Consider the following 43,886-nt stretch of genomic DNA (forward strand, 5'->3'; position numbering starts at 1 on the left):
ACACGATGGGGGGAATGTCGGACCACGACGGGGTAGACTTGATGATCCACGCGACATTGGCGACCCAGTTGTAACCGGTGACATAGTTCGGAAGGGCCTGAAACCGGACGATCAGGGCGATCATCATCAGGACCTGAAACAGCAGGGCAAAGATCAGACCATGCAAAAGCATGCGCTTCCAATTGCCGCGAATATCGGTCCAAAGGGTAGAAAACATCGCGCGCATCAGCGGGTCCTTTTCTGCCATTTCAACATCGGTTTGGTGATCATCTTCACGGCTGCGGTTGACCCGGTGCCAAGGAACCCGATCACCAGCATGCCAACGACGATGTCCTGATAGTTGATCAGGCTATACGCATCCCACGTGAAATAGCCGATGCCATACTGGCCCGAGATGATCTCGCCCGCCAAAAGCGAGAACCAGCTGACGCCCATCCCGATGGCAAGACCGGCCGCAATCGACGGCAGTGCCGCCGGGATCACCACGTGCCGGAACACCGCCCAGCGGCTGGCGCCCAACGACTGCACCGCGCGCACCAGAACCTCGGGCGTCTGCTCGACGCCATGCAAGGTGTTCAGAACAATGGGAAACAAAGCACCCAGGAAGGTGATGTAGATGATCGAGCTTTCCTCGGTCGGCCACATCAGGATGGCCAACGGGATCCAAGCCACGGCCGGGATCGGGCGCACGACCTCGATATAGGGCATGATGAACGCGCGGGCGATGCGCGAGCGGCCCATGATCAGGCCGATGAAGATGCCCAGCACCGTGGCCAGAGTGTAACTGATCAGGATCCGGCGCATCGATACGCCGATATGGGTCCAGAATATCTCGGTCTGGATATGGCCGACGAACGCGGTCAGCACACGCCATGGCGACGGCACGTTCGAGAAATTGATGTAAAAGTCCAGGTTGATGGCGGTTGCAAGGTGCCACAGCAGCGCGCCGGCGCTGAGGGACAGGAAGACCATGCCAATGCTACCGGCCTGCTTGCGACCGATGCGCAGCGCGGATATCGGGCTGGCCTTGGGGGCAGGCGCGGGCGCTGCCTTTGCCGTGGGCCGTGGTTGCGTTGCTTGGTTCGCAACTTCCTTGGTCTGTAAAGCCGTCGCCATCTTGTCAGCCTTCTGTAAAACGTTTCAGGCCGGGGCGCTGACGCCCCGACCCCTGCCTATCAAGACGGGCCGTTAGCCTTCGGAGATGAAGTCGGCGATGGCCTCGTCAAAGCTGACCAGCGCCCCACCGGTTTTGCCGGCATAGGCCTCGGCCTCGCCCTTGCGCAGGAAGGTGGCATAGTCGTCACCCGACTTGACCCAGAACGCGGTCTTGCCGAACAGTTTCAGGCCGGTTTCCACGTCATAGACATAGGTGGCGTTCACCAGTGCCGCCGTGGCGCGAATGTCTGCCATGGCTTTCAGGAATTCGGGCAGCGTGCCGAACGAGGCCACGCCATCGCGCGAGTGCCAGATTTCCATCGGCAGGCCCTTGTTTGCCGCCAGCGGGTCAACAACCACGGCTTTTTCGGCCTCATAGTCTACGCCCAGGTCAGCATAGGCCGCCTTGATATAGTCCTCGTTGATCCATGCGTCGAAATCCAGCGGCGGAATGGCTTTTTCCTTGACCAGAACACCGTGGTTGAACGCCAGCGCATCCACCCATTCCTGTTTCACGGTCGGCTCAAGCGTCAGGTGGCCACCTTCCGAGAAGTACAGGTACAGCACCTCTTTCTCGACGCCGGTCCAGCCTTCCATCAGGGTCACGGCCTGCATGGGATCTTCGCGGATCCATTCGCCCGCCTCCCAAACGGCCTTGATGAAGGCCTCGACCACTTCGGGGTATTCAACGGCAAAATCTTCGCGCACCACGACACCGTGCAGGTAGGGCACACCGGTTTCCGAGCCGTCAAAGATCTTGCGGCCGGTGCCGCGGAATTCCATGATCTCGGACCACGGGCAGAAATCCGAGTGGGCGTCGATCTTGCCGGCGGCGATATTCGCGGCACCTACGGCGGGGCTCTGGTTTTTCAGAACGTATTCCGAGGTGGGAATGTTGTTGTCCTGCATGGCTTTCAGCAGCATGCCCCAAGCGGCCGAACCAACCGGGGTGGACACTTCTTTGCCGGCCAGCTGATCGATCGAGTACAGATCGCTGTCGACCGGCACAACAATCGCGTTGCCCGAGCCCTTTAGGTTGTAACCCGTCCCGGCCACGTAAAGCGTGCGCAGGCTGTCGGTTTCCTGAAACTTGGCGCCGTTTACGATCAGCGGATAGTCACCCATCACGCCAAAGTTCAGCTTGTTGGCCAGCATCTGGTTGGTGATCGGCCCACCCGAGCTGTAATCCGCCCAGCTGACATCGTATTTGGCGTCGGCATATTTGCCGTCCGTGGGCAGGTATTTTTCCAGCAGGCCCAGCTCTTTTACAACGATACCGGCGGTGTAGGTGTCGGTACACATGGACTGGTGCCCAATGGCGATACTGATCTTTTCGGCCGAAGCCATAGAGGCCATAGATACCAGCGATGCACCAAGCAACGCAGACTTCAATGTGTAGTTCCTGATCATAGCGACGTTCCCTTAGAAGATTTCAGTAAGTCGAAACTGAAATCAGTATCAGGGCAGTTTTCTGCGGTGCAAAACGCCAGCCGTTAACAAATTGACAGCATTTCCCGTTTGCCCATTTTTTCGCCCACTTATTTCGGCTTTGGGGCGCAATTTGTCACTTTCGTGACGGGATTTCCGCGAATCGATTCGAAAAAAAATTCTTTAAATACAATAACTTAAGTGCATTTTTGGGCGACGAAAGCGCCCCTGACAGCAATGCTGTAGGGGTTTTGCTTTCACGATGTCGGCGCCCGAAAACCGGGGTTTCAGGCCGCCATTTTACCCAAGGCCCAGCGTACGTTCTTGCGTACATCCGGGTCGGTATCGTCTTCGTATTTCTGCAGGAACGGCACCGTTTCCGGCACTGCCAATTCTCCCAGAACCGCGGCGCATTCCTTGCGCAGGTTTGGCACAGGCAGATCCATCATCGGACCGATTTCCATGGCCGCATCGGTGGCGCCCAGTTTGCCCAGCGAGCGGACGGCCTTCAGCCGAACCTGCCAGTAATCGTCATCCAGAACCGTACGCAGGGCGGGAATGCAGCCCGCGCCTCCGGTTTTCGCCAAGGTCTCGGCAGCTGCTTCGCGCACGATCCATTCGGGGTCTTGCATCCCGTCGATCAGGGTTGCCTCGGCATGTGCGGACTTGGAGAAGCCCAGCGCCGACAGCGCCGTGCGCCGCACCTTCGCCGAGGCGTCATGTGCTGCATCCCGCAAGGCGGGCAGGGCGGTTTCATCCTGCAGCCAGCCGATCACGCCAACCGCTTCGATCCGCACCACTTCCGAGCTGTGTTGCAGCGCGGCAATGGCCGGGCCCATGGTCTCGGGGCGGCGCAGTTCCTTGATCCCGGCCAGGCATGCGGCCAGCTTGACCTCGTTCTCGTCCGACAGATGCGGCAAGATCGCGTCGCCCGAAGCGGGGTCCTTCAGCTCGGTCAGGCTGATCGCTGCCGCGTCCACCACTGCGGCGTCGCTGTCGGAAAGGGCCACAACCAGCGCGGCGGCGGTTTCCGGGCCGTCGAAATCGGTCAGGCCCTGTGCGGCCTGTTTGCGCACACCGGCATCCGCGTCAGTGATCGCCCTGGCCAGATACGGGATCGCCGCGGGGTCGGCGCTGTCGGTTAGATCCATCACCGCCATGATCCGCGCACCGGGCGAGGGGTCGTCCAACCCTTCGGCCAGGTCCTTGATGTCGTCGAAATCTTCGAAAAGTCCGCTCACGTCCGCCTCACTTCAACAGATAGGGAAGGTTCACGGTGACCGCGCCGGTGGGGCAATCCGCCTCGCACGGCATGCAGTACCAGCATTCGTCGTATTTCATATACGCGGTCTTGCCACCGTCGTCGGTTTCAACGATCCGCAGCACGTCCAGCGGGCAGACATCCACGCAAACGGTACATCCCTTATCCGCGATACACAGGTCGTCATTCACGACCACGGGCACGGTGGTAGAGGTTTGTGCAAGGGGCATATCGTGAGTCCTTTTTCTTACTCTGCCGCGACCGTGGCGCTGACGCGCTGCTTGTCGTAGGCGTCTTTCTCATCTTCAGCGATTTCAACGACATACGGCTTGACGTCTTGCTTACGATGCGCCGGTTTGCCGTCGTCGCCCTTGGTCAGGATCGTGTGGCAGAACCAGTTGTCGTTGTCGCGCTCGAACTCGACCCGGTTGTGATACAGGCCCCACCGGCTTTCGGTGCGATACAGCGACGCCGCGGCCGCCATGTCGGCGCAATCGAGGATCGACGAAGCCTCCAGCGCCCGCATCAGCTCGTGGCTGTCGCGCACATACATGCCCTGATCCATGTCCTCGCGCACTTCTTCGAACCGCTTCTGGGCCAGTTCCATCTTGGCCGTCACTTTTGGCGGCTGCAGATAGTCGTTCACCAACCGGCGGGTCTTGTATTCGATCTGGTTGGGTGGAATGCCGTCGTCGCGCTTGGTCGGGGCCAGAACGCGGGTGCGTTCGGCATCCACCTCGCCCTGATCGAAGCTTGCAAAGTCCACATCCGCGATGAAATCCGCCGCGTCCAGCCCGGCAAAGGCGCCGTTGGTGAACGCCCCCAGCATATAGTTATGCGGCACGTTGGCCATATCGCCCGCCGCGTAAAGGCCGGGGATCGTGGTGCGGGCATGTTCGTCGACAAACACACCCGAGGCCGAATGGCCCGAGCAAAAGCCGATCTCCGAGATATGCATCTCGATCATCTGCTTGCGATAGTCGGTGCCGCGCCCTTGGTGGAAATGGCCGCGCGTGGGGCGTTCAACGATGTGCAGCACCCGCTCGATCTCGGCCACGGTTTCCTCGGCCAGGTGGTTCAGTTTCAGGTAAACCGGTCCCTTGCCGCCCTGCAATTCGTCATAAAATTCCTGCATCATCTGGCCCGACCAATAATCGCACTCGATGAAACGTTCGCCCTTGGCATTGGCGGTGTAGCCGCCCATGGGGCCGGCCACATAGGCGCATGCCGGGCCGTTGTAATCCTTGATCAGCGGGTTGATCTGATAACATTCGAGGTTCGCAAGCCCCGCGCCGGCGTGATAGGCCATGGCATAGCCTTCGCCCGAGTTCGACGCGTTTTCGTAGGTGCCATACAAATAGCCCGACGTGGGCAGACCCAATCGGCCTGCCGCCCCCAGCCCCATGATCACCGCCTTGGCACGCACGACCAGAAACTCGGCCGACCGTGTGTTGACGCAGATCGCGCCGGCAACGCGGCCTTCACCGGTCAGCAGGCGGGTGGCCATGTAACGGTTGATGATGTTGATACGGGCCTTGCGCAGCTGGCGGTACAGCGCCTTTTTCACCGTGTCGCCGTTGGGCATCGGCAGAACATAGGTGCCGATATGGTGCACCTTCTTGACGTCGTATTCGCCGTTTTCGTCTTTCTGGAACCGGATACCGAACTCGTCCAGCTCCTGAATGATACCATAGCATTCCTGGGCATAACGATAGACCGCCGCCTGATCGCAGATGCCGTCATTGGCGATGGTGATTTCCTTGGTGTACTGCTCGGGCGTGGCATAGCCCGGAATGACCGAGTTGTTCAGCCCGTCCATCCCCATCGAGATCGCGCCCGACCGTTTCACATTGGCCTTGTCCAGCAGGACAACATTCGCCTTGGGGTTCTTGCGTTTGGCCTTCAGTGCGGCCATCGGCCCGGCGGTTCCGCCGCCAATGACCAGAATGTCACAATCAATCTGTGTCAGGCCGTCTAGTATTTCGTCCATTGCCGGGCTCCTGCTGGGTCTCGCGTACAGGCTGCGCTGCGTTGCAGCGTCAGAATGTCAATTAGTTGTCAAGCTGGTCGGAAAGTTCCCGCAGATAGGGGAACGGATAGATCGCGCGGTCATGCCCGTCTGAAAAATGGACGTTCACGCCAAAACCTCCCACCGGGAACAGGCCGGTGATGGAAATGCCGGGCTGAACCGTGATTTCCCCGTGATCCAGACGTTCGCGCACGGACCAGGCGTCGCGCGCTTCGCGGCGCAACAGGGCGGCGGGCAATGTTGTTGTTTCGCCGCTGTCCCAATTGACATGCAGGTGCTGTGCGTCTGCGCTGGCGGTCATTTCTTCGATCATGGGTGGCTCCGATCTGTCTTTCGTTCACCCTCGCGAAACTTCGGATCGGCCAATAGCAATTACTTTACGGACAGGTGCCGCTGCGCTGCGGCAAGCAGGGGCAAGCCAGATTTGGAGACGCGCTCATGACCTATGTCGTCACAGACAATTGCATCGCCTGCAAATACACCGATTGCGTGTCGGTGTGCCCTGTTGATTGCTTTTACGAAGGCGAGAACATGTTGGTGATCGATCCCGTTGAATGCATCGATTGCGGCGTGTGCGAGCCCGAATGCCCCGCCGACGCGATTCGCGCAGATACCGAGCCGGACATGGAAAAATGGGTCACGTTCAACGCCAAATACGCGGCGCTGTGGCCGGTCATCACCGAGGCCAAAGAACCGATGGCCGATGCCGACAGTCTGGACGGCACACCCGGCAAGCTGGACACACATTTCTCGGAAACCCCGGCCGCGCCGGCCTTGTGAGGATTATCCCATGAACGCCCCCGCCAAAATCCTGCCCGACGCGCAGACCATTACCTCGGTCCAGCATTGGTCCGACACGTTGTTTTCCTTTCGCGTGACACGGCCACGATCGCTGCGGTTCCGGTCAGGCGAATTCGTGATGATCGGACTGCTGAAAGACGACGGGAAACCGCTGCTGCGCGCCTATTCCATCGCCTCGCCCAGCTGGGATGAAGAGCTGGAGTTCTATTCAATCAAGGTGCCCGACGGCCCGCTGACCTCGCGCCTGCAAAAGATCGAACCGGGTGACAAGATCATCCTGCGCCCCAAGCCCGTGGGCACGCTGGTGCTGGACGCGCTGCTGCCCGGCAAACGGCTGTGGATGATTGCCACCGGCACCGGCATTGCGCCCTTTGCGTCCCTGCTGCGCGACCCCGAAACCTTCGAGGCCTATGACCAGGTCATCGTCGCGCATACCTGCCGCACCAAGGCCGAACTGGCCTATGGCGCCGAAATCGTCGAGGCCCTGCCGGACGATCCGCTGATTGGCGAATTGGTGGGGGACAAGTTGAAATACTATCCCACCACCACGCGCGAACCGTCGCAGTATCAGGGCCGGATCAGCGACCATATCCGCGATGGCCAGGTGTTCGAAACGCTGGGTTTGCCGGCCTGGGCGCCCGAGGCTGACCGCGTCATGATCTGCGGCAACCTTGCGCTGAACAAGGACATCATGGCGCTGTGCGAGGCCCACGGCCTGCAAGAAGGCGCAAACTCTGCGCCCAAGCATTTCGTGGTGGAAAAAGCGTTTATTGACTAAGCCACAGAGCCTTCAACTCGTCCAATGTGGCCGTGCCGAATGTCACGCTGCTGGGCGTGACGAAGGCAGGGGTGCCCAGCACCTGCATCTCGACCGCGAAGTCGCGGTTATAGCCAATGCGGGCTGTCACGTCTTCGCTGTCCATCGCGGTCTGGATCTTGGAGAAATCCAACCCCTCGTCCTGCGCGATCCGCGCAAAGCTGGGTGTGTTCAGTGGCCCGCGCAAATGCCACAGCGCGTCATGCACCCGCGCATAGGCCGCGTCACCTGCCACCGATTGCACCGCCAGCGCAAACCGCGCCCCGCGCTCTGACCCCGGCGTCAGGATCGGCAATTGCCGCATCTCGATCCGCAACTCGGGATGCTCGGCCACCAGTGTCTCCAGCATCGGGTGCATCGCCTTGCACGGCGCGCAACGGTAATCGAAAAACTCGACCACGCGGATCGGCGCATCCGCGCGCCCCATGCCAAGGACCGGGGGGGCATCGAACATCGGCTGGTGGGGTTCCAGCCGCTCTTTCAGTTCGGCTTCGGCCCGCCGCGCCGACAGGATCTCCAGCGCCTCAAGGATCACTTCGGGGTTATCAAGGATATAGGCCCGCACCCGCGCATCCAGGTCGGGCTCGTGCGCGTGCGCCGTCGCCGCCCACAGCGCGCATATCAAAGGTGTAACAAGGGTTCGCATTTCACGGCCTCTTTCTTTGGGCCAAGTATAATTGCGCCGCAAACCGGGACGCGGAAATTCGCGTGCCTCGCGGGTCTGTGACAGGTGCCATCCCGAAACCGGCGTTCAAAACGGCACGATGCCAAGAAATCGATCAGTTGCGGGGTGATCGGGGCGCAGTTGCCCGTGATCGCTGGCGCCCGGTGCTGCGGTCAGCCGTCGCGCGCGTCGCTGCGGGCTTTCAACGCCCCAAGCAGGCGGTGGCTGCGCCGAAGCACCGTGACGACAGACCCCAGCGCGACGATCCACAGCACGCTCAGCAGAACCGGAACGCCAAGGACGGTGGGCGTCACGGCCGCCAACACCGCACCGGCGGTGACGGCGGCCATTCGGTGTGGTTTGGCCATCGGCCCGCGGAAATCTGCGGGCAGGCCCAACTCGCTGCCCAGGGCGCGGGTATAGGCCGTGGCAACGGCGCCGGCCGACGCGGCCCATCCCAGCGCCGGTTCCCCCACGGCCAGCCCCAGCCCGACAAGGATCAACACATCCGCCAGCCTGTCCGGCATCTCGTTCCAGAACGCCCCTTGTGGTGTGCCCAATCCGCCTTCCACCGCGACCATTCCGTCCAACAGGTTGCACAGCAGGCGCAACTGACACCCAAGCGCAGCCCCTAACAGGCAAAGGCTCTGCGCGCCTCCGTCGATCCAGGCCACGGCCCACAGCAACAGCCCCGCAAGCGCGGCGAACAGGATGGAGGTCTGCGAAATCAGGTTCGGCGCAACACCTGCGGTGGCCAGCGATGCGGCAATCTTGGCCGCGATCTTGGTGTCACGGCTGGCGAGGGGGCGGCGGTCAGGCATGTCGGTAAAGTGTAAACGTATAAAAGCAGGCGTAAAGCGTGGACACGGTCAGCGGAACGGCGATTGTCGCCAGCAGGGCCGGGGTGCCGGCCAGGCTGTGAACAACGCTCAGCAACGTGACCGAGACCGCGAACGCTGCCAGGGGAGGCAATATGAAACGCCGCCACCCGTTGCTGCGCTGAAAGATGCGTTCGATCATGGCCTTCAGGCCCAGCGTGATCACTGCGCTCAGAACACCCTGTACCACTGCCGCGATCAACGGGGCGGGCAGTGCGTAGGACCGGTTGGCGAAGAAGGCCCAGCCGCCCATCAGGATGAACCCACCGGCACCATGCACCAGCTTGCTTTGCATCAGGCTCATGTCACGGCCCAGAAATAGCGCACGACGTGAAAGAAGATCGGGGCCGAGAAGACGACCGAGTCCAACCGGTCAATGAACCCGCCATGCCCGGCAATCAGGTGGCCCCAGTCCTTGACCCCTTTGTCGCGCTTGATGGCCGACATCACCAATCCCCCGAAAAAGCCCATGACGGCGATCATCAGGGCCATCAGGAACGCCTGCCACATGGTGAACGGCGTCATCCACCACAGCCCGGCCCCCAGCAAGCTGGCGGTTAAAACCCCGCCCAGAAACCCTTCCCACGTCTTGGATGGCGACAGGACCGGCGCGATCTTGTGGCGCCCCATCAGCTTGCCAAAGACATATTGCAACACGTCCGACCCCTGTACGACGGCCACAAGGAATGCGATCAGCAGGATCGATTTGCCCTCGTATCCCGGAATGTTCAGGTCCATCAGCGCCGGCACGTGGCTGCCTGCAAACACACAGATCATCAGACCCCATTGCGTCTCGGACACGCGGGTCAGGAAATTCTCGGTCTCGCCGCGCAAGGCTGCGATGATGGGCAGGAACAGGAAGGCATAGACCGGGATAAAGATCGAATACAGCCCGTACCAGTCGATCCAGATCAGGTAATACTGAAACGGCAGCACCACATAGAACGCCGCCGCCAGGGCATAGTGATCGGCGCGCGACTTTGCCGTCAGCGTCAGGAATTCACGCATCGCCGCAAAGGACAGCAACGCGAACAGGATCACGGCCCCCGCCCGACCGGCCAGCATCGCAAAGGACAGCAACGCCACCATCGCCCACCACGCATTGACCCGCGCCACGAGGTTTTCAATCACCGGGTCGGTCTTGTCGGGGCCCAGCCGCGATTTCAGGGTGAAGGCCACCATCGATGCCACGATCAGCACGCACAACACGCCCGCCAGCAGAAACACAAATTCCATCGGTGCGCTCATCCGGTCTCTCCGCTTTCGCCCAGCTCAAGCAGCGCGGCATGGGTGCGTGCCAGGAACGCATCTTTGTCTTCCCCGTCTTGCAGCCACATCGCCGCGCCGAACCGAATGGTACACAGCAATGGCACCGGAAAGACCTCGCCCTTGGGCATCACGCTGCTCAGGTTTTCGATCCACACCGGCACCAGATCCACATCAGGCCGCTGCGTGGCCAGATGAAACAGGCCTGACTTGAACGGCAACAAAGGCGCGTCGGTCGTGTTCCGCGTCCCCTCGGGGAACAGGATCAACGAACTGCCCGCATCCAGTGCCTCGGCCATCAGGGCGATGGGGTCTTCGGTACGCGTGTCCGGGTTGCGGTCGATCAGAACCGCGTTGAACACCTCGCGGCCCACAAAGGACTTGGGCCTTGACGTCAGCCAATAGTCGCCCGCGGCCACCGGACGCGTGCGCCGACGCATATGGGGCGGCAGCACCGACCAGACCAGAACAAAATCGCCATTGCTGGTGTGGTTTGCGAAATAGACCCGTTTCTTGGCAACAGGTTCAACCCCGTCCCAAATGGCCCGAACCGCCGTCACGACGCGGGCAAACAGGATAATCATCTCTGCTGTCACAGCAGCAGACCAAGACTTAAAGGGCATACTCGGCATTCACTTTCTGCGGAACACGGGTTCAGTTTGACCACGCCACACCAAAAGGCAATGGCCACGAAACGCCGCCGCGCCTGGGCCACCTGTATACGTCACCTGTTGACTTCCACCTGTTGCGCAAGCGACTTACGCGTCAACCACACCCTTTTGCTTGAACCCAAGGCCCGTCTATGGCGATACCCACAACGATCCTGAACGGCTTTCTTGGCGCCGGGAAAACCACCCTGATGCAAAGCCTTCTGGCCCAAGCGCGCGCGGCGCAGGGCGTGACCCTTGGCGTCATCGTCAACGAGATGAGCACGCTGGACATCGACGGATCGGTTCTGGACACAACCGAGGTGATCTCGCGCCACAGCCCGCACTTCGCGTCAATCCCGGGTGGCAGCATCAGCAGCCGGGACGGGTTGCCACAGTTTCTTGACGCCGTGCGCAAAGTGCTTGCCGACGGGCAGGTCACGCATTTGCTGATCGAAACATCCGGCAGCACCCATCCCTGGCCTCTTTTGCAGGCCATTCGGGATATGCAAACCCTGCAATTGCGCGGTTTCCTGTCGCTGGTCGACACTGTTGTTCTGGCTCAGGACCACGATTTTGGCCGCGCCATCCACCCGCGCGCCAGCGCCCATTTGCAGGCGGGCCGCAGGGGTGTCGAGAACCTGCTGGCTGAACAGATCATGTTTGCCAGCCGCATCCTGCTCAGCAAGGTCGACAAGGTGGGGCCCGAGGTGCCGCAGCACGTGGCGCAGGCGATCCACCCGCTGAACCCCTTTGCCGACATCGCCGCGATGCAATGGGGCAACCTGAGGTTAGAGAACGTGTTGTCGCTGCCCGAATACGACTTTGCGCGGGTGCAGACGCTGGGGGATGAGCTGACACAATGGGACGCCGACCATGGCACCGATACCATGGCACACCCGGAAAGCTACAAGATCGGCAGCCGTGTCCTGCGCGACCCGCGACCCTTTCACCCGCAACGCCTTTGGGACGTGTATAACAAGTTCCTTGGCATCGGGATTTACCGCAGCAAGGGCTTTTTCTGGCTGCCCAGCCGCGACAACCTTGTGCTGCTGTGGAACCAGACCGGCGGCAGTGTCGGGCTTGAGATTCTGAACTACTGGAAGGTCAGCGCCCTACAGGATGAAAGCCTGAACCTGTCAGAGCAGGAGAAGGAAGTGATGCAGGCCAAACTGGCCCAGGCCGACCCCGATTTTGGGGACCGCCGCTGCCAGCTTACCGTGATTGGGAACGAGGCCGAACTGGACGCCTTCGTCGACGCCCTGCAAACCTGTTTTTGTGACGATGCAGAGATTGCGGCGTGGAAGGCCGGGGAAGCCTTCGCCGACCCGTGGCCCCAAACCGTCACAACGCTGAAGTCCTAGGGGCTGCAGAGTTTAAACTTAGGGGCGTTGGCGGGGTGGAAACTTTAACAACCCCGTTAAAGTTTTTGGTCAGCCGTTGCGGGGCAGGGCGATGTCTCCGTCAAAGAAATGCAGGTGCTCGGCCGCGGTTTCGACCCCCACCAGATCCCCCCGCGCCACCTTGCGAATGCCGGGCAATCGCACGCGCAGCTCGTCCACGCCCGGTGTCTCGCCATAGATATAGGTCTCGCCGCCCAGCTCCTCGGTCAGAGTTACGCGGATATCCATCAACCCCGCGCCGGCGGTTGTCAGGGTCAGGTGATCGGGGCGGATCCCGACCTCGGTCACCTTTGAAACATCTATGTTTTCAGGGGGTTGGAAGGTGGATGTGTCTGGCAGTTCCAGTCCCGTCCCCGAGGTTGTGACCGGCAGAAAGTTCATCATGGGCGAGCCGATAAACCCGGCAACGAACTTGTTGACGGGGTTCAGGTACAGATCCATCGGTGTGCCGATCTGCTCCACCCTTCCGGCGCGCAGCACCACGATCCGGTCTGCCAGCGTCATCGCCTCAACCTGGTCATGGGTGACATAGATCATCGTCCCCCCAATCTTGGCATGCAACCGCGCCAATTCCTTGCGCATCGAAACCCGCAGCTCGGCATCCAGATTGGAAAGCGGTTCGTCGAACAGGAAAATCTTGGGATCGCGAACAATGGCGCGGCCGATCGCAACACGCTGCCGCTGGCCGCCAGACAGCGCCTTGGGGCGGCGATCCAGCAGCATGTCGATCTGCAACAACTTGGCTGCCTCGGCCACGCGCCGCTGAATTTCGTCCTTGGCTATCTTCATGTTTTCCAAGGCAAAAGACATGTTTTCGGCGACGGTCATATGCGGGTACAGCGCATAGCTTTGGAACACCATTGCCAGGTCGCGGTCGCTGTCATGTGTGACGTCCTGGCCATCGATCAGAATGGTGCCATCGCTGACTTTCTCCAACCCTGCGATCAAGCGCAACAGGGTGGATTTTCCGCAGCCCGAAGGGCCCACCAGCACCACGAACTCGCCATCCTTGGCGGTCACGTTTACGTCGCGAATGACCTCGGTCGGACCAAAGGACTTGTTCAGTGCAATCAATTCCAGCTCGGCCATGTCAGCCCTCGTTCGTGTTGTTCAGGCGATAACTGTCCTGCACCAGTTCCACCGCCAGCGCACGGGCCACCGCATGGGCATCCTGCATGCCCATCTGGTGTTCGCCAACCTGCTGTGAAAGGAACGCCGCCACGGACCGGCGATAAACATCGTGTCGTGCAGGGATCGACAACAGCGCACGCGTGTCGTCCACAAAGCCCGCGAGGTTGTGGAAGCCAGCGGTTTCCACCACCTGGTCGAATTGCCGGGCCATGCCTGCGGGGCTGTCAAAGAACCACCAGGGCGCGCCAAGGCGCAGAGTGGGGAAGGCACCCGCAAGCGGCGCAAGCTCGCGCCCGTAGCCGGATTCGTCCAGTGTATACAGGATGATACGAAGATTGGGGTGAAAGCCCAGCTCATCCAGCATCGGTTTCAAGCCCGCCGCCCAGTTAAGCGGCCGCGGTATGTCATAGCCCATATCCTGTCCGAACCGGCTCTGAATATCGGGGGCGTAATTGCGCCAAGACCCGGCGTGGATTTGCATGACCAGCCCGTCATCGGCGCTCATCCTTGCCATCTCGGTCAGCATCTGTGCGCGGAACTGCGCGGCCTGATCTTTGGTGGCCCGGCCCGATAGCGCCGCGTCCAGCAGGGTTTGGCAGTCGGCCATGGGCAGAGTCAACGTGTGCGGCGTGTCAAACCCGTGATCCGTTGCAGTGGCCCCGGCCGCAATGAAGGCCGCGCGGCGCTGTCGCAGGGCCTCCAGATAGCTGGCCCAATCTGACAAGTTCTGCCCCGTTTGTTCGCCCAGCCGGGCAATGTCGCGTGCGAAGTCTGGATGTTCGGGATTGGTGACTGAATCCGGGCGGAAGGTGGGGATGACGCGGCATTGTCCGGCCAGCTCTTTGGCCAGCCGGTGGTGCCGTGACAGGTCGTCGACCGCAGAATCGGTCGTGGACAGCACGCGCACTCCAAACCGCCCCAGCAGTGCACGGGGCGCAAACTCGGGCGTGGCGACGGTTTCGGTGACCTGGTCGAATATGGCATCGGCGGTCTCGGCGCTTAGCCGTTGTTCGACGGACAAAACAGAGGACAGCGCGTGGTCCAGCCAGGTGCGGCTGGGAGTGCCCAGATACAGGTGGTAATTCGCGGCAAGCGTGCGAAATGCCTCACGCGGGGCGGCAATCCCGGCCGAGCCTGCGCCGGATACGCCCAGATCCTCGTACCGGTGGCCCTGGCTTGCCAGCATGCGCAGCAAATAGTGATCCGGTGTCAGCAGCAAGTCCGCGGCATTGCCAAACCTGAAATCGGCATCGAACCATTCCACCGGCACATGGCCGTGTGGGCTGTAGATTGGCAGCGCCTCGATCCCGTCCAGCAATTCGCGCGCAATGGCGCGCCGCGACGGCGTGTCTGGCAGCAATCGGTCAGGGTGCAATGTCAGCGGTTGTGTCATGCGGGCGCTCCTTGGAGATGTCTTACTTGTAAATACTGTTTAACTAGTTTACAAGTTAATTCGAGCGCAGAACGACTCGGGTTCAAACCGGGGTGCGCGCTTGCAAAGCATCCAGGGAGGAAAGGGATGAAACTCAAGGCATTGCTGGCCGGAACGACATTGGCCCTAGGCGGGTCGATGGCGATGGCCGAAGAATTGGTAATCTGGCACGATCTTGGCGATAACGGCATCAATTGGTTTGCCGAAGCGGGTGAGGCATTCAAGAAGATGCACCCCGATGTGACCGTGAAATCGGTCTCGTTCCCCACCGATCAGTGGTACGGTAAATCGATCGCGGCGCTGAACACCAACACCGCGCCGGACCTGTTGTACAACAACTACGAGCGTGTGATCCGCGTGGTGGATCAGACCGGCAAGGTGATGGATCTTTCGGATGTCTTTGCCGGCATGGCCGACACGGGCTTTCTGTCCGAGGCGGACCTGAACGTGGCGCGGTACGATGGCAATATGATCATCCTGCCGGTGCAGCGCGTTCAGATGGGTTTTGGCGCGCGGAAATCGTGGCTGGAGGCCGTGGGCGAGGACTTCCCCGAGACATGGGAAGACGTGCAGCGCGTGTCGGCCAAGTTCATCGCCGAAGACCCTGATGGCAACGGTAAGGACGACACCTATGGCCTGGCGCTGGAGGCTGCAAACCCGCGCGACCTGATCCACATGCTGGACCTTTATACCTTTGGCGCGGGCTTGCGGCACACGCTGATCGACGGGGCCGGCGAGATCGTGATTGACGAGCCCAAGCACAAACAGGTGCTGGTCGAGTTCCTGAAAACCTTCACCGATTACGGCTATGTTTCGCCGGATACCGTGACCCACTCGTTCCCGGAAATGTATCAGGTGATCGAGGGCGGCCGCGCCGGGATGTTCCGCGTCGGTGACTGGAACGTCAAGAAATGGGACGGCGCGGATGTGCTGAACGGGGACTTCCTTGTTGGCGAATGGCCGCAGCATTTCGACGATGTCGACAATGCGGTGGTGATCGGCGGCATGCGCGGCGTGGCCGTGCCGGACAACGCGCCCAACAAGGACATGGCGATCGAGTTTGCCAAGTTCCTGCTGAGCGTCGAGGCACAGCAGGCGTCGCTGAACAATGTCGGCGCCGCGGTGCGGGGGGACTTTGCGTTGGACGGTCTGTCCGAGCGTCGGTTGGTTTTTGCGCAGCCTGCGCATAACCTGAACGCCTATGACTTCCCGGAATCGGTGCATGCCTTCTATCCCGAGCTTGAGGCCGATTTCCACCGCGAGCTGCTGGAGGTTCTGGTGGATCCGCAGGATGACTGGGGCGCCTATGTGGACGCGCTGGCCGAGCGGATGCGCGCCAAACGCGACTCGCTGAAATAAAAGGACCGGACGGGGTACATTCATGACGACGCGTGCAAATGCCCCGTCCGTTTCCGTTCTCGCCCGGCGCTGGCTGGGCGAAAACGCCACGTTTTACCTGTTTGCGGCGCCATTTGCCGCGCTGACCATCGTGATGGGCCTGTGGCCCATCGCGCTGTCGATCCAGACCTCGTTCACCGAAAGCTATACCGCGCTCAGCCCCCAGCCGACCTATGTGGGCTTTGCCAATTACATCGAGGTATTCGGTGACCCGGTTTTCACCAAATCCGCCTGGCTGACGCTGCGCTATACAGTGCTGGCGGTGGTGCTGAACCTTGTGATCGCGCTGTTTTACGCGATGTTCCTCAGCTCGGTCCTGTTGTCGCGCGGGGCGTGGATATTCAAGCTGTGCTGCTTTCTGCCGGTCGTGACGCCCGATGTGGCGGGCTATATCGTGTGGAAATGGATGTATTCGGGCGATTTCGGCGCGGTTAACGCGGCGCTGACGGCGCTGGGCCTGCCGGAGTTTGGTGGCGTGTCACAGGTTTCCACCGTGACGCTGGCCATCCTGATCGCCGAGATGTGGTATCATGTCGGCTTTTATGTCGTGATCTTTCTGGCCAATTTCGCCATGCTGGACCGCACGCTGGACGAGGCCGCGCATCTGGACAAGGCCGGGTTCTGGCGCAAGTTCACCCGCGTGACCCTGCCGCAGCTGCGCCCGGCGATCACCATCAACTCTATCTATGCGCTGATCCAGTTCCTTAAGACCTTCACGGTGGTTGTGGTGATCACCAAGGGCGGGCCGGGCACAGCGACCAATTTTGTCTCGTACTACGCTTATCGCCAGTTCGATCAGGCGCAATACGGCACCGCGACGGCCATGGCGACGATCCTGTTCTCGGTCATCATGGTGCTGGCCTTCGCGCTGTACTGGTACAACCAGCGGAGGGATTGGCGATGAGCCGCGACACCGCCCTGCGCATTGCGGCCTATGGCCTGGCCATCGCCGTGTCGGCGTTTTTTGTGTTCCCGTATCTGTGGATGATCTCGGCCTCGTTCAAATCGACCGAAGCGATTTTGACCGAACCCCTGCAGCTGATCCCCGACAGCCTGTCGTTCAAAGCCTATCGCGATATCGCGGTGATGTCGGGGGTGGGGCTGGGCACCTATGTGTGGAACTCGCTGTGGATCACGCTGGCCTCGACCGTCATCACGTTGCTGAGCACGGGGTTCGGGGCCTATGCGCTTTACCGCGCGCCGAAATTGCCGGGCTTTGGCCTGCTGCGCGTGGGGTTCCTGCTGGTGATCATGTACCCCTATATGCTGCTGGTGATGCCGGTCTATCTGGTGATGTTCAAGCTGGGCCTTTTGGGCACGGTCACGGGGATTATCCTGTTTCTCAGCGTGGGCCCGATCCAGTTTTTCCTGTTTGAACAGTTTTTCCGGTCGATCCCGCGCGAGGTGATCGAGGCCGCGCGTATGGATCGCGCCAGCGAGACGCGCATCCTGTTCCGCGTCGTGGCCCCGATGGCGCGGCCCGTGGTGGTGACTGTGACGCTGATCACCATCCTTTTGAACTGGGCGCAGTGGTTCCCGATCCTGGTGATCTCGCGCTCTACCGATACCTATACGTTGCCGGTGGCGTTGTTGTCGCTGAACTCGGAACTGGGCGTGAACTTTCAGGGGATCATGGCCTTGGCCACGCTGACGACCCTGCCGGTGATCCTCGTTTATCTGGCAACACAGAAATACGTGATCGAGGGGATGATCTCAGGGGCGGTCAAGGGATGAGCGACCTGATAGACCGTATTCAGGCCGCCCGCACCCGCAGTATCGAGTGGATCGCGACCAGCCGCGCCCGGCTTGGCGGGGCGCCGGTGTTTCGTGAAAGCGCGGCCTGTGATCTGGAGGCCTGGCCCGGCATGGCGCTGCCGGGTACCTATAATATCGCGATGCTGGCCCGGCTGATCGGTGCGCCTTTGCCCGATGCGCCCGCCATGGCCAACTGGATCGCGGCCCAGCGGCAGCCCGACGGCACCTGGTGGCTGCACGGCATGGCCCCCGAAGATACGTTCAAGAAGGACGACCCGGTCGAGACACGGTTTTACCTGCAAGGTCATATCACCAATTACACGTTGGGCGGCCTGCAGGCGCTGGGCCGCGCGGTGACACCTCCTGACACCGCGCGACCCTATGCGGATGTGGCGGTGCTGCAAAACTGGATGGCGGGCCGCGATTGGGACGATCCCTGGCAAGAGGGCAACAACATCGTCAATCTGGGCAGTTTCCTGCGGCTGGCTGGCGCCGACGCGGCGCTGAACTGGCTGCTGGACTGGCACGTTGACCATGTGAACCCCGACACAGGCTTTTGGGGCAATGGGCAGGATACCGATCTGGGCCGCCTGCACGCGATGGCGGGCGCCTGCCACAATTACCACCTGTTCTTTGCCGCGGACCGCCCGGTGCCGCATCTGGACAAGGCTGTGGACTATTGCCTGAGCCAGCCGCCGCATGTCGTCTCGGCCTGTATCGACGCCGATCTGGTCGACATCCTGGCCAATGCGCATGTCCTGATCAACCACCGGCGCGACGAGATCGCGGGGTGGCTGACCACACTGGCCCACGCGTTGCTGGATTTCCAGAACGCCGATGGCGGGTTTGCCGACGAAACAACGGGCACACGCCGCTTTGACGGCTGGGTCAACGGCTATACCGAACCACAGGGGATATCCTGCGGCTTCGCCACCTTCTTTCGATGGATCGCGCTGGCCATGATCGCCCGCGTTCTGAACCCCGCCGACCACAGCTGGAATTTCCGGCCGATGGTGGGCCTTGGCTATTTCAGGCACGGGTAGCGGTATGGAGAAAAGCGATCTGGCCGGCAACGCGGTGACATTTCTGCATGACGAGGATTACCTGAACGCGTTTCAGACCCCGCATATCACCGCAGACACATGGCTGAACGTCACCAACCGGCAGGGGTACGCGCTGAACGGTGATTGGGGCTTTGCCATTGATCCCTTTGACACCGGGTTCCGTCAGCGCTGGTTCGAATACGGTGCCGACACGGTGCCGCGCGCCCATGACTGGAACCCCTATCAGGCCGAAACCTGCACGCTGCCCGGCGTGTGGAACCTGTTTGCGCCTGAGCTGTTTCACTTCGAGGGCGGGGTGTGGTTTGCCCGGCAGATCGACGATATCCGCACCGCGCCCGACAACCGGCTGATCCTGCATATCGGTGCCGCGAATTACTGCGCGCGGGTCTTTGTGGGCGGGCGGTTTATTGGCCGGCATCTGGGCGGATCAACGCCGTTCAGCGTGGATATTTCGGACCACGTGCAGGGGCGCACGATGGTCTTGATACACGTCGAAAACCACCGCCAGCCCGACCGTCTGCCCAGCCATCATTTCGACTGGCTTCATTACGGCGGGCTGCATCGCGACATCGCGCTGTATGACCTGCCGGCCGAACACATCCGCGACGTCTTTGCCCGGCTGGACGGGGACGATGTGGTGGTGGATGTGGACACCACCGCCGGCCTATCCTTCGCGCAGGTGGATATCCCGGCGCTGAACCTGTCGGCCGAGGTGCCACTGACGGGCGGGCAGGGGCAGCTGCGCGTGGCCGCGAAACCGCGCCTTTGGTCGCCGGACGATCCGTTTTTGCATGACGTGACCGTCACGGCGGGCACTGACACACTGCATGACCGCATTGGCTTTCGCCATATCGAAACCTCGGGCAACCGGGTGCTGATCAATGGCCAGCCGACCTTTCTAAAAGGGGTCTGCGTGCACGAGGATGACGCGGAAACCGGCCGCGTCACCTCGCCCGAGGATATCCGCCGCCGGTTCCGCCATGCGCGCGAACTGGGGGCCAATTTCCTGCGGCTGGCGCATTACCCGCATCACACGGATGTGGCGCGGATCGCCGATGAGGAAGGCCTGATGCTGTGGGCCGAGATCCCGGCCTATTGGTCGATCCGCTTTGACGATCCCGGCACCCGCGCCGATGCGCAGAACCAGCTGGCCGAGCTGGTCCGCCGCGACCGCAACCGCGCCAGCGTGATCTTGTGGGGCCTTGCGAACGAGACCGCCGACACCCCGCCGCGCAACGCGTTCCTGGCCGATCTGGCGGCCCTGGCGCGGCGGCTGGACCCCTCGCGCCCTCTGGCGGCGGCGTGCCTGTTTAACCAGGACACGCTGACCATGCAGGACCGGCTGGCGCAGGTGATCGACGTGGTGGGCATCAACCAATACTTCGGCTGGTACGACGACAATATCAACGATCTGCGCCGCATTCTGGACCAGTACGATCTGAACAAACCGCTGGTGATCTCGGAGACCGGGTGCGATGTGCTGGCTGGGGATCAGGGCCCGGCGGATGCGGCCAATTCCGAGGCCTTCGGGGTGCGTTATTACCAAAACCAGATCGCTACAGTGGAAGGCCACGATGCTGTCGCAGGCTTTGTGCCGTGGCTTCTTTATGACTTCCGCTCGGCCCGCAGGCAGAATGGCGCGCAACGGGGGTGGAACCGCAAAGGTTTGATTGCCGACGACAAAACGACCTATAAGCAGGTCTTTCACACGCTGCGCGACTTCTACGCGCGGCTGAACGAAACGGAGGGGTAGGGCACTGGTTTCAGGACGCACCAAGCAGTTGTTCAACGCGGCGCTGGCCGAAGGTTTCGATCTGGCCAGTTTGCCCCGTGCCGCATCCGTGGGCGAGGCGCTGGCCGATCACCTGTGCGCCCATATCGTTCACCTGCGGCTGCGCCCCAACGATGCCGTATCCGAGACCGCCGTGGCCGAAGCTTATGGTGTCAGCCGCGCCCATGTCCGCGAGGCGATCCGCCTGCTTGAAACGCAGCACCTGATCAACCGCGTGCCGCAATCAGGCAACTATGTCACGCCAATCTCGGCCCGGCTGGTGCGCGAGGGGGCCTTTGTACGCCAATCGGTCGAAGAGGCCAACATTCGCGACCTCGCGGCGTCGATCACGGACGCGCAGATGTCGCTTTTTGCCGACCTGATCGAACATCAGACCCGCGCCTGCACCGAAGACGACCCCGCCCGGTTTCACGATCTGGACGAGGGGTTCCATCAGGCGCTGTTCGAGGCCACTTCGCGCGGGGCGGTCTGGCAATTCCTGCAACCCAGCAAGCTGCATGTCGACCGCGCGCGAATTGCGACGCTGGACCGGTCCTCCAGCATGCGGCGCGCGGTGGGCGAACACGCGCAAATTCTGGCCGCGCTCAAGGCAGGCGATGTCAGCGGCGCGGCGGTGGCCATGCAAACGCATCTGCGTCGCATCGACGTGCTTTTGGCCGAGCTGGACCGGCTGAAACCGGAATATGTCGAACTTGAGGGCACCCCCGGCACGGAACAGGTCGCACCTGCTTGACCTGACCGGGCAAATCGGCACCCTGATTGCAAAAGCAGAACGCAGGCGAGCCAGAACATGACCACCATCCGCATAGAACGCGACACCGCGCTGCCGGATGCACTGCGCGTGGCGCGCGCGCTCAGCGCCCCGCATCTGGGCCCACGCGTCTTGTTTTTCAGCGGCGGCAGCGCGCTGAACAGCATTTCCCGGCAGTTGAAGCGGTTTACCTTCAACTCGATCCACCTGATCACGCCCTTTGACAGTGGTGGCAGCAGCCAGGTGTTGCGGCAAGCGTTTGACATGCCCGCGGTCGGGGATTTGCGCAGCCGTCTGATGGCGTTGGCGGACGAAACCGATCTGGGGCAGCCGGATATCTACGCCCTGTTTACCCATCGTTTAACCAAGGATGGCGCGCAGGATCTTTTGCGCGCGCAGGTCGCACAGATGGTTGCGGGGCAGCACCCGCTGGTCGCCGCCATTCCCCGCCCGATGCGCAGCCTTATCCAGACTTTCCTGCAAAGCTTTGCAACCCACGTTCCCGCCGATTTCAACTATCGCAATGCCAGCATCGGCAACCTGATCCTTGCCGGCGGTTATATCATGCACGACCGCGCGCTCGAGCCCGTCCTGTTCCTTATGTCCAAGATGGTGGATGTGCGTGGGACCGTCCGGGCCGTCGTCGATGCAAACCTGCAATTGGGGGTGGAACTGTCAGATGGCCAGCGGGTGCTTGGGCAACGCGCGATCTCGGGCAAGGAGGTTCCGCCTCTGGAAACGCCTGTTGCGCGCGCCTTTATCACCGATGGCACGGCCGAACTGCCGGCTGCCGCATTGCAACTGCCCGAACGCAACCAGCGCCTGATCGAAACCGCTGATCTGATCTGCTATCCCCCCGGCAGCCTCTATTCCAGCGTCATCGCGAACCTTCTGCCTGCCGGGGTGGGGGCTGCTATTGCGGCGCGGCACGTTCCCAAGGTTTACCTTCCCAGCCTGGGCCGCGACCCCGAGGCGCTGGGCCATACGCTGGCCGACCAGGTTGCCGCGATCCTTGCGCCATTGCAGACAGACACGGACGCGCCGGCCAACAAGCTGCTCAGCCACGTCATTTGCGATCGCTCCGTATCGCAAAGTGCCGCGGCCGAAGTAACAAAGCGCCACGGCATTCCCTGCCTTCATTTGCCGCTGGCCAATGAGACCGGCACCAAATACGCGCCGGATCGCGTGTGCGAAATTCTGATCTCGCTGAGTGCCTGAAGGGGCGGTGGTTCAACCCGCATTTGGTGCCGGGCACCGACGCCATAACCGGGCGCGAGCCCGTGCAGGGGGGGCACGGTGTTGACACGCGGACAAACCAAAAAGGGCGCCCGGATGGGGCGCCCAATTTCTTTGGTTGCAGAACCGGATCACTCCAGCTCGATCAACAGGTCCTTGGCATCGATCTGACCGCCTGCGCTGACGTGCACCGCCTTGATGACGGCGTCGCGCTCGGCATGGATGCCGGTTTCCATTTTCATCGCCTCGATGGTCAGCAGCAGGTCCCCCTCGGAAACCTTCTGTCCGACCGTCACGCCAATACTGGCCACAACACCCGGCATCGGCGCGCCGATATGGTTGGCATTGCCCACCTCGGCCTTGGGCTGTGCTGCTGTGGCCGCGGCTGACTTGCGATCGGGCACGCGCACGATGCGCGGCTGGCCGTTAAGTTCGAAAAAGACCTTCACCTCGCCCACATCGTTGGTTTCACCCTGCGCCTGCATGCGAATTTCCAGCGTCTTGCCGGGGTCGATCTCGGCGGTGATCTCTTCGCCCGGCTCCATTCCATAGAAGAAGTTCTTGGTCGGCAGGGTGCGCACCGGGCCATAGGTCCGATGCCGGCCCATGTAATCCAGGAACACCTTGGGATACATCAGGTACCCGTTCAGGTCCTCGTTATCCACGTCGAACCCTTCCAGCTCGGCGCTGACCTCGGCGCGGGTTTTTTCCAGATCCACCGGCGGCAAGTGCTTGCCCGGGCGTTCCAGGTTCGGCGCCTCGCCCTTCAGAACCTTGTTCACGATACCTTCGGGGAAGCCACCGGGCGGCTGGCCCAGATTGCCGCGCATCATGTCGATCACGCTGTCGGGGAAGGACACCTCTTTGCCCGGATCCTCGACATCTTCACGGGTCAGACCCTGGCTGACCATCATCAGCGCCATGTCGCCCACAACCTTGGACGACGGGGTCACCTTCACGATGTCACCGAACATCTGGTTCACATCCGCATACATCTGCGCCACTTCGTGCCAGCGTTCCTCCAGCCCCAGGCTGCGCGCCTGCGCCTTCAGGTTGGTGAACTGACCGCCGGGCATCTCGTGCAGATACACCTCGGATGCCGGTGCCGCCAACCCGCTTTCGAACGCCGCGTATTGGCCGCGCACGGCTTCCCAATACTCGCTGATCTCGCGGATCGCCTTGATGTCCAGACCGGTGTCGCGGTCCGAATGGCGCAGCGCCTCGACGATTGATCCCATGCAGGGCTGCGATGTCCCGCCCGAGAACGCGTCCATCGCCGTATCCACCGCATCCACGCCCGCCTCGGCGGCGGCCAGGATCGTGGCACCCGCGATGCCGCTGGTGTCGTGGGTGTGGAAATGGATCGGCAGGCCGACCTCCTCCTTCAGCGCGGTGACCAGCATGCCCGCCTGCGTGGGTTTCAACAGACCCGACATGTCTTTCAGGCCCAGCACATGCGCGCCCGCCTCTTTCAGCGCCTGGCCCATGCCCACATAGTATTTCAGGTCGTATTTCGACCGCGCCGGGTCCAGAATGTCGCCGGTATAGCAGATCGTGCCCTCGCAGACCTTGCCGGCCTCAACCACCGCGTCCATCGCGACGCGCATGTTCTCCACCCAATTCAGGCTGTCAAACACGCGGAAAACATCAACGCCGGTCTCGGCCGCCTGCGCCACAAAGCTCTGCACCACATTGTCGGGATAGTTGGTGTAACCAACCCCGTTCGAGGCGCGCAGCAGCATCTGCGTCATCACGTTAGGCATCCGCACGCGCAGGTCGCGCAGGCGCTGCCACGGGCATTCCTGCAGGAACCGATAGGCCACGTCAAAGGTTGCGCCGCCCCAGCATTCGACGCTGAAGAGGCCGGGCAGGTTGGCCGCATAGGCCGGGGCCGCGTTGATCATGTCGATCGACCGCATGCGTGTGGCCAGCAGCGATTGATGCCCGTCGCGCATCGTGGTGTCGGTGATCAGCAGCTGTTTCTGCGCCGCCATCCAGTCGGCCACGGCTTGCGGGCCCTCGGCCTCCAGCAGGGTGCGGGTGCCGGGCGCGGGTTCGGCACGCAGTTCCGGACAACGCGGCGGCTTGGCCTCGGCGGACGGTTTGGCGCGACCCTCGGTCTCGGGGTGGCCGTTCACGGTGATATCGGCCAGATAGGTCAGGATCTTCGTGGCCCGGTCGCGGCGCGGTTTAAAGTCAAACAGCGACGGCGTCTCGTCGATGAACTTGGTGTGGTATTCGTTGTTCAGAAACGTGGGGTGCTTCAGCAGGTTTTCCACGAAGGCGATGTTCGTCGACACGCCGCGAATACGGAACTCGCGCAGGGCGCGGTCCATCCGGGCAATCGCCGCCTCGGGCGTGGGCGCCTTGGCGGTGACCTTGGTCAGCAGGCTGTCGTAATACCGCGTGATCACCGCGCCGGAATAAGCGGTGCCGCCGTCCAGGCGGATGCCCATGCCCGTGGCGCTGCGATAGGTCTGAATGCGGCCATAATCGGGGATGAAATTGTTGCGCGGGTCTTCGGTTGTCACCCGGCATTGCAGCGCGTGCGCCAGCAGCTTGATATCGTCCTGCGCCGCAACCCCAGTGGCCTCGGCCAGGCTCTTGCCCTCGGCGATCTTGATCTGCGACTGCACGATGTCGATGCCGGTGACCTCTTCGGTCACGGTGTGTTCCACCTGCACGCGCGGGTTGACCTCGATGAAGTAGAACTTGCCGGTGGCCATATCCATCAGGAATTCCACGGTGCCGGCGCATTCATAATTCACATGGGCGCAGATCTTTTTGCCCAGCTCGCACAGCTCAATCCGCTGTTCTTCGGTCAGGTACGGCGCAGGCGCGCGTTCCACGACCTTCTGGTTGCGTCGCTGGACCGAGCAGTCGCGCTCCCACAGATGATAGATATCGCCCATGCTGTCGCCAAGGATCTGAACCTCCACATGGCGGGCGCGCATGATCATCTTTTCCAGGTAACCTTCGCCATTGCCAAAGGCCGCCTCGGCCTCGCGCCGGCCTTCCAGCACCTTTTCCTCCAACTCATCCGGGCCCATGATCGGGCGCATGCCGCGGCCGCCGCCGCCCCAGCTGGCCTTCAGCATCAGGGGGTATCCGATCTCGGCCGCCTCGGCCCGGATCGCATCCATATCGTCGCCCAGAACCTCGGTGGCGGGGATCACTGGCACGCCGGCCTCGATCGCCACGCGCCGCGCGCTGGCCTTGTCGCCCAGGGCGCGCATGGTTTCGGCCTTGGGGCCAATGAAGGTGATGCCGTTTTCGGCGCAGGCATCGACAAAATCCGGGTTTTCCGACAACAGGCCATAGCCCGGGTGGATCGCGTCAGCGCCGCATTCCTTGGCCACGCGGATGATCTCGTCGATCGACAGATAGGCGGCAACCGGGCCCAGCCCTTCGCCAATCCGATAAGCCTCGTCCGCCTTGAACCGATGCAGGCCCAGCTTGTCCTCCTCGGCATAAACGGCGACGGTCTTCTTGCCCATCTCGTTCGCAGCCCGCATGACGCGGATGGCGATTTCCCCACGGTTGGCGATCAGAATTTTCTGGAATTCGGCCATGATGCTCCCCAATTTCGCACGCGCAGCAAGTGATACGTTGGTTACAAAACCGTAACAACCGCAGAAGTGGGTAGCATGGGGGCAAAAAAGGCGAAAAATCCGCCTTTTCTGAACCAATTTGTAGGACAATTGCCGCGTTTTGAGGCGAGTCTACTCAGCAGCGGACAATTTGTTGACGTCCTGATGTTCCAGGAACAGTGCATCCGCCCGCGCTTCGTCCGCCTCGGGGTCGGTGTCCAGCGCGCTCAGATCGGCAACAACCACCTGGTTGCGGCCGCGCGCCTTGGCGTCATACAGCGCGGCGTCAGCCACGCGCAGCAATTCCTGGGTGTCGGTGCCATGTTCGGGTGCATGGGCGATCCCGGCCGAGATCGTTATGCGCGGCAGGTTCTTTTCGCCGTACCGCACGGTGATGTTCTCTACGTCCCGACGCAGTTTTTCCGTGCGCTTCAGAACGTCGGCCTGCTGGACCTCCGGAAGGATCAGCATGAATTCTTCGCCACCCATTCGACAGGCAATTTCGTCGCCATCCTGACAACTGCGTTGCAACAGGTCCCCCACGGCACGCAGCACCAGATCGCCGGCGTCATGTCCGTGATTGTCGTTGAACTTCTTGAAGTGGTCGACATCCAAATACACCAGGCTGAACGTCGTTTCGTGGGTCCGTATGCGGTTGACCAGCTTGCGCATATGGTCGGTCATGTGACGGCGGTTGAACAGCCCCGTCAGCGGGTCGCGCACCGACCGCTCGTGCAACTGGTCGCGCATCTGCACGTTAGCGATGGCAAGGCTAATCTGTTCCGCGCACATCTGGGCCAGTCGCTGATTTGGCTTGAAGCCTTCGATCGGGACCATCTCCTTGGCGCGCAGATGCATCAGGCCAACCGTTTCCCCATGCGCCAGAATGGGGAAGCAGAAATAGGGTCGCTTGTCGTCCGGGTCCGTGTGTTCGCAGGCAAAATCAACCTCCGAGTTGCCATATGTGTAGGTGCGGCCGCGCCGCAGGCCCCAGCATTCCTCGGGGTGGATATGATCCTTGTGCGATCCACCGTTCCAACTGACGGCGCCATCCAAAACGTCCCGCGAATTCGAGTAGACATACACACTGCCCGAACAGTCCGGCAGCATATGCGTCATGAATCGGGCAACCATGTCGAACAATTCGTCCAGCGAGCGGCTGGATTGCAGCCATTCGTTCAACTCGCCCAGCAGGCGCACCTCGCGTGCCAACCGCATCTGTGATTTCAGGCCATCCCTCTCGGCGGTGCTGCGTTTTTCCAGCAATTGCAACTGCCGCCGGCCGGAACGAAACACCACCAGAACCACGACCAGCATAAGACCCAGGCCCATGGCCGACGTCGCTGCCAGCAGCAATTGCACCCGGTTGGCAAAAATGTCCCGGCGATTGGTGATGTCGATATAGAACTCGATGGCACCCAACACCCGTCCATTATCCAGGATCGGTGTATAGATTTCGGCCACCTCGCGATTCATTTCGCCGTCGACGGCAACAGCGTGCAGCTCAAACTCGTCAATTTCAGACGCATGTTTGGGTTCGTGCTTGTACACGATCTCGCCGTTCAGAACCAATTCGCTGAAAAACGGGTCGCTTTGCACGGTTCCGATGTCGCTTTCGCGACTGGACCACAAAACCAGCCCGGTCCGGTCGAACAGTTTGAACCGGTAGATGTCCGAGTTGTGCGTGATCGTCGACAACAGCGAGATGTCGGACGGCGTCAGGTTCTTTTCGGCAAAGGTTGATGGGGCATGGCTCAGCTGGTCAACAACCCGCTTGCGCCACAGCTTCGATTCCTGCTGCAAGTCCTGTTTCAACAGCTGATCCACAATCGGATATGGCAATTGCCGCGTTGCAACAAAGCAACCCGCGGCGATCACCAACAGCAGCAACAACACCGCATAGCTTTTGACCCTCGAAACGATGGTTTCGCGTTTGACGGTCTCTTCTAGTTCTTCCACCTAATTCCACTCCTGTCGCAGCGCTGCGTTAACTTTTGAAACGGCGCGGTTTCGGAATGCTTAACTTCGGTGGGCACGTGGCCCTTTGTTTACAGGCGATTTTCCGATCATTTTAACCATTTCGCCAAAGGGTGGGTGAGGCGGAACAATCTGAGAACAAATCTTTAACTCGGGTGAAAAACGCGATACTCTGGGCGCCATGAGCAGTTTTGACGATTCCGACGCGTTCGAGGCCGCGGCGCGCCCGTCGCTGTCGGCCCGTGCGATGGCCGCACGACCCGCCACCTATCTGGATGGGCTGAACCCCGCACAGCGCGAGGCGGTCGAGACATTGAACGGGCCGGTCCTGATGCTGGCCGGTGCGGGCACAGGCAAGACCAAGGCGCTGACCGCGCGCATTGCGCATCTGTTGACGACCGGCACCGCGCGGCCCAATGAAATCCTGGCCGTGACCTTCACCAACAAGGCCGCGCGCGAGATGAAGACCCGCGTCGGCACCCTGCTGGGCGAGGCGGTTGAGGGGCTGCCCTGGCTGGGCACGTTCCATTCGATCTGCGTGAAACTTCTGCGCCGCCATGCCGAGCTTGTCGGTATCAACGGCGTCACCGGCCCGAACGGCGCCTCCGATGCTGTGATCGAAACGGCAACTGGGCCCACAACCCATCTGAAATCCAACTTCACCATTCTGGACACCGACGATCAGATCCGCCTGCTGAAACAGCTGATCGTGGCGGCCGGGATTGACGAAAAACGCTGGCCTGCGCGGCAATTGGCCGGTGTCATCGACGGCTGGAAAAACCGCGCGTGGACGCCCGACGCCGTGCCCGAAGCCGAGGCGAATGCCTTTGACCGTCGCGGTGTCGAACTTTATGCCGCCTATCAACAACGCCTTGTCACCCTGAACGCGGTGGATTTCGGCGATCTGCTGCTGCACACCGTGTCGATTTTCCAAAACCATGACGACGTGTTGGACCAATACCGCCGCTGGTTCCGCTATATCCTTGTGGACGAATATCAGGACACCAATGTCGCCCAATATCTGTGGCTGCGCCTTTTGGCGGGCGGCCATCACAACATCTGTTGCGTGGGCGACGACGATCAGTCGATCTATGGCTGGCGCGGGGCCGAGGTCGGCAATATCCTGCGGTTCGAAAAAGACTTTCCCGGCGCTCATGTGGTGCGGCTGGAACAGAATTACCGCTCTACCGAACATATCCTCGCCGCCGCCTCGGGCGTGATCGCGGGCAACAAGGGGCGACTGGGCAAAACCCTGTGGACGGCGGCCAAGGGCGGCGAAAAGGTCCGTCTGATCGGCCATTGGGATGGCGAGGAAGAGGCGCGCTGGATCGGTGACGAGATCGAGGCGATGCAAACTGGCACCCGCGGGATGGACCCCAAGACGCTGAACCAGATGGCCATTCTGGTCCGCGCCTCCCACCAGATGCGCGCGTTTGAGGATCGGTTCCTGACCATCGGCCTGCCCTACCGCGTGATCGGCGGCCCGCGCTTTTACGAACGGCTCGAAATTCGCGATGCGATGGCCTATTTCCGCCTTGCCGTGTCGCTGGATGACGATCTGGCGTTTGAACGCATCGTCAACACCCCCAAACGCGGGCTTGGCGACAAGGCCCAGCAGAAGATTCAGATGGCCGCGCGGCAAAACGGTGTGTCGCTGTACGAAGGCGCCCGGATTTTGTTAGAGGCCAAGGGGCTGACCGGCAAAGGCGCCAAAGAGCTGGCCCGCCTCTGCGATGGCCTGCAACGCTGGCACGCCATCACGCTGACCGGCAGCCGCTCCCATATCGAACTGGCCGAGATCGTGCTGGACGAAAGCGGCTATACCGAACATTGGCAAAACGACAAAACGCCCGAGGCACCGGGGCGGCTGGAAAACCTCAAGGAACTGGTCAAGGCGCTGGAAAACTTCGACAATCTGCAAGGGTTCCTCGAACATGTCAGCCTGATCATGGACAATGAAAGCGAAGATGCCGAGGCCAAGGTTTCGATCATGACACTGCACGCCGCCAAGGGGCTGGAGTTTCCCGCCGTCTTCCTGCCGGGGTGGGAGGACGGGTTGTTCCCCTCGCAACGCTCGATGGATGAAAGCGGGTTGAAAGGGTTGGAAGAGGAACGCCGCCTCGCCTATGTGGGCATCACCCGCGCCGAAGAGGTTTGCACCATATCCTTCGCCGCCAACCGCCGCGTTTACGGCCAGTGGCAGTCACAGCTGCCCTCGCGCTTTGTCGACGAACTGCCCGAGGATCACGTGACCGTCCTGACCCCGCCCGGCCTTTACGGCGGCGGCTACGGCGCGGCCGCCCCGCAGGCCGACACGTTTGAAGAGCGGGTCGCCAAGGCCGATGTCTATAACTCGCCCGGCTGGAAACGCATGCAGTCGCGCGGGGCGAACTATCAGACCCGCCAGCCGTCCGAGGCCAAGAATATCGTCATCGACGCCGAGGCCGTCTCGGCCTTTGCGCAGGGCGACCGCGTGTTCCACCAAAAATTCGGCTATGGCATCGTGATGGGCATCGAAGGCGACAAGCTGGATATCGAGTTCGACAAGGCCGGGTCCAAGAAAGTGGTCGCCCGTTTCCTTGTCGCCGCCGCCCAAGCCGACGACGTGCCGTTCTAAACCGCTTCCATCCGGGGGCGCGCGGCGATGATGCCGGCGGCCAGATGGTCCACCAATTGCCGCACCCGCGCCACCTGCCGCAGATCGCGATGCAGCAGCAGCCACAGGCTGCGGTCGGGCTGCGGGGTCTGGAACGGTGCGCGGACAAGGCCCGGCTCGGCATCGCCCACGAAACAGGGCAGCATCGTCAACCCGGCGCCTGCGCGGGCAAAGGCGATCTGCGTGGCGCCCTCGGTCATCCTATGGCGCAGCCGGGCGTTGGGAAAGGCGCTGGCCGCGATCCAATCGGCGGTGTCGGCCTCGTCGGGCTCGGTGCTGCCGATCCAATGCAGCCCCGTGCCGCCGTTATCGGCCATGCGCTGCGCCAGCGACGGCGCGCAATAGGCCGCCCGCGAACAGGTCGCCAGCCGCCGGCCCAGCACGTCGCCATCCACCGCCCGCGCAAAGCGCAACGTCACATCGGCCTCGCGCAGCGCCAGGCTGACCGGGCGGCGGTCCAGGTCGATCCGCAGATCCACGCCCGGGTTGTCGGTGGCAAAACCGGTCAGCAGGTCCATCACCAGGGTGCGGGCCAGGAAATGCGGCATGCTCAGCCGCACCGGCCCCACCAGCGCTGCATCGCGGCCCGCCAGCAGGCGCGCGGCGGCGGCCACCTCGGCCTCGACCCGCTCGGCATGCGGGATCAGCTCGGCCCCGGTCGCGGTCAGGGTCAGCCCCGTCGGCATCCGGTCAAACAGCCGCGTGCCAATCGCGGCCTCCAGCGCGTCCAGCCGCCGTGCCACCGTGGTGCGGTTGGCGCCCATCGTGCCGGCGGCCCGATGAAACGAGCCGGCCCGGGCCACGGCCAGGAAAAACTTCAGATCGTCCCAGTTCATATCCGTCGGGCGCGGCGACATCGGGGGGCCTCCTGCAGGGGGTGCGCCCCGCAGAGTGCCGCCCGGCGCGCCGCGCCGCAACCGTTCAGTTGGCCGAAACCGGGCGGAACAGCACCAGCATGCCGTCATCCGTGGCGCTCAGCCGGATCGGGCGGGCGCCAGACTGGTAGGCGTCGGAATTGTACCAGGCCATCGCCGCATCCTCGTCGGGGAACGACACCAGCGCGGTCCAGTTGCCGGTCCAGTCGCCCTCGATCGCGGTGTAATCCTGAGCGCCGAAATAGATCGTGGCGCCGTGCTCTTGCAGCGTGGCAAAGGCGGCGGGGCCGTATTGGCCAAAGAACGCATCGGCGTCGGTGACGTTGGATTGCGCCAGCAGGAACACCGGCTCGGCCTGGGCGGCGGGGGCGGCGATCAGGGCAAGGCCCAGTGCGGCGGATGTCAGGAATTTGGTCATCGGGGGGCTCCGTTTGCTTGTGATGGCTTTGCAAATGCCCCATCACCCGCGGCCCCGACAGGCCCCCATCGCGCACCCCCGCAGCCCGAATTTGCACATGTCCGAAAAAGCCCTCCGAAAACGAAAAAGCGGCGACGCCAGGGAGGAGGAGAGGCGCCGCCGCTAAGTTCACGCGGCCTCAGGGAGGAGGTAGAGACCAACGTATGCGGTTCGGGACGTGGGTGCGTGGCACCGGGCCCCTATGTCTGTTGCGAACGGTGGCACCAGGGAGGAGGAGGGGTGCCACCGTTCAGCTTTGATGCAGTTGCCCCAGGGAGGAGGAGGGGGCACGCTACACAACGTTCGGGGTTTGACCCCGGAAATGGTGCGGCGACATCAGGGAGGAGGAAGATGCCGCCGCTCAACCAAACGACCCAGGGAGGAGGAAGGGCCATTCGATCCGAATTTTGTTGAAAGCACCGTTGCGCTTCCGATGACCTCAATTTAGGGCATTGCTGCGCGTGCACAATGCGGATTTAATCAACGCTGCCATGCAGAAAATGCATAAGTTCAGCTGTCACATTAAATCGGCCCTTTTGGGTGGTTGTGATTGCATTTTAGGCAACTTAAAACTGATTTTCGGATTTTACCGCCTGGGAAAATTCCGAAAAACGCGCAGGAGACACAGATGGCCCTCGACCGAAATATGGTTCTTGACACGCTTCGCAGAGTCGCAACTCCCGACGGAGGTGATCTGATTTCCTCCGATACAATCAGAGCGTTAGAGGTCGGCGACTCGTCCGTTCGATTCGTGATCGAAGTCGCCGACGCAGGTGACGGGCAGGCCATGGCGCCTGTCCGGGACGCGGCCGAGGCTGCCCTGCGCAGCCTGCCGGGCGTCGATGACGTGTCCGTGGTTCTGACCGCCCACAGCGCCCCAAAACCCGCGCAGGCCGCCCCCTCGGGCGACGCGCCAAGCCTGAAACTTGGGCGCCATCCGACCTCGGGCGGACCGGAAAAAGTGGCGGGCGTTGACCGGATCCTGGCCATTGCGTCGGGCAAGGGCGGTGTGGGGAAATCCACCGTCTCGTCGAACCTTGCCGTGGCGCTGGCCCGTCAGGGGCGCCGCGTGGGGCTTTTGGACGCCGACATTTACGGCCCGTCACAGCCCCGGATGATGGGGGTTAGCAAACGCCCCGCGTCGCCGGACGGCAAGACGATCATCCCGTTGCAGGCGCATGGCGTTACCATGATGTCCATCGGCCTTATGGTGGACCCGGATCAGGCGGTTGTCTGGCGCGGACCGATGCTGATGGGCGCGTTGCAGCAAATGTTGGGACAGGTGGCTTGGGGCGAGTTGGACGTTCTGCTGGTTGACCTGCCGCCGGGCACGGGTGATGTGCAACTGACCCTGTGCCAACGCACCCATCTGACCGGCGCCATTGTGGTGTCAACACCGCAGGACGTGGCCCTGTTGGATGCCCGCAAGGCAATCGATATGTTCGGCAAGCTCAAAACCCCGGTTCTGGGCCTGATCGAAAACATGTCCTCGTTCTTCTGCCCCAACTGTGGTCACGAAAGCCATATTTTCGGCCATGGTGGCGTGCGGGACGAAGCTGCAAAGCTGGACCTGCCGTTCCTGGGCGAGTTGCCGATTGATCTGGATACCCGCCTTGCCGGTGACGCGGGCACACCCATTGCTGCCGGTGACGGTCCGGTGGCCGACGCCTATGCACAACTGGCCGCCGGGCTGGTCAAAGGCGGAATCGCCTAGCCTCTGGGAAACCATGGAACCGGTTGGGAAACCGATCGGTTCCAGTCGAATCGCGGCACGATTCCGGCCGCTTCCCGGTTTTCGATGCCGCTGAAATGGCAAAATTTGATCGAAAGCCCAAATTTTTGGGAAATTCTGGCACTTTCCGGGGCGCACTATATATAGTGTCTTGATGACGTGTTTCGTCTATCTAGTGTGGCGGAATGCCGCGATTTCACCCTAAATCTTGTTTTCGCCCCCTCTCTGAAACAGCATCTTGTGTCTTCGTCCCGTGAAAATCAGTTGATTTCCATGAATTCCCATGGCAATCATTATCCATCCGATGAGGACGGGACAGTAATAGGGGCGCCAAAGACCCCGAACTAAGGCGAAAAGTCAGGTTTCATACAGGCACCCGCTTTCATCAGACGACAGAGATCCGACGCGCGGGCGAGCAGACATCCCCCCAGGTGGCGCGCGTAGTTGGACACCCCAGAGATGGGACGAGGGCGGCGGATAGGGCAGTGGCAGCAGCTCTATCCGCCGTTTCCATTCTAAGGGCCGCCTTCCCGGCGGCGGGACAGGAAACGAGAGGCAGGACGCGGTGACGCTGAGTTTCAGAGGCGAGTTCAACCAAAAGGTTGACGGCAAGGGTCGCATGTCGATCCCGGCCGATTTTCGCCGTGTGCTCGAAAGCGGTGACCCCCGGTGCCCCGAAAACCCCCTTCCGCGCATGGTTGTTCTGTATGGCCCGCACCTGAAAAACTGCCTGCACGCCTATACGATCGACGCCATGGCCGAGATCGAGGCCGATATCAAGAAACTCCCCCGTGGTTCCAACGCGCGCAAGCAGGCGGCGCGCATGATCCTTGGCAAGTCGTGGGAAACCGAGGTCGACAAGGACGGCCGGATCGTTCTGCCCAAGGACCGCCGCGAACAGATCGGCCTGTCGGGCGAGGCGGTGATGGTTGCCATGGGCGAGTATTTCGAGATCTGGAATGCCCAGACTTACGATACGGTCGAGGGCGCCGAGACTGATGACTTCCTTGCTGACCAGCCAGATGATTTTGACCCGCTGTCCCTTCTGGACGGCGGAGAGGCCTGAGCCATGGCGGCGACGGCGCCTTCCGAAGGCAAGCGCCCCCATATCCCTGTATTGCTACGCCCGCTTCTGGCCGCCGTTGCGCCCGTGTCGGGCCGCTGGCTGGATGGCACGTTCGGTGCGGGCGGTTATGCGCGCGGTCTGCTGGATGCGGGCGCCGATCTGGTCGTCGGCGTGGACCGCGACCCGGCGGTCTTTGACATGGCCGCGCCCTGGGCGCGGGAATATGGCAACCGCTTGAAACTGGTCCGCGGCACGTTTTCCGAGCTGGACGTCCACGCGGGCGCGCCGTTGGACGGTGTCGTGCTGGACCTTGGCGTCAGTTCCATGCAGCTGGATCAGGCCGAACGCGGGTTTTCCTTTATGAAGGACGGCCCGCTGGACATGCGGATGAGCCAACAGGGCCCCTCGGCCGCCGACCTGGTCAACCGCGCCGAAGAGGCCGAGCTGGCCGATATCCTTTTCCACTATGGCGAAGAGCGCGCCTCGCGCCGGATCGCGCGCGCCATCGTCAAGGCACGCGCCGTGCAACCCTTTGAAACCACATCGCAATTGGTTGAATGCGTCGAAGGCTGTCTGCCGCGCCCGAAACCTGGGCAATCGCATCCCGCCACCCGCAGCTTTCAGGCGATCCGCATAGCGGTGAATGACGAGCTGGGCCAGTTGGTCAATGGGCTGGAGGCCGCCGAGCGCGCGCTGAAGCCGGGCGGCATGCTGGCCGTGGTGACGTTCCATTCCATCGAGGACCGGATCGTCAAACGCTTTCTGACCGCGCGGTCGGGCGGCGGCGGGCAGGGCAGCCGCCACGCACCGGAAATACAGCGCGCCGCGCCGGCATTCGACCTGAAACCGCGCAAAGCCATTGCGCCGGATGCGGATGAACTGGCCGAAAACCCGCGCGCGCGCTCGTCGCGCCTGCGGGTGGCACAAAGGACCGACGAACCGGCGGGATCTGTCGACAGAACAAAACTGGGACTGCCAGCGATCATGGTGAGGTAACGATGCGCGGATTCTTTTATGTATTGGCCGGGGTGGTGGTGATTGGGCTGGCCTATTGGGCCTACTACCAGAACTTCCAGACGCAACAGGCCATCCGCAAGGCCGAACATTTGCAGCGCGAGATTGCCTCGATGCGGGGTTCTTTGGCGGTGCTGCGGGCCGAGTGGTCGTATCTCAACCGTCCGGACCGCCTGCGCGAATTGTCCGAACTGAACTTTGATCGCCTTGGCCTATTCCCCCTGCGGCCCGAGCAGTTTGGCCGCATCGATCAGGTCGCCTTTCCGGTGGACCCCGACCTGTTGGATTACACAACGCCGGTCGAGGTGATCGGCACCATCCCGCAGGAGGAACGCCCATGATCCGCACGCCTCTGCGCCCGCTTGCCCGCATTCTGGACGCCCGCGAAAAGGGCGAAAACCCGGACGCGATCGAACGCGAGAATATCCGCAAACGCCACGAGGCGCAGCGCGACCAGACCCGCCAACGGGCCGAAGGGCGGCTGTTGATTCTGGCCGCCATGTTTTTCGTCGCATTCGGCACGGTCGGGGCGCGGATGGGGCTGATGGCGGCTTCGCAACCGTTCGAGCCTTCGGTGGCCTCGTCCGGCCAGACGATCCTGGCGCAGCGTGCCGACATCACCGACCGCAATGGCAGGGTGCTGGCGACGAACCTGGCCACGCATGCGCTTTATGCGCACCCACCGCATATGGTCGACAAGGCGCGCGCCGCCGAAGAACTGTCCAAGATCTTTCCCGACCTGAACCCGCAGAAACTGCTGGCTGACTTCACCGGCAAGCGCAAGTTCCTGTGGATCAAGAAGAAACTCAGCCCCGAACAGATGCAGGCGGTGCATGACATCGGTGATCCCGGCCTGTTGTTTGGCCCGCGCGAGATGCGCCTTTACCCCAATGGCAAGCTGGCCGCCCATGTGCTGGGCGGGGCCGGCTTCGGGCGCGAGGGCGTGTCCTCGGCCGAGGTGATCGGCGTTGCGGGTGTGGAACATGCCTTTAACGACTTTCTGCGCGATCCCGTGAATGGCGGCGCGCCGCTGCAATTGTCGCTGGACCTGACGGTGCAGGACGCGGTCGAACAGGTTCTGTATGGCGGCATGCGCATGATGAATGCCAAGGGCGCCGCGGCTGTTCTGATGGACGCGCATACCGGCGAATTGCTGGCCTTGGCAAGTTTGCCAGACTTTGACCCCAACGACCGCCCGCGCCCTTTGACCGAAGGCGACGCCGCCGACAGCCCGCTGTTTAACCGCGCGGTGCAGGGGCTGTACGAGCTTGGCTCGACCTACAAGATCTTCACGGCCGCGCAGGCGATGGAACTGGGCCTTGTGAATGCCGAAACCATGGTTGATGCCAACGCCCCGATGAAATGGGGCAAGCACAAGATCAAAGAGTTTCGCAACAAGAACTATGGCCCGAAACTGTCTGTGACCGATGTGATCGTGAAGTCGTCGAATGTCGGCACGGCCCGTATGGCGCTCAGCATCGGGGCCAACCGGCAGCAGGATTTCCTGCGCGAGCTTGGCCTCTTTTCCCCCGCGCCGGTTGAACTGGCCGAGGCCCCCGGGGTGCAGCCCAAGTATCCCACGCGTTGGCGGGATATCCACACGATTACAGCGTCTTACGGGCATGGCGTCTCGGCCAGCCCGCTGCATCTTGCAGCCGCTTATGCGACGGTCGCTAATGGCGGCTGGCGGGTGCAGCCCACGCTTTTGGCAGGCCAGGGCATGCAGCGTGACGAGCGCGTGATCTCGCAAGCCACGTCCGAAGCTGCGCGCCATATGCTGCGCCAGGTGGTGGCCCGCGGCACGGCCAGTTTCGGCGACGTGCCCGGTTACGCCGTTGGTGGCAAAACCGGCACCGCCGACAAACCACGGCCGCAGGGTGGTGGGTATTACGACGACAAGGTCATGGCGACCTTTGCCTCGATCTTTCCGGCCCACGCGCCCAAATACGTGCTGATTGTCACGCTGGATGAACCGGTCGAAACCTCGGGTGCGCAACCCCGCCGTACGGCCGGCTGGACCGCCGTGCCCGTTGCCGCCGAGATCATCCGCCGCACTGCGCCGCTGTTGGGGTTGCGGCCAGAGATTGAACCCGCCAGCAAGTTTGAGGTAACACGCGCCAGCAACTGACGGGCAGGGGGCCTGACATGGCGGAACAGACCAAATCACTGACCCAGCTGGGGCTGCGCGCCCAAGGCGGGGCCGAGGCGCAGATCACCGGCCTCAGCGTCGACAGCCGCGAGGTGAAACCGGGCCACCTCTTCGCCGCGTTACCCGGCGCGCGGGTGCATGGTGGCGAGTTTATCCAATACGCACTGCGCATGGACGCCGCCGCCATCCTGACCGACCGCGCAGGTGCGCAGATCGCCGCCGCCGAACTGGCCGCATCCAACGCCGCGCTGATCATCGCCGAAGACCCGCGTCAGGCGCTGGCCTATGCCGCCGCGCTGTGGTTCGGCGGGCAGCCCGACACCGTCGTGGCCGTCACCGGCACCAATGGCAAAACCTCGGTCGCCACATTCACCCGCCAGATCTGGGCGCTGTTGGGGTTAGAGGCCGCCAATTTCGGCACCACCGGGGTCGAGGGCGCCTTTACCGCCCCGCTCAGCCACACCACCCCCGAACCGATCACCCTGCACAGCCTGCTGGCCGATATGCGCGCCGCCGGCATCACCCATGCCGCGATGGAGGCCTCAAGCCACGGACTGGCCCAACGCCGCCTGGACGGCGTGCACCTGACCGCCGCCGCCTTTACCAATTTCAGCCAGGACCACCTGGATTACCACGCCAGCTTTGACGAATACTTCGCCGCCAAGGCCGGGCTGTTCACCCGCGTTCTGCCCGCTGACGCCACCGCCGTGATCAACCTGGATGACGCCCGCGGCGCCGATATGGCGCAACTGGCGACCGAGGCCGGGCAGACGCTGATCACCATCGGCCAACACCCCGAGGCGGATTTGCGCATTCAGGGCCAACGTTTCGACGCCACCGGGCAGGATCTGCGGTTTTCCTATCAGGATCGCCCGCACCTGACCCGCCTGCCGCTGGTTGGCGGGTTTCAGGCCGCCAATGTGCTGACCGCCGCCGGGCTGGCCATCGCCGCAGGGGCCGAGCCATCGCGGGTGTTCGCGGTGCTGCCCGAGCTGACCACCGTGCGCGGCCGCATGCAGCTGGCCGCCACGCGCGAAAACGGCGCCTCGGTCTTTGTCGACTACTCGCACACGCCCGACGCATTGGCCACCGCGCTACGCGCCCTGCGCCCGCACGTGCTGGGCCGGCTGATCGTGGTCTTTGGCGCCGGCGGTGACCGCGACACCGGCAAGCGCCCCCTGATGGGGGCCGCGGCGGCCGAACATGCCGATCTGGCCTTTGTGACCGATGACAACCCGCGCTCCGAAGACCCGGCCGAGATCCGCGCCGCGATCCTGGCCGCCTGTCCCGAAGGGATCGAGGTGGGCGACCGGGCCGAGGCCATCCTGCGCGGCGTTGACGCCCTGCAACCCGGTGACGCGCTGCTGGTCGCGGGCAAGGGGCACGAGACCGGGCAGATCGTGGGCGATGACGTCTATCCCTTTGACGATGTTGAACAATCCTCGGTCGCCGTGGCCGCGCTGGACGGGATGATCTGATGGCGCTGTGGTCTGCCGCCGACGCCGCCGCCGCCACGGGCGGGCGCGCCACCAGCAACTGGGCCGCAACAGGCGTCAGCATCGACACCCGCTCGATCACACCGGGCGACCTGTTCGTGGCCCTCAAGGACGTGCGCGACGGCCATGATTTCGTGGCGCAAGCGCTAGACAAGGGCGCCGCCGCCGCGCTGGTCAGCCGCATCCCCGATGGCGTCGCCCCCGACGCGCCGTTGCTGATTGTCGATGACGTGCTGCCCGCGCTCGAGGCGCTGGGCCGCGCCGCCCGCGCCCGCACCACCGCGCAGGTCATCGCGGTGACGGGTTCGGCTGGCAAAACCTCGACCAAGGAAATGCTGCGCGACGTGCTGGGCGATCAGGGCAGCGTGCACGCGGCCGAGGCCAGTTTTAACAACCATTGGGGCGTGCCCCTGACGCTGGCCCGCATGCCCGCAGAGGTTGAGTATGCCGTGATCGAGATCGGCATGAACCACCCCGGCGAAATTGCCCCGCTGGCCGCCATGGCCCGCCCCCATGTGGCGATTGTAACCACCGTGGTCGAGGCGCACCTGGCCGCCTTCAACACGCTGGCCGATATCGCCGTCGAAAAGGGTGCGATCTTCACCGGGCTGGTCCCCGGCGGCACCGCGATCTATCGCGGCGATCTGAAGGTCTCGGGCATTCTGCGCGACGCGGTGGGCGATGCGCGCGCGGTTAGCTTCGGTGCCGACGCGGCTTGCGATCTTTACCTGTCCAAGGTGACGCTTCAGGGCGACCTGACCGTGGCCGAGGCGCAGATCGACGGGCAAAACGTTCTGTTCAAACTCAACGCCGCCGGGCGGCATTTTGCCGGGAATGCGCTGGCGGTGCTGGGTGCCGTGATGGCGGTTGGCGGCGATCTGGGCCTTGCGGTGCCCGCGCTGGGTCGCTGGACCCCGCCGCTGGGACGGGGCGCGCGCGAGCGCCGGCTGCTGGACGACACCGACACCGCGCTGTGGTTCGATCTGATCGACGACGCGTTTAACGCCAACCCGGCCTCGATGCGCGCCGCGCTCGAGGTTCTGGCCGCCGCCAACCCCGCCCACGACGTGGGCCGCATCGCCCGTGGCCGCCGCATCGCGGTGCTGGGTGACATGTTGGAACTTGGCCCCGACGAGGCCGTGATGCACCGCGCCATCGCCGATCACCCGCTGCTGCCCAGGCTGCAGGTGATCCACTGCGTCGGCCCCCTGATGCGCGGCCTTTACGACGCGCTGCCCGCCGCCCAACGCGGCGAATGGGTGGCGACTGCGCCCGAGCTTGCCACCCGTGCCGGGGCGCTGATCGACGCCGGTGACGTGGTGCTGGTCAAAGGCTCCAAGGGATCAAAGGTCAGCCTCGTGGTTGACGCCCTGCGCAAAATTGGGCATCCGGCCCCAACTTCTGACGAAAGGTAACCGCCCCGCATGCTCTACTGGCTCACCGAACTTTCCGATGGCGGCGACTTTTTCAACCTGTTCCGCTATATCACCTTCCGCGCCGGTGCCGCGTTCTTCACCGCGCTGGTCTTTGGCTTCATCTTTGGCCGCCCGCTGATCAACCTCTTGCGCCGCAAGCAGAAAAAGGGCCAACCCATCCGCGATGACGGCCCCGAAAGCCACTTTGCCAAGGCCGGCACGCCCACCATGGGCGGCCTTCTGATCCTGTCGGCGCTGGTCTTCTCCACCCTTCTTTGGGCGCGGCTCGATAACCCTTATGTCTGGATCGTGCTGCTGGTCACGGTCAGCTTCGGCCTGATCGGGTTCGCCGATGACTACGCCAAGGTGTCGAAAAACAACACCGCCGGCGTGTCGGGCCGTATCCGTATGGGGCTCGGCATCCTGATCGCCGCCATCGCAGGCTACGCCGCCACCGTCGCCCACCCCGATCCGCTGTCCGCCCAACTCGCCCTGCCGGTCTTCAAAGACACGCTGATCAATATGAGCTTCCTCTTCGTGCCCTTCGCCGTCATCGTCATCGTCGGCTCGGCCAATGCCGTGAACCTGACCGACGGTCTGGACGGTCTGGCCATCATGCCCGTCATGATCGCCGCCGGCACGCTGGGCGTCATCGCCTATGCGGTGGGCCGCGTTGACTTCACCGAATATCTCGATGTCCACTACGTGCCCGGCACCGGCGAGATCCTTATCTTCTGTTCCGCGCTCATCGGCGGTGGCCTCGGCTTTTTGTGGTACAACGCCCCGCCCGCCGCCGTCTTCATGGGCGATACCGGATCGCTGGCCCTTGGCGGCGCGCTGGGCGCCATCGCCGTGGCCACCAAGCACGAGATCGTCCTGGCCATCGTCGGCGGCCTGTTCGTGGTCGAGGCGCTCTCGGTCATCATTCAGGTCCTCTACTTCAAACGCACCGGCAAGCGCGTCTTCCTGATGGCCCCGATCCACCACCATTTCGAGAAACGAGGCTGGGCCGAAAGCCAGATCGTCATCCGCTTCTGGATCATCTCGCTGATCCTCGCCCTGATCGGCCTGGCCACCCTAAAAGTCCGCTAAGACGCCCACCCTCACCACCATCCCGCCCGGCCGACAGGCCGGGCACCCCCCGACCTCAGGCAATTGCCTGCAATCGCCCGTCGGCAGTGCATTGCTTGCAATGCACGAGAGACCGCCCCCCCGGGCGGGGGCTTCACCCCCACCCGCGGCCGCGGGCTGCCCTCTGAGCATGTCATGTTCACCCCTCACCCCGGTCCCGCCCGGCCGACAGGCCGGGCAGCGCCCGACCCTCCCCCCGGGAGGGCGCATTCACGCCCACCCAGGCTCGGGCGCTGCCCTCCCAATTTCCCACTACCCAAACCCACATCCTCTGATAGTCTTTTGCCAAACGGGTAGGGTGACGAGTTTTGTGGGAATTCCTAAAAACCAACGCGCTTGAGGTCGGCATATTCGGCAGCCTCGCCAGTATCGTCGCGGTGCTGGTCGGCGGTTCAATCCCTGACTGGATCCGGACTCTCTTCGCCAAACCCGCCCCACCTGAACAACCCAAACCACCCCGCATCGACGTCATCACCATGACCCCACAGCAATTCGCGCAAACCCAGCGCGAGATGCTGACCCAAACGCAGGCCGAGGTTGAAAAAACCCATGGCGCCGAACGCAGGCAACTGCAAGACAAGATCGACGAACTCAACCGCCGCCTCGCCAACCCCGAAGAGGCGCTGTCACAGCAACACGCCAAAATCCTCGACCTCGAAGCCCGTCTCGAACGCCTCGGCAACCGCATCGGCGGTGACCGCCTGACCGCCGCGCGCGACGCCCTGCGCGCCGGGGATTTCACCCTTGCCAACGACATCTTTGCCGAGGTCGACGCCGCCCGCGAACTGGACGTGCAAGAGGCCGCCTCGGCCGCCTTTGGCCTTGGCGAAGTGGCCGAGGCGCAAGTCCGCTGGGCCGACGCCGCCACCCACTACGACAAAGCCGCCCGCCTGAACCCAACCTTCGACACCCTCAATAAGGCGCGCGAATTTGCCTGGCGCAGCGGGGACTATGCCACCGCCCTGCGCCATGGCGAAGACCTGCTTGAATTGGCGCGTAAGCTGGATGATCAAGAAAAACTGAGCTTGGCACTAAACGAACACGCAATCACGCTGCAGGACACGGGCCGGTTTGACGAGGCAGAGCCGCTTTATCTCGAGGCGCGTGACATCACCCGTGAGGTGCACGGCACCACGCATCCTGACTATGCCACCGCCCTCAACAACCTTGCCGGGTTGCTGCGGGCCACGGGCCGGTTTGACGCGGCAGAGCCGCTTTATCGCGAGGCGCTTGAGATTGGCCGTAAGGTGCACGGCGCCGCGCATCCTGACTATGCCTCCCGCCTCAACAACCTTGCTGCGTTGCTGCGGGACACGGGCCGGTTTGACGAGGCAGAGCCGCTCTTTCGTGATGCGCTTGAGATTGACCGTAAGGTGAACGGCACCGCGCATCCTGACTATGCCTCCCGCCTCAACAACCT

Annotated in this window: 38 protein-coding genes (1 of these 38 only partly in view); 20 read left to right on the forward strand and 18 right to left on the reverse strand. The window is 62.6% G+C overall.

Annotated features, from left to right (window positions below; genetic code table 11):
- From ACMU_RS16840 to ACMU_RS16870, 7 genes are all read right to left on the reverse strand, one after another.
- On the reverse strand, positions 1 to 217 hold the start of the coding sequence (locus ACMU_RS16840) for a hypothetical protein (protein ID WP_161635701.1). The gene continues 443 nt to the left of window position 1, outside the view; the window shows 217 of its 660 coding nt (coding positions 1-217); the start codon lies at positions 215 to 217; its stop codon lies beyond the left edge, outside the window.
- Between the two features lie 8 nt (positions 218 to 225).
- Positions 226 to 1,116, reverse strand: coding sequence for an ABC transporter permease (locus ACMU_RS16845; RefSeq protein WP_051588414.1), 891 nt, complete (start codon positions 1,114 to 1,116; stop codon positions 226 to 228).
- A gap of 72 nt (positions 1,117 to 1,188) precedes the next feature.
- Positions 1,189 to 2,565 carry an ABC transporter substrate-binding protein gene (locus tag ACMU_RS16850; protein ID WP_035261961.1) on the reverse strand — a complete coding sequence of 459 codons (1,377 nt, stop codon included), beginning with the start codon at positions 2,563 to 2,565 and terminating at the stop codon, positions 1,189 to 1,191.
- A gap of 305 nt (positions 2,566 to 2,870) precedes the next feature.
- Entirely contained in the window at positions 2,871 to 3,824 is a 954-nt protein-coding gene (locus ACMU_RS16855) for a HEAT repeat domain-containing protein (RefSeq protein ID WP_035261964.1), read from the reverse strand.
- A 7-nt stretch (positions 3,825 to 3,831) separates the two neighbouring features.
- Positions 3,832 to 4,074, reverse strand: coding sequence for a 4Fe-4S dicluster domain-containing protein (locus tag ACMU_RS16860; protein WP_035261967.1), 243 nt, complete (start codon positions 4,072 to 4,074; stop codon positions 3,832 to 3,834).
- Between the two features lie 17 nt (positions 4,075 to 4,091).
- A complete protein-coding gene (locus ACMU_RS16865; RefSeq protein ID WP_035261969.1) occupies positions 4,092 to 5,834 on the reverse strand; it encodes a fumarate reductase/succinate dehydrogenase flavoprotein subunit in 1,743 nt (580 codons plus the stop codon).
- Between the two features lie 61 nt (positions 5,835 to 5,895).
- A complete protein-coding gene (locus ACMU_RS16870) occupies positions 5,896 to 6,186 on the reverse strand; it encodes a DUF971 domain-containing protein (protein WP_035261971.1) in 291 nt (96 codons plus the stop codon).
- A gap of 125 nt (positions 6,187 to 6,311) precedes the next feature.
- On the opposite strand from ACMU_RS16870, the gene fdxA reads away from it, so the two are divergent.
- Both fdxA and ACMU_RS16880 read left to right on the forward strand, forming a co-directional pair.
- On the forward strand, positions 6,312 to 6,653 hold the full coding sequence (gene fdxA / locus ACMU_RS16875) for a ferredoxin FdxA (RefSeq protein ID WP_035261972.1): 342 nt from the start codon (positions 6,312 to 6,314) through the stop codon (positions 6,651 to 6,653).
- Between the two features lie 10 nt (positions 6,654 to 6,663).
- A complete protein-coding gene (locus tag ACMU_RS16880; protein WP_035261975.1) occupies positions 6,664 to 7,452 on the forward strand; it encodes a ferredoxin--NADP reductase in 789 nt (262 codons plus the stop codon).
- On the opposite strand, the gene ACMU_RS16885 is transcribed toward ACMU_RS16880, so the two are convergent.
- From ACMU_RS16885 to ACMU_RS16905, 5 genes are all read right to left on the reverse strand, one after another.
- A complete protein-coding gene (locus ACMU_RS16885) occupies positions 7,442 to 8,137 on the reverse strand; it encodes a DsbA family protein (protein ID WP_051588416.1) in 696 nt (231 codons plus the stop codon). The two genes, ACMU_RS16880 and ACMU_RS16885, sit on opposite strands and share 11 nt — an antisense overlap.
- 191 nt (positions 8,138 to 8,328) lie before the next feature.
- Entirely contained in the window at positions 8,329 to 8,976 is a 648-nt protein-coding gene (locus ACMU_RS16890; RefSeq protein ID WP_035261976.1) for a CDP-alcohol phosphatidyltransferase family protein, read from the reverse strand.
- On the reverse strand, positions 8,969 to 9,337 hold the full coding sequence (locus ACMU_RS16895; protein ID WP_035261978.1) for a hypothetical protein: 369 nt from the start codon (positions 9,335 to 9,337) through the stop codon (positions 8,969 to 8,971). The genes ACMU_RS16890 and ACMU_RS16895 overlap by 8 nt, the downstream gene beginning before the upstream one ends.
- A complete protein-coding gene (locus tag ACMU_RS16900) occupies positions 9,334 to 10,281 on the reverse strand; it encodes a phosphatidate cytidylyltransferase (RefSeq protein ID WP_035261980.1) in 948 nt (315 codons plus the stop codon). Before ACMU_RS16900 ends, ACMU_RS16895 begins: the two co-directional genes overlap by 4 nt.
- A complete protein-coding gene (locus tag ACMU_RS16905; protein WP_201769913.1) occupies positions 10,278 to 10,922 on the reverse strand; it encodes a lysophospholipid acyltransferase family protein in 645 nt (214 codons plus the stop codon). The genes ACMU_RS16900 and ACMU_RS16905 overlap by 4 nt, the downstream gene beginning before the upstream one ends.
- Positions 10,923 to 11,101: 179 nt before the next feature.
- Here ACMU_RS16905 and ACMU_RS16910 point away from each other — a divergent pair, with 179 nt between their 5' ends.
- Positions 11,102 to 12,310, forward strand: coding sequence for a CobW family GTP-binding protein (locus ACMU_RS16910; RefSeq protein ID WP_035261985.1), 1,209 nt, complete (start codon positions 11,102 to 11,104; stop codon positions 12,308 to 12,310).
- Positions 12,311 to 12,379: 69 nt separating this feature from the next.
- Here the strand turns inward: ACMU_RS16910 and ACMU_RS16915 are convergent, their stop codons facing one another.
- Positions 12,380 to 13,438, reverse strand: coding sequence for an ABC transporter ATP-binding protein (locus ACMU_RS16915; protein ID WP_035261987.1), 1,059 nt, complete (start codon positions 13,436 to 13,438; stop codon positions 12,380 to 12,382).
- A 1-nt stretch (position 13,439) separates the two neighbouring features.
- Positions 13,440 to 14,873, reverse strand: a complete 1,434-nt coding sequence (uxaC, locus tag ACMU_RS16920) for a glucuronate isomerase (protein ID WP_035261989.1) — start codon at positions 14,871 to 14,873, stop codon at positions 13,440 to 13,442.
- Between the two features lie 126 nt (positions 14,874 to 14,999).
- Here uxaC and ACMU_RS16925 point away from each other — a divergent pair, with 126 nt between their 5' ends.
- From ACMU_RS16925 to ACMU_RS16955, 7 genes are read left to right on the forward strand one after another with little or no spacing between them, the layout of a single operon-like run.
- Positions 15,000 to 16,271 carry an ABC transporter substrate-binding protein gene (locus tag ACMU_RS16925; protein WP_035261993.1) on the forward strand — a complete coding sequence of 424 codons (1,272 nt, stop codon included), beginning with the start codon at positions 15,000 to 15,002 and terminating at the stop codon, positions 16,269 to 16,271.
- A gap of 22 nt (positions 16,272 to 16,293) precedes the next feature.
- Positions 16,294 to 17,214, forward strand: coding sequence for a carbohydrate ABC transporter permease (locus ACMU_RS16930; protein WP_035261996.1), 921 nt, complete (start codon positions 16,294 to 16,296; stop codon positions 17,212 to 17,214).
- Positions 17,211 to 18,044 carry a carbohydrate ABC transporter permease gene (locus ACMU_RS16935; protein WP_035261997.1) on the forward strand — a complete coding sequence of 278 codons (834 nt, stop codon included), beginning with the start codon at positions 17,211 to 17,213 and terminating at the stop codon, positions 18,042 to 18,044. Before ACMU_RS16930 ends, ACMU_RS16935 begins: the two co-directional genes overlap by 4 nt.
- The gene (locus tag ACMU_RS16940) at positions 18,041 to 19,108 is read left to right on the forward strand and encodes a hypothetical protein (protein WP_035261999.1); all 1,068 of its coding nucleotides are present in this window, start codon (positions 18,041 to 18,043) and stop codon (positions 19,106 to 19,108) included. Before ACMU_RS16935 ends, ACMU_RS16940 begins: the two co-directional genes overlap by 4 nt.
- Before the next feature lie 4 nt (positions 19,109 to 19,112).
- On the forward strand, positions 19,113 to 20,882 hold the full coding sequence (locus ACMU_RS16945; protein ID WP_035262002.1) for a glycoside hydrolase family 2 protein: 1,770 nt from the start codon (positions 19,113 to 19,115) through the stop codon (positions 20,880 to 20,882).
- A gap of 28 nt (positions 20,883 to 20,910) precedes the next feature.
- A complete protein-coding gene (locus ACMU_RS16950; RefSeq protein WP_051588417.1) occupies positions 20,911 to 21,654 on the forward strand; it encodes a GntR family transcriptional regulator in 744 nt (247 codons plus the stop codon).
- 57 nt (positions 21,655 to 21,711) lie between these two features.
- Positions 21,712 to 22,890, forward strand: coding sequence for a GAK system CofD-like protein (locus ACMU_RS16955; protein ID WP_035262004.1), 1,179 nt, complete (start codon positions 21,712 to 21,714; stop codon positions 22,888 to 22,890).
- Positions 22,891 to 23,039: 149 nt separating this feature from the next.
- On the opposite strand, the gene ACMU_RS16960 is transcribed toward ACMU_RS16955, so the two are convergent.
- Positions 23,040 to 26,480: a pyruvate carboxylase gene (locus tag ACMU_RS16960; RefSeq protein WP_035262006.1), complete on the reverse strand. Its 3,441-nt coding sequence runs from the start codon at positions 26,478 to 26,480 to the stop codon at positions 23,040 to 23,042.
- Between the two features lie 150 nt (positions 26,481 to 26,630).
- Complete coding sequence (locus ACMU_RS16965) at positions 26,631 to 28,457, reverse strand: sensor domain-containing diguanylate cyclase (protein ID WP_051588418.1); 1,827 nt, start codon at positions 28,455 to 28,457, stop codon at positions 26,631 to 26,633.
- 199 nt (positions 28,458 to 28,656) lie between these two features.
- Between ACMU_RS16965 and ACMU_RS16970 the strand changes: the two genes are divergently transcribed.
- The gene (locus ACMU_RS16970) at positions 28,657 to 31,092 is read left to right on the forward strand and encodes an ATP-dependent helicase (RefSeq protein ID WP_035262008.1); all 2,436 of its coding nucleotides are present in this window, start codon (positions 28,657 to 28,659) and stop codon (positions 31,090 to 31,092) included.
- Here the strand turns inward: ACMU_RS16970 and ACMU_RS16975 are convergent.
- A complete protein-coding gene (locus ACMU_RS16975) occupies positions 31,089 to 31,988 on the reverse strand; it encodes a LysR family transcriptional regulator (RefSeq protein ID WP_035262010.1) in 900 nt (299 codons plus the stop codon). The two genes, ACMU_RS16970 and ACMU_RS16975, sit on opposite strands and share 4 nt — an antisense overlap.
- 64 nt (positions 31,989 to 32,052) lie before the next feature.
- Positions 32,053 to 32,424 carry a DUF1330 domain-containing protein gene (locus ACMU_RS16980; RefSeq protein WP_051588420.1) on the reverse strand — a complete coding sequence of 124 codons (372 nt, stop codon included), beginning with the start codon at positions 32,422 to 32,424 and terminating at the stop codon, positions 32,053 to 32,055.
- Between the two features lie 667 nt (positions 32,425 to 33,091).
- On the opposite strand from ACMU_RS16980, the gene ACMU_RS16985 reads away from it, so the two are divergent.
- The 9 genes from ACMU_RS16985 to ACMU_RS18930 form a co-directional block, all read left to right on the forward strand.
- Complete coding sequence (locus ACMU_RS16985) at positions 33,092 to 34,177, forward strand: Mrp/NBP35 family ATP-binding protein (RefSeq protein ID WP_035262013.1); 1,086 nt, start codon at positions 33,092 to 33,094, stop codon at positions 34,175 to 34,177.
- A gap of 583 nt (positions 34,178 to 34,760) precedes the next feature.
- Complete coding sequence (gene mraZ, locus ACMU_RS16990; RefSeq protein WP_035262016.1) at positions 34,761 to 35,261, forward strand: division/cell wall cluster transcriptional repressor MraZ; 501 nt, start codon at positions 34,761 to 34,763, stop codon at positions 35,259 to 35,261.
- Between the two features lie 3 nt (positions 35,262 to 35,264).
- A complete protein-coding gene (rsmH, locus tag ACMU_RS16995; protein ID WP_035262018.1) occupies positions 35,265 to 36,257 on the forward strand; it encodes a 16S rRNA (cytosine(1402)-N(4))-methyltransferase RsmH in 993 nt (330 codons plus the stop codon).
- 2 nt (positions 36,258 to 36,259) lie between these two features.
- Positions 36,260 to 36,616, forward strand: a complete 357-nt coding sequence (ftsL, locus tag ACMU_RS17000; RefSeq protein WP_035262020.1) for a cell division protein FtsL — start codon at positions 36,260 to 36,262, stop codon at positions 36,614 to 36,616.
- The gene (locus tag ACMU_RS17005; RefSeq protein WP_035262022.1) at positions 36,613 to 38,403 is read left to right on the forward strand and encodes a peptidoglycan D,D-transpeptidase FtsI family protein; all 1,791 of its coding nucleotides are present in this window, start codon (positions 36,613 to 36,615) and stop codon (positions 38,401 to 38,403) included. Before ftsL ends, ACMU_RS17005 begins: the two co-directional genes overlap by 4 nt.
- Before the next feature lie 17 nt (positions 38,404 to 38,420).
- On the forward strand, positions 38,421 to 39,902 hold the full coding sequence (locus ACMU_RS17010; protein ID WP_035262024.1) for a UDP-N-acetylmuramoyl-L-alanyl-D-glutamate--2,6-diaminopimelate ligase: 1,482 nt from the start codon (positions 38,421 to 38,423) through the stop codon (positions 39,900 to 39,902).
- A complete protein-coding gene (locus ACMU_RS17015; protein WP_152544669.1) occupies positions 39,899 to 41,335 on the forward strand; it encodes a UDP-N-acetylmuramoyl-tripeptide--D-alanyl-D-alanine ligase in 1,437 nt (478 codons plus the stop codon). The genes ACMU_RS17010 and ACMU_RS17015 overlap by 4 nt, the downstream gene beginning before the upstream one ends.
- Positions 41,336 to 41,344: 9 nt before the next feature.
- The gene (mraY, locus tag ACMU_RS17020; protein WP_035262028.1) at positions 41,345 to 42,427 is read left to right on the forward strand and encodes a phospho-N-acetylmuramoyl-pentapeptide-transferase; all 1,083 of its coding nucleotides are present in this window, start codon (positions 41,345 to 41,347) and stop codon (positions 42,425 to 42,427) included.
- Positions 42,428 to 42,774: 347 nt separating this feature from the next.
- A partial coding sequence (locus tag ACMU_RS18930; protein ID WP_152544670.1) for a tetratricopeptide repeat protein occupies positions 42,775 to 43,886 on the forward strand: 1,112 nt, incomplete at its 3' end.

Origin of the sequence: Actibacterium mucosum KCTC 23349 (assembly GCF_000647975.1) — a bacterium.
Lineage (GTDB): Bacteria > Pseudomonadota > Alphaproteobacteria > Rhodobacterales > Rhodobacteraceae > Actibacterium > Actibacterium mucosum.

What these genes read in the sequence shown, in the direction of transcription:
- ACMU_RS16910 (WP_035261985.1), top strand. Translation starts at nt 11,102, where the DNA reads ATGGCGATACCCACAACGATCCTGAACGGCTTTCTTGGCGCCGGGAAA.
- ACMU_RS17005 (WP_035262022.1), top strand. Translation starts at nt 36,613, where the DNA reads ATGATCCGCACGCCTCTGCGCCCGCTTGCCCGCATTCTGGACGCCCGC.
- rsmH (WP_035262018.1), top strand. Translation starts at nt 35,265, where the DNA reads ATGGCGGCGACGGCGCCTTCCGAAGGCAAGCGCCCCCATATCCCTGTA.
- ACMU_RS16955 (WP_035262004.1), top strand. Translation starts at nt 21,712, where the DNA reads ATGACCACCATCCGCATAGAACGCGACACCGCGCTGCCGGATGCACTG.
- ACMU_RS16900 (WP_035261980.1), bottom strand. Translation starts at nt 10,281, where the DNA reads ATGAGCGCACCGATGGAATTTGTGTTTCTGCTGGCGGGCGTGTTGTGC.
- ACMU_RS16935 (WP_035261997.1), top strand. Translation starts at nt 17,211, where the DNA reads ATGAGCCGCGACACCGCCCTGCGCATTGCGGCCTATGGCCTGGCCATC.
- ACMU_RS16850 (WP_035261961.1), bottom strand. Translation starts at nt 2,565, where the DNA reads ATGATCAGGAACTACACATTGAAGTCTGCGTTGCTTGGTGCATCGCTG.
- ACMU_RS16930 (WP_035261996.1), top strand. Translation starts at nt 16,294, where the DNA reads ATGACGACGCGTGCAAATGCCCCGTCCGTTTCCGTTCTCGCCCGGCGC.
- ACMU_RS16905 (WP_201769913.1), bottom strand. Translation starts at nt 10,922, where the DNA reads ATGCCCTTTAAGTCTTGGTCTGCTGCTGTGACAGCAGAGATGATTATC.
- ACMU_RS16860 (WP_035261967.1), bottom strand. Translation starts at nt 4,074, where the DNA reads ATGCCCCTTGCACAAACCTCTACCACCGTGCCCGTGGTCGTGAATGAC.
- ACMU_RS16925 (WP_035261993.1), top strand. Translation starts at nt 15,000, where the DNA reads ATGAAACTCAAGGCATTGCTGGCCGGAACGACATTGGCCCTAGGCGGG.
- ACMU_RS16985 (WP_035262013.1), top strand. Translation starts at nt 33,092, where the DNA reads ATGGCCCTCGACCGAAATATGGTTCTTGACACGCTTCGCAGAGTCGCA.
- ACMU_RS16890 (WP_035261976.1), bottom strand. Translation starts at nt 8,976, where the DNA reads ATGCCTGACCGCCGCCCCCTCGCCAGCCGTGACACCAAGATCGCGGCC.
- ACMU_RS17010 (WP_035262024.1), top strand. Translation starts at nt 38,421, where the DNA reads ATGGCGGAACAGACCAAATCACTGACCCAGCTGGGGCTGCGCGCCCAA.
- ACMU_RS16970 (WP_035262008.1), top strand. Translation starts at nt 28,657, where the DNA reads ATGAGCAGTTTTGACGATTCCGACGCGTTCGAGGCCGCGGCGCGCCCG.
- ACMU_RS16895 (WP_035261978.1), bottom strand. Translation starts at nt 9,337, where the DNA reads ATGAGCCTGATGCAAAGCAAGCTGGTGCATGGTGCCGGTGGGTTCATC.
- uxaC (WP_035261989.1), bottom strand. Translation starts at nt 14,873, where the DNA reads ATGACACAACCGCTGACATTGCACCCTGACCGATTGCTGCCAGACACG.
- ACMU_RS16915 (WP_035261987.1), bottom strand. Translation starts at nt 13,438, where the DNA reads ATGGCCGAGCTGGAATTGATTGCACTGAACAAGTCCTTTGGTCCGACC.
- ftsL (WP_035262020.1), top strand. Translation starts at nt 36,260, where the DNA reads ATGCGCGGATTCTTTTATGTATTGGCCGGGGTGGTGGTGATTGGGCTG.
- ACMU_RS16975 (WP_035262010.1), bottom strand. Translation starts at nt 31,988, where the DNA reads ATGTCGCCGCGCCCGACGGATATGAACTGGGACGATCTGAAGTTTTTC.
- ACMU_RS16980 (WP_051588420.1), bottom strand. Translation starts at nt 32,424, where the DNA reads ATGACCAAATTCCTGACATCCGCCGCACTGGGCCTTGCCCTGATCGCC.
- fdxA (WP_035261972.1), top strand. Translation starts at nt 6,312, where the DNA reads ATGACCTATGTCGTCACAGACAATTGCATCGCCTGCAAATACACCGAT.
- ACMU_RS16945 (WP_035262002.1), top strand. Translation starts at nt 19,113, where the DNA reads ATGGAGAAAAGCGATCTGGCCGGCAACGCGGTGACATTTCTGCATGAC.
- ACMU_RS16870 (WP_035261971.1), bottom strand. Translation starts at nt 6,186, where the DNA reads ATGATCGAAGAAATGACCGCCAGCGCAGACGCACAGCACCTGCATGTC.
- ACMU_RS16885 (WP_051588416.1), bottom strand. Translation starts at nt 8,137, where the DNA reads ATGCGAACCCTTGTTACACCTTTGATATGCGCGCTGTGGGCGGCGACG.
- ACMU_RS16845 (WP_051588414.1), bottom strand. Translation starts at nt 1,116, where the DNA reads ATGGCGACGGCTTTACAGACCAAGGAAGTTGCGAACCAAGCAACGCAA.
- ACMU_RS16865 (WP_035261969.1), bottom strand. Translation starts at nt 5,834, where the DNA reads ATGGACGAAATACTAGACGGCCTGACACAGATTGATTGTGACATTCTG.
- mraY (WP_035262028.1), top strand. Translation starts at nt 41,345, where the DNA reads ATGCTCTACTGGCTCACCGAACTTTCCGATGGCGGCGACTTTTTCAAC.
- ACMU_RS16880 (WP_035261975.1), top strand. Translation starts at nt 6,664, where the DNA reads ATGAACGCCCCCGCCAAAATCCTGCCCGACGCGCAGACCATTACCTCG.
- ACMU_RS16960 (WP_035262006.1), bottom strand. Translation starts at nt 26,480, where the DNA reads ATGGCCGAATTCCAGAAAATTCTGATCGCCAACCGTGGGGAAATCGCC.
- ACMU_RS16940 (WP_035261999.1), top strand. Translation starts at nt 18,041, where the DNA reads ATGAGCGACCTGATAGACCGTATTCAGGCCGCCCGCACCCGCAGTATC.